43 protein-coding genes and 1 tRNA gene are annotated in these 43,182 nt (G+C 58.6%); 14 read left to right on the top strand and 30 right to left on the bottom strand.

All coding sequences use genetic code 11. The features are described 5' to 3' along the window. The first annotated feature begins 175 nt into the window (after positions 1–175). A complete protein-coding gene (locus tag AC13CY_RS01360; RefSeq protein ID WP_062373222.1) occupies positions 176–952 on the top strand; it encodes a tRNA-uridine aminocarboxypropyltransferase in 777 nt (258 codons plus the stop codon). Here the strand turns inward: AC13CY_RS01360 and AC13CY_RS01355 are convergent. From AC13CY_RS01355 to def, 8 genes are all read right to left on the bottom strand, one after another. Next, a complete protein-coding gene (locus tag AC13CY_RS01355) occupies positions 949–1,860 on the bottom strand; it encodes a DMT family transporter (protein ID WP_044628948.1) in 912 nt (303 codons plus the stop codon). The genes AC13CY_RS01360 and AC13CY_RS01355 overlap by 4 nt on opposite strands. Continuing rightward, positions 1,857–3,110, bottom strand: a complete 1,254-nt coding sequence (locus AC13CY_RS01350) for a TraB/GumN family protein (protein WP_483052207.1) — start codon at positions 3,108–3,110, stop codon at positions 1,857–1,859. Before AC13CY_RS01350 ends, AC13CY_RS01355 begins: the two co-directional genes overlap by 4 nt. A gap of 38 nt (positions 3,111–3,148) precedes the next feature. Then, entirely contained in the window at positions 3,149–4,597 is a 1,449-nt protein-coding gene (locus tag AC13CY_RS01345) for a TrkH family potassium uptake protein (RefSeq protein WP_483052206.1), read from the bottom strand. 32 nt (positions 4,598–4,629) lie between these two features. Beyond that, entirely contained in the window at positions 4,630–6,003 is a 1,374-nt protein-coding gene (gene trkA, locus AC13CY_RS01340; protein ID WP_062359928.1) for a Trk system potassium transporter TrkA, read from the bottom strand. A gap of 111 nt (positions 6,004–6,114) precedes the next feature. Then, positions 6,115–6,321, bottom strand: a complete 207-nt coding sequence (locus tag AC13CY_RS01335; protein ID WP_483052205.1) for a dodecin — start codon at positions 6,319–6,321, stop codon at positions 6,115–6,117. Between the two features lie 42 nt (positions 6,322–6,363). Then, on the bottom strand, positions 6,364–7,695 hold the full coding sequence (gene rsmB, locus AC13CY_RS01330; protein ID WP_228168634.1) for a 16S rRNA (cytosine(967)-C(5))-methyltransferase RsmB: 1,332 nt from the start codon (positions 7,693–7,695) through the stop codon (positions 6,364–6,366). Next, positions 7,692–8,684, bottom strand: coding sequence for a methionyl-tRNA formyltransferase (fmt, locus tag AC13CY_RS01325; RefSeq protein WP_230834487.1), 993 nt, complete (start codon positions 8,682–8,684; stop codon positions 7,692–7,694). Before fmt ends, rsmB begins: the two co-directional genes overlap by 4 nt. Positions 8,685–8,833: 149 nt before the next feature. Beyond that, entirely contained in the window at positions 8,834–9,346 is a 513-nt protein-coding gene (def, locus tag AC13CY_RS01320; RefSeq protein ID WP_137093002.1) for a peptide deformylase, read from the bottom strand. Between the two features lie 174 nt (positions 9,347–9,520). On the opposite strand from def, the gene AC13CY_RS01315 reads away from it, so the two are divergent. The 10 genes from AC13CY_RS01315 to AC13CY_RS01270 all read left to right on the top strand — a co-directional run bounded on the left by AC13CY_RS01315 (position 9,521) and on the right by AC13CY_RS01270 (position 19,444). Further along, on the top strand, positions 9,521–10,567 hold the full coding sequence (locus tag AC13CY_RS01315) for a LysM peptidoglycan-binding domain-containing protein (RefSeq protein WP_089675175.1): 1,047 nt from the start codon (positions 9,521–9,523) through the stop codon (positions 10,565–10,567). 34 nt (positions 10,568–10,601) lie between these two features. After that, on the top strand, positions 10,602–11,723 hold the full coding sequence (gene dprA / locus AC13CY_RS01310) for a DNA-processing protein DprA (protein WP_172515395.1): 1,122 nt from the start codon (positions 10,602–10,604) through the stop codon (positions 11,721–11,723). A gap of 48 nt (positions 11,724–11,771) precedes the next feature. Beyond that, complete coding sequence (gene tsaC, locus AC13CY_RS01305; RefSeq protein WP_044628939.1) at positions 11,772–12,329, top strand: L-threonylcarbamoyladenylate synthase type 1 TsaC; 558 nt, start codon at positions 11,772–11,774, stop codon at positions 12,327–12,329. Between the two features lie 70 nt (positions 12,330–12,399). Beyond that, the gene (gene hemF / locus AC13CY_RS01300) at positions 12,400–13,332 is read left to right on the top strand and encodes an oxygen-dependent coproporphyrinogen oxidase (RefSeq protein ID WP_044628938.1); all 933 of its coding nucleotides are present in this window, start codon (positions 12,400–12,402) and stop codon (positions 13,330–13,332) included. A 9-nt stretch (positions 13,333–13,341) separates the two neighbouring features. Beyond that, positions 13,342–14,169, top strand: coding sequence for a shikimate dehydrogenase (gene aroE / locus AC13CY_RS01295; RefSeq protein WP_483052204.1), 828 nt, complete (start codon positions 13,342–13,344; stop codon positions 14,167–14,169). Between the two features lie 375 nt (positions 14,170–14,544). Then, on the top strand, positions 14,545–15,390 hold the full coding sequence (locus AC13CY_RS01290) for an ABC transporter ATP-binding protein (protein ID WP_483052203.1): 846 nt from the start codon (positions 14,545–14,547) through the stop codon (positions 15,388–15,390). Continuing rightward, complete coding sequence (locus tag AC13CY_RS01285) at positions 15,387–16,223, top strand: ABC transporter permease (RefSeq protein ID WP_483052202.1); 837 nt, start codon at positions 15,387–15,389, stop codon at positions 16,221–16,223. Before AC13CY_RS01290 ends, AC13CY_RS01285 begins: the two co-directional genes overlap by 4 nt. 67 nt (positions 16,224–16,290) lie before the next feature. Then, on the top strand, positions 16,291–17,271 hold the full coding sequence (locus tag AC13CY_RS01280; RefSeq protein WP_483052201.1) for an ABC transporter substrate-binding protein: 981 nt from the start codon (positions 16,291–16,293) through the stop codon (positions 17,269–17,271). A 70-nt stretch (positions 17,272–17,341) separates the two neighbouring features. Next, positions 17,342–18,130, top strand: a complete 789-nt coding sequence (locus tag AC13CY_RS01275) for a sulfite exporter TauE/SafE family protein (RefSeq protein ID WP_483052200.1) — start codon at positions 17,342–17,344, stop codon at positions 18,128–18,130. Between the two features lie 57 nt (positions 18,131–18,187). Beyond that, positions 18,188–19,444: an amidase gene (locus AC13CY_RS01270; RefSeq protein WP_483052199.1), complete on the top strand. Its 1,257-nt coding sequence runs from the start codon at positions 18,188–18,190 to the stop codon at positions 19,442–19,444. Positions 19,445–19,502: 58 nt separating this feature from the next. Here AC13CY_RS01270 and AC13CY_RS01265 read toward each other — a convergent pair whose 3' ends face one another. Further along, positions 19,503–19,766, bottom strand: coding sequence for a hypothetical protein (locus AC13CY_RS01265; RefSeq protein ID WP_483052198.1), 264 nt, complete (start codon positions 19,764–19,766; stop codon positions 19,503–19,505). A 19-nt stretch (positions 19,767–19,785) separates the two neighbouring features. Beyond that, complete coding sequence (locus tag AC13CY_RS01260) at positions 19,786–20,589, bottom strand: M48 family metallopeptidase (protein WP_483052197.1); 804 nt, start codon at positions 20,587–20,589, stop codon at positions 19,786–19,788. 438 nt (positions 20,590–21,027) lie between these two features. Here AC13CY_RS01260 and AC13CY_RS01255 point away from each other — a divergent pair, with 438 nt between their 5' ends. Continuing rightward, positions 21,028–21,900, top strand: coding sequence for an ATP-binding protein (locus tag AC13CY_RS01255; protein ID WP_089675177.1), 873 nt, complete (start codon positions 21,028–21,030; stop codon positions 21,898–21,900). Between the two features lie 15 nt (positions 21,901–21,915). Here the strand turns inward: AC13CY_RS01255 and AC13CY_RS01250 are convergent, their stop codons facing one another. The 15 genes from AC13CY_RS01250 to trmJ all read right to left on the bottom strand — a co-directional run bounded on the left by AC13CY_RS01250 (position 21,916) and on the right by trmJ (position 36,213). Beyond that, positions 21,916–22,530, bottom strand: coding sequence for a hypothetical protein (locus AC13CY_RS01250; RefSeq protein ID WP_044628933.1), 615 nt, complete (start codon positions 22,528–22,530; stop codon positions 21,916–21,918). A 171-nt stretch (positions 22,531–22,701) separates the two neighbouring features. After that, positions 22,702–24,105 (bottom strand): ribosome biogenesis GTPase Der, encoded by a 1,404-nt coding sequence (gene der / locus AC13CY_RS01245; protein ID WP_054644943.1) that lies wholly within the window; start codon positions 24,103–24,105, stop codon positions 22,702–22,704. Next, positions 24,102–25,241 carry an outer membrane protein assembly factor BamB gene (gene bamB / locus AC13CY_RS01240; RefSeq protein ID WP_054644948.1) on the bottom strand — a complete coding sequence of 380 codons (1,140 nt, stop codon included), beginning with the start codon at positions 25,239–25,241 and terminating at the stop codon, positions 24,102–24,104. Before bamB ends, der begins: the two co-directional genes overlap by 4 nt. 41 nt (positions 25,242–25,282) lie before the next feature. Further along, positions 25,283–25,942: a YfgM family protein gene (locus tag AC13CY_RS01235; RefSeq protein ID WP_054644944.1), complete on the bottom strand. Its 660-nt coding sequence runs from the start codon at positions 25,940–25,942 to the stop codon at positions 25,283–25,285. 83 nt (positions 25,943–26,025) lie between these two features. Next, on the bottom strand, positions 26,026–27,333 hold the full coding sequence (gene hisS, locus AC13CY_RS01230; RefSeq protein WP_054641567.1) for a histidine--tRNA ligase: 1,308 nt from the start codon (positions 27,331–27,333) through the stop codon (positions 26,026–26,028). Between the two features lie 68 nt (positions 27,334–27,401). After that, positions 27,402–28,517: a flavodoxin-dependent (E)-4-hydroxy-3-methylbut-2-enyl-diphosphate synthase gene (gene ispG, locus AC13CY_RS01225; RefSeq protein ID WP_054641568.1), complete on the bottom strand. Its 1,116-nt coding sequence runs from the start codon at positions 28,515–28,517 to the stop codon at positions 27,402–27,404. An 8-nt stretch (positions 28,518–28,525) separates the two neighbouring features. Beyond that, positions 28,526–29,512 (bottom strand): RodZ domain-containing protein, encoded by a 987-nt coding sequence (locus tag AC13CY_RS01220; RefSeq protein ID WP_054641569.1) that lies wholly within the window; start codon positions 29,510–29,512, stop codon positions 28,526–28,528. Positions 29,513–29,552: 40 nt separating this feature from the next. Next, the gene (pilW, locus tag AC13CY_RS01215) at positions 29,553–30,287 is read right to left on the bottom strand and encodes a type IV pilus biogenesis/stability protein PilW (protein ID WP_253557497.1); all 735 of its coding nucleotides are present in this window, start codon (positions 30,285–30,287) and stop codon (positions 29,553–29,555) included. 118 nt (positions 30,288–30,405) lie between these two features. Further along, positions 30,406–31,590 carry a dual-specificity RNA methyltransferase RlmN gene (gene rlmN / locus AC13CY_RS01210; RefSeq protein WP_044628925.1) on the bottom strand — a complete coding sequence of 395 codons (1,185 nt, stop codon included), beginning with the start codon at positions 31,588–31,590 and terminating at the stop codon, positions 30,406–30,408. Positions 31,591–31,672: 82 nt separating this feature from the next. Further along, a complete protein-coding gene (gene ndk / locus AC13CY_RS01205) occupies positions 31,673–32,098 on the bottom strand; it encodes a nucleoside-diphosphate kinase (protein ID WP_044628924.1) in 426 nt (141 codons plus the stop codon). 178 nt (positions 32,099–32,276) lie between these two features. Beyond that, positions 32,277–32,603 (bottom strand): HesB/IscA family protein, encoded by a 327-nt coding sequence (locus AC13CY_RS01200; RefSeq protein WP_044628923.1) that lies wholly within the window; start codon positions 32,601–32,603, stop codon positions 32,277–32,279. A gap of 54 nt (positions 32,604–32,657) precedes the next feature. Continuing rightward, positions 32,658–33,833, bottom strand: coding sequence for an aminotransferase class V-fold PLP-dependent enzyme (locus tag AC13CY_RS01195; protein WP_474786890.1), 1,176 nt, complete (start codon positions 33,831–33,833; stop codon positions 32,658–32,660). A gap of 25 nt (positions 33,834–33,858) precedes the next feature. Then, a complete protein-coding gene (locus AC13CY_RS01190; RefSeq protein ID WP_044628921.1) occupies positions 33,859–34,326 on the bottom strand; it encodes a Fe-S cluster assembly transcription factor in 468 nt (155 codons plus the stop codon). 79 nt (positions 34,327–34,405) lie between these two features. Next, a complete protein-coding gene (gene cysE / locus AC13CY_RS01185) occupies positions 34,406–35,269 on the bottom strand; it encodes a serine O-acetyltransferase (RefSeq protein ID WP_062359893.1) in 864 nt (287 codons plus the stop codon). A gap of 164 nt (positions 35,270–35,433) precedes the next feature. Then, a complete protein-coding gene (gene trmJ / locus AC13CY_RS01180) occupies positions 35,434–36,213 on the bottom strand; it encodes a tRNA (cytosine(32)/uridine(32)-2'-O)-methyltransferase TrmJ (RefSeq protein ID WP_054641571.1) in 780 nt (259 codons plus the stop codon). Positions 36,214–36,353: 140 nt separating this feature from the next. On the opposite strand from trmJ, the gene AC13CY_RS01175 reads away from it, so the two are divergent. Beyond that, the gene (locus AC13CY_RS01175; protein WP_089675180.1) at positions 36,354–37,148 is read left to right on the top strand and encodes an inositol monophosphatase family protein; all 795 of its coding nucleotides are present in this window, start codon (positions 36,354–36,356) and stop codon (positions 37,146–37,148) included. A gap of 83 nt (positions 37,149–37,231) precedes the next feature. Here the strand turns inward: AC13CY_RS01175 and secF are convergent, their stop codons facing one another. The 5 genes from secF to queA form a co-directional block, all read right to left on the bottom strand. Beyond that, positions 37,232–38,158, bottom strand: coding sequence for a protein translocase subunit SecF (secF, locus tag AC13CY_RS01170; RefSeq protein ID WP_062359889.1), 927 nt, complete (start codon positions 38,156–38,158; stop codon positions 37,232–37,234). Positions 38,159–38,207: 49 nt separating this feature from the next. Beyond that, positions 38,208–40,061 (bottom strand): protein translocase subunit SecD, encoded by a 1,854-nt coding sequence (gene secD, locus AC13CY_RS01165; protein WP_089675181.1) that lies wholly within the window; start codon positions 40,059–40,061, stop codon positions 38,208–38,210. Positions 40,062–40,196: 135 nt separating this feature from the next. Further along, positions 40,197–40,523: a preprotein translocase subunit YajC gene (gene yajC / locus AC13CY_RS01160; RefSeq protein ID WP_044628915.1), complete on the bottom strand. Its 327-nt coding sequence runs from the start codon at positions 40,521–40,523 to the stop codon at positions 40,197–40,199. A gap of 77 nt (positions 40,524–40,600) precedes the next feature. After that, positions 40,601–41,728, bottom strand: coding sequence for a tRNA guanosine(34) transglycosylase Tgt (tgt, locus tag AC13CY_RS01155; protein WP_083602330.1), 1,128 nt, complete (start codon positions 41,726–41,728; stop codon positions 40,601–40,603). 54 nt (positions 41,729–41,782) lie between these two features. After that, entirely contained in the window at positions 41,783–42,814 is a 1,032-nt protein-coding gene (queA, locus tag AC13CY_RS01150) for a tRNA preQ1(34) S-adenosylmethionine ribosyltransferase-isomerase QueA (RefSeq protein WP_044628913.1), read from the bottom strand. 113 nt (positions 42,815–42,927) lie between these two features. On the opposite strand from queA, the gene AC13CY_RS01145 reads away from it, so the two are divergent. Next, positions 42,928–43,014: transfer RNA gene (locus AC13CY_RS01145), tRNA-Leu, on the top strand. Positions 43,015–43,182 lie beyond the last annotated feature (168 nt).

Raw genomic sequence — 43,182 nt, 5'->3', positions numbered from 1 at the left:
TGTGGGACTTTTACGGCGATAACCAAGCCATTCCCTCGGGCAATCGTCTTGGAAGCAGAAACCAGGAAGGTAACAACCTGGGAATCCCCTTCCTTTCCGTCGCTAGACGGCAGCGCAAGCTGAGGGAGGGGAGGATGTCAAACTCTGCGCCCTTTGATGACACACTGGAGCGCAGATGCCTGACGCGACCTCGCTGCCCCCCGAGCACGATGCATTGACCGACCGCGACCCGGCCACCGGGCATCCGCGCCCGCCTCGGCGTGAATTCAAAGCGCGGGGCAGCTTCGTCAAACGCTGCGAAGGCTGCAACTTGCCCGAGCTGAACTGCCTCTGCCCGTATCAGGTCAAGGCGGAGAGCGACGCCCAGGTATGGCTGCTGACCCACTCTATTGAACACTACAAACCGACCAACACCGGGCGTTTGATTGGCGACGTGCTCACCAACACCCGCGTATTTACCTGGTATCGCACGGCGCCGGACGAGGCGCTGGCCGCGCTGCTGCAAGATCCGCGCTACGCGCCGTTCGTGATTTTTCCTGATGACCAGCCAGATTACGCCGACCGCGTGGTGGATATTGACGCGGTGCATGCCGCCAAGCAGCAGGCGCGCATACCGGTATTCATCATTTTGGATGGCACCTGGCGACAGGCGCGGCGCATGTTCCGCAAAAGCCCTTACCTGGATGCACTGCCGGTACTGCCGCTGCGCACCGAGCGGGAGACCCGCTACCGGCTGCGCAAGCCCGCCTCGAAAGCGCATCTGTGCACCGCCGAGGTAGCGATTGAGCTGCTGCGCCAGAGCGGTGATGAAACGGCGGCAAGCGTGCTGGATGACTACTTTGATGTGTTCAACGATAGCTACGCAGAGAGCCGCTATTATCGCAAGATCGAAGAGCCTACGGCAGCCATGCAGCGGCTATTGGAGCGGCAGCGGGCAGAAGAGCATGGTTAGCGGGAAGGATTGCCACCGGGCAGCCAGCGCAGCAGCACTTTGCGGACCCAGTACCAGCGATTGATCAGTAGTGCCATAAAGATCAGGCTACAGCCCAGCAGTTGCAATGCGGTCATGGTTTCGCCAAACCACCAGGCGGCAAACAGCGCGGTCCAGACGGCTTCTAGCATCAGAATCACCGCCGCATGGCTAGGCGTGGTCATACTCTGCGCTTTGATTTGCAGAAAGAAGCGCAGCGAGCTGGCCAGCAGCACGCTGGTCATGAACCAGCCGAGAATCGACGGGCTGAGCGCCAGCGGCTGATGCTCCACCACCAGGGAAAGCCCCGTTAGCACCACGCCTACCGAGATCAGTTGCAGCGTGGTTAGCGGCAGCGCAGGCACATTGCGCACTACGCGGGCATTGACGTTGATCAAAAGCGCAAAACAGAGCGCGGCGCACACCATCAGCAGCTGGCTGGCCTCGACGTTAAAGCCTGCATTGAGCGATAGTAGGGCAAACCCGAGCAGCGCCACGGGTAGCGCGACCCAAGTAGAGCGAGGTGGGCGGTCGCCAAACAGCAGTCGTGCCACTACAGGCACCAGGAGAATCCCCAGGCTGTTGATAAAGGCACTCTCGCCCAGATGGTCGGAGTAGTTAAGCCCCAGTACCCAAAAGGCGATCGCCGCGCTGAACAAAACGCCCACCAGCAGGCCGCGGCGCACCCGGCGTAGAGGCATGCGCGTTAGGGTAGGCCAGGCAAACCCTAGCAGGATCAGCCCGGCTAATAAAAAGCGTGTGCCGATAAACAGCAAAGGCGGCATGCCTGCCAGCGCTTCTTTAGAAAAAATCCAACCACCCGCAGCCAAGGCGGTGACGAGCAGAAGCAGCGCATCCGCCTGCCAGGGGGCTTGTTTAACGCTGTTCACGCCGCGCCGCTGCCAAAGAGCGCGCCTGCAATTCTAAAGCCTGCCACCCAGGTACCAATGGCAGAACCTACGGTGGCTAAGATAAACACCAGCAGGGTGCGAGAGACACGGTTCTGCCACCAACCTTTTAACTGCGTCACATCATGGCGCAGGGTGGAGAAGTCGCGCACCTTGGGCTTGCGCATATACAGCTCGACCCCCGCCGCTACAAAGCCCGCGCCAATGGTGGGGTTAAGCGATGTAAGTGGTGCAGCGAAGAAGGTAGCAATCACCGTGACCGGGTGAGCAAGCGCCGCAATCGTCGCGCCGCCAGACAGAATGCCGTTAATCAAGAACCACTCGATGACCAGCTGCCAGCCAAGGTCGGTATTGCGTGAAAAGCCCACCACAAAACCGGTAATGACCAGCGCGGTAATCAGCCAGGGCATGGCTTTCCATAGCTTGGAGGGCGGCGGTGTCGCTTCGAGTGACGCCCTCTCGATGGTGGGGTTTTCCGGCAGCGGTGTTTCCAAGTGCTCGCCCGTGCCTTTCAAGTGTCCAGCGCCCAATACCACCAGCACGTTCTGGTAGCGCCCAGGCGGCGCTTCCTCCGCCAAACGCAGCGCCATATAGCGGTCACGCTCGCGAATTAAGGGCGTGTAGAGCGCTTCGGATTCAGCGGCAAACTCGCTGAAGGTGGCCTCTAGCATGTCACCCTCTTTGAGCTTTTCGATGTCCTCTTTGGAGACATCCTGGCGAGAAAGCACGCTGCCAATCAGCCCTGAAAACAGCGAGAAGCGCTGCCACCAAGGCACGTTGCGATAAATGCGTTTCAAAGTGATGCCGACATCTCGGTCTACCAGCAGTAGCGGCAGGTTGCGCGTACGGCACTCTTCAATGGCTGCACGCATCTCAGCCCCCGGCTGAATACCGGACTGCTCGGCGATCCGTTGCTGAAAGGCACCGAGCGCCAGGCTCGCCGCCACCATGCCCGCTTTGCCTTGCTTGAACACCTGAAACAAGTCCTGCTCGCCCATGGCGTCTGGGTTGTCCATGCTGTGGTGACGGGCGTCACACAGCTCAATGGCGACGGCATCGAAGTGACCGCTGTCGATCAGTTGGCGAACGTCGTTGGCGCTCTCGGCAGAGACGTGGGCGGTGCCTAGCAGGGTGTAGTACGTGCCGCCCACCTGAATGGTTTTCAGCGGGCCGCTGGTAGCTGGGAGGGAACTGCTTTCCTGGGCCAGCGGTGTTGCATCATCTTGATTCATTAAAAAGTCTCAACAAAAAAGTAACGAGTGATGCGCGTTTAACGGCGCCAAAAAGCCGGGGTAAACAGCACCAGTACCGTAAAAATTTCCAAGCGGCCCAGCAGCATGGCAAGCACTAAAATCCATTTGGCGAGGCTGGGCAGATCGCCATAGTGGCTGCTGGCTTCTCCTAAGGCGGGGCCAAGATTGTTCAGCGCCGAGCCAACGGAGGACCACGCCGTTACCTGATCGACGCCCGTCGCCATCACGCCCACCAGCATCAAAAAGAACAGCATCACATAGGCAGAGAAAAATCCCCACACGGCCTGGGCGATGCTATCGGGAACGCTCACTTTGCCGACTTTAACGGCAATCACGGCATTGGGGTGAATGAGCCGCATGACTTCGCGCATGCCCTGTTTCAAGATCAGGATAATACGGATGACCTTCATCCCCCCAGCGGTAGAGCCGGAGCATCCGCCGACAAAAGCGGCCACAAACAGCAGAAACGGTAGTGCGCCCGGCCACCCGGAAAAGTCCGCCACGGCGAAGCCTGCGGTGGTGGCGACCGAGACAACCTCAAACAGCCCATGGCGCAGCCCAACGATGTCATCGTAGGTATCGGTGAGCCACAGGGTAATCACGGTAATCACGGTCAGACCCGTCAGGAACAGCAGCAGAAATCGGGCTTCCGGGTCTTGAAAATAGTGGGTCAGGCGCTTCTCGCGCCAGGCCACGAAGTGGAGGCTGAAGCTCACCGCCGAAATCAGCATGAAGCTGATGCAGATCAGCTCGATGGCGGCGCTATTAAAGTAGCCAATACTGGCATCGTGGGTTGAAAAGCCGCCGATGGCGACGGTGGAAAAACTGTGCCCCAGCGCATCAAACCAGCTCATCCCCGCCAGCATATAGGCGACCATGCAGGCAAACGTGAGCGTTGCGTAGATATACCAGAGCGCTTTAGCGGTTTCGGTAATTCGTGGGGTTAGCTTGGAGTCTTTCAATGGCCCTGGAATTTCGGTGCGGTAAAGGGCCATCCCTCCCACGCCCAGGGTAGGCAAAATAGCCACGGCCAGTACCACGATCCCCATACCACCTAGCCACTGCAGCTGCTGGCGATAATAGCGCACCGATTCCGGTAAAAAATCGATGCCGGTAATCACTGTGGCACCGGTGGTCGTCAGGCCGGAAAACGACTCAAAGACCGCATCGGTAATGCTCAGTGAGCCTTCGCCAAACAGCATGAGCGGCAGAGAACCAAATAGGGCCAGTACCGTCCAGAACATCGCGGCGATAATAAAGCCGTCACGGATACGTAGCTCTTTGTGAGCACGGCGGTTGGGCAGGTAGAGAAACAGCCCCGTCATGACGGTAATCCCAATGCCGCTCATGAACGCGTGCCAGACGCTGTCTCGAAACCAGAGCGACATGAGCATGGGGGGCAGCATCGTTAGGCTGAAAAGCATCAGCAGCAGGCCCAAAATACGTAGAATGACCCGCAAACTCATAGTGGTGGTTGTCTCATACGCTGGCCGGCTCCTTAGAAAAACGTTAATCCGACCTGGAACAGGCGCTCAACGTCGCGAATACGCCGCTTATCGATCACAAACAGAATGATATGGTCGCCGCTTTCCACCCGCACGTCGCCATGGGCGATAATGACCTCTTTGCCCCGCACAATGGCGCCGATGGTGGTGCCGTCGGGTAGGTCGATCTCGCGGATGGTACGGCCCACCACCTTGGACGACTGCTTATCGCCATGGGCAATCGCTTCGATGGCCTCCGCCGCACCCCGGCGCAGCGAGTGTACGTTGACGATATCGCCCCGGCGTACGTGGGTGAGCAGGCTGCCGATGGTGGCCTGTTGGGGGGAGATGGCGATGTCGATATCGCCACCCTGCACCAAATCCACGTAGGCCGCGTTGTTGATCAGCGTAAGCACCTTCTTAGCCCCCAGCCGCTTGGCGAGCAGCGACGACATGATATTCACTTCGTCGTCGTTGGTCAGCGCGCAGAAGATATCGCAGTCTTCGATGTTCTCCTCTTCCAGCAGCCGCTTGCTGGTGGCGCTGCCGTGGAGCACCACGGTGCGATCCAGCCGCTCGGAAAGCGTGGTGCAGCGCTCCAGGCTGTGCTCGATGATCTTCACCTGATGGCTGTGCTCTAAGTGCTCCGCCAGCCGTTCGCCGATATTGCCGCCCCCGGCAATCACCACGCGGCGGAAGTCCCGCTCCACCTTACGCAGTTCGCTCATTACGGCGCGAATATCCCGGCGGGCGGCCAAAAAGAACACCTCGTCGTCGGCTTCAATCACCGTGTCGCCCCGGGGAATGATCGGCCGGTTGCGGCGATAAATCGCCGCCACGCGGGTTTCCACGTTGGGCATATGCTTGCCCAAAAAGGCCAAATCCTGGCCCACCAGCGGGCCGCCGTAGAAGGCTTTCACTGCCACCAGCTGCACTAAACCCCCGGCAAACTCCAGTACCTGTAGCGCGCCCGGGTGCTCAATCAAGCGGCGCACGTGGTCGGTGACCACCTGCTCGGGGCTGATCAGTACGTCGATGGGGATCGCTTCGTGGGCAAACAGGCCCTTACGAGTGAGGTAAGCGGTGGAGCGCACCCGGGCAATTTTGGTGGGGGTGCGAAACAGCGTGTGGGCCACCTGACAGGCGATCATATTGATCTCGTCGGTGTTGGTCACCGCGATCAGCATATCGGCGTCTTCGCAGCCCGCCTGGCGCAGCACGATGGGGTAGGAGCCTGCGCCGGTCACCGTGCGGATATCCAGCTTGGTGTGCAGCTCGCGCAGTTTTGCGCCGTCGGTATCGACGACGGTGATGTCGTTCTCCTCGCGGGCAAGGTGCTCCGCCAGGGTGCCGCCGACTTGGCCGGCGCCGAGAATGATGATTTTCATCGCTAAGCATCGGTTCCGTTATAAGCGCCAGCGCGTTTCCGGCTTGCGGTGTGCGCTGCAATAAAGACGGCGGTCAGTGTAAACCAGCCGCCGTCGAAAAGCAGGTAGGGATTATTCCAGCGTGAAGCCGACTTTGATCGTGACCTGCCAGTGGGCCACGCGGCCATCTTCAATATGGCCTCGGGTGTCGGTGACTTCGAGCCAGCGCATGTTTTGAACGCTTTCGGAGGCTTTCGCCAGGGCGTTCTGCACGGCTTCCTCAATCCCTTTTTCGGAAGACCCAGTAAGCTCAATATGTTTGTACGTGTGATGACTCATGTTTGCTCCATCCTTGTCATGAATTTACTGCCGGGCAACCGCCTAGGCAGTGCGCTTTTCTAGTCTGGCATAAAAAAAGCCATCGTGACTGCTTTGCGCGGGAAACAGCTGGCGTCCCTGACCGCTCTGCTCTCCCCAGGCCACATCGTGGGGCGTGGTGGCGTTGGCATCCGGTGTGCGGGCCAGAAACGCATCGATTTGTGCCGCATTCTCTTCGGGCAGCACTGAGCAAGTGGCGTAGAGCAGCGTACCGCCGGGGCGGAGCAGCGGCCAAAGATTGTCGAGCAGGCGCTGCTGCAGGCTGGCCAACTGGCGAATGTCCTCTTTACGGCGTAGCGCTTTGATGTCCGGATGGCGACGAATCACGCCGGTGCCGGAGCAGGGGGCATCCAGCAAAATGGCATCGAACGGCGTGCCGCTCCACCAGTCGCGGGTGGTGGCATCGGCATGTTTCAGCTCTGCAGCGAGCCCCAGCCGAGCGAGGGTGTCATCGACACGCGCCAGCCGCTGGTTGTCGCTATCCAGCGCAGTCAGGGAAATGTCGAACTGCTCTAGCAAGTGAGCGGTTTTGCCGCCAGGGGCGCAGCAAGCATCCAATACGTGAGCACCGGGGCGTGGCGCGAGCGCCGGGCCCAGCAGCGCGGCGCAGAGCTGTGCCGCCTCGTCCTGCACGCTGACGTGGCCCTGCTCGAAGCCAGGCAGCGCCGAGACATCGCAAGGGTGAGTCAGCATGATGCCATCGGGGGCATGGAGGCAGAGGTAGCCATCCAAGCCCTGCTCGGTGAGCCGCGTGAGGTACGCTTCACGATCATTGTGGCGCTGGTTGACGCGCAGCGTCATCGGCCCCGGTTCGTTGTTGGCCTGGGCAATGGCACGCCACTGTTCGGGCCAGGCGCTGCGCAGCTTGCCGAGCAGCCACTGGGGGTGTTCCAAAGCTACGCTCTCATCACGGTCCACTTCGGCCTGCAGCGCATCGGCCTCGCGCTGCAGTCGGCGCAGGCAACCGTTGAGCACGCGAGTTGCCCACTCTTTGTCCAGCAGGCGTGCGGCCCCGGCGGTTTCCCCCACGGCGGCGTGAGCCGGGGTACGCATGTAGAGCAGTTGATAGATACCGATCAGCAGCAGCGCCTGGATATCCGCATCACGCTTTTTGAAGGGCTGCTTTAGCAGGCGGCTGGCCAACGCTTGCAGGCGCGGCAAACGTCGGCAGGTGCCGTAACAGAGTTCTTTGAGCAGCGCGCGGTCTCTGGCAATGACGCTGTGCTCATCGAGCCCGGCCAGGGAGCCTTTATCGGTGAGGATCGGCACCAGGCTTCTGGCCGCCGCCGCGCGCACGTCCAGGCCGCTGCCGCCTGTGGTGGGTCGCTCGCTCATGGGCGCGCTCCTTGCGAGGCTGGCTGTGAAGGCTGTCCAAGGCGAACACCCTCGCTCAAGGGCGTTTGGCGGGCATTCAAAAGATCACGCACTGCCATGGCCTTGCCGCCGGGCAGCTGGGCACGGCTAACGCACAGCACTTCCTGGCCCTGGGCACCGCAGGCAATGCGCAGGTGTTCGTCGCCATGTGCCAACAGCGTACCGGGGGGCGATGGCGGCTGTTCACCTTGCTCGACGCTGGCCATGAGTAGGCGCAGGCGGTCGTTACCTAGCGTGCACCAAGCCACCGGCCACGGGTTGAAGGCGCGGATTTTGCGCGCCAGCTGCTCGGCGGGCTGGCTAAAGTCTAGCTCGGCCTCGGCTTTGCTGAGCTTGGCGGCGTAGGTCACGCCCTCTTCCGGCTGAGGCGTTGCCTCTAGGCTGCCGTTGTCGAGGTTGTCCAGCACGTGGATCAGCGCATTAGCACCTTGAATGGCCAGTCGGTCGTGGAGGTCGCCACCGGTGGTGCGGGAGGTAATTGGGGTGCGCACTTCATACAGCATGGCGCCGGTATCCAGCCCCGCATCCATTTGCATGATGGTCACGCCGGAGGCGCTGTCGCCCGCTTCAATGGCGCGCTGAATCGGCGCCGCACCCCGCCAGCGGGGCAGCAGCGAGGCGTGCACGTTAATGCAGCCTAGGCGCGGCGTGTCCAGCACCGCTTGGGGCAGCAGCAGCCCATAGGCGACGACGACCATCACATCGGCGTTCAATGCCGCCAGTTCGGCTTGCGCATCGGCGTCTTTGAGACTGGCGGGTTGGACCACCGGCAGCCCGTGCTCTTGTGCCAGCTGTTTAACCGGGCTGGGCGTGAGCTTGCGACCACGCCCAGCAGGGCGGTCGGGTTGGGTGTAAACCGCCACCACTTCATGTTCGCTGTCGAGAACGGCAGCAAGGCTGGAGGCGGCGAAGTCTGGCGTGCCAGCAAAAACAACGCGTAACGGTGACATGGTGGTGTGCCCTTAAGTGACGGAGAGGATGACGAGAGAAAGATGCCGTGTATGAAACGCATAAAGGCCGAGAGGCAGCGCTGTTGTTACAGGCGAGTGCCTGCGGGCAGCGTGTCAGCTCGGCCAGTGGCCTGATGGAAAAGCGCGGATTAGGCGTCGTTCATCAGCTTGTGGCGCTTTTGCATTTTTTTCATCACCCGGTCGCGCTTGAGCGGTGAGAGGTAATCCACAAATAGCACGCCTTCCAGATGGTCGTACTCATGTTGAATGCAGTGGGCCAGTAGGCCATCTGCTTCCAGCTCGTAGGGCTCACCGTTACGATCCAGCGCGTTGAGTCTCACTTTCAGGTAGCGCGGTACTTCGGCGTAGTATTCAGGGATCGACAAACAGCCCTCGGAGAGCGGCTCTTTGGCATCATCGATGGGCTCGTAGCGCGGGTTGATCAGCACCAGCGGCTGGGAGTTATCGTCGCTGACATCCATGACGACCACGCGGCGATGGACATCGACTTGCGTTGCGGCAAGGCCGATGCCGCGTGCGTCGTACATGGTCTCCAACATATCGTCGACGAGCTGGCGGACCTCGTCGTCAACGGTTTCCACCGGTACCGCCTTGGTGCGCAGGCGCTCGTCGGGGAATTCGAGAATAGGAAGTTTGGCCATGGCGTTACAATCACCGTTATGCTGAGTCTTTAAGATGAGCTGGCTGCCACCTGTGTCGGCGAGCCTAACTACTTTACTATTGACCACTATATCATGCTGATAGCGATCCTGGGCACGCGCGACACCGTGCAGCCCCTTAAACCGCTTCACCAACGACTGCCCGGGGAGAATCGGATGGTGGCTCTAAAACCTCTTTATTATAGCGTCTTTGGCGTGCTCTTAATGTGGGTGCTGTCGGTCAGCCAGCCAGCCTTAGCCGTGGAAGGGCTGCGCAACGATGCGCCACAGCGCTATGAAGTAGTGCCTGGCGACACGCTGTGGGATATCTCCGCCCGTTATTTACGCTCGCCCTGGCAGTGGCCTTCGCTATGGCAGGCGAATCCGCAAGTTCGTAACCCGCACCTTATCTACCCCGGCGATGTGCTGGTATTGGGGACATGCCAAGGCCAACCATGCCTTTCTGTGGAGCGGGGCCAAGGGGTCGTAAAGCTCTCGCCGCAGATGCGTACAGTGCCTAAACGAGAGGCGATTACTCCTATTCCGATGGAGGTGGTGCGCGCCTTTCTACGGGAGCATCGCGTGGTGGAGCCAGGAGAGAGCCCGCAGGAGCTTGCGTATGTGGTGGGCGGCGATAACCAGCGCTTGATTAGCGGCGCAGGCGATACCCTGTACGTGCGTGGCAGCGTACCCGCCAGAACGCGCCTGGGCATCTACCGTCCAGGCGAGCCCTATGTATCAGCCAATGGCGCACTGTTGGGCGATGAGTTGATCAATATTGGCGAGGCGCGCTACCTGGGCAGCGAGGGCGATATTGCTCGCATCGAAGTGCTTAGCGCCTACCAAGAAGTGCGTAATAACGACATCCTGCTGCCTCTAGAAGATCGTGAGCTAAGCGATGCCTTTGTTCCCCGTGCACCGTTGAATAACGTGTCGGGCCAGATTGTTGCGGTACCGGGCGGAGTACGATTTATTGGGCGGCTGCAAGTGGTGGCACTGGATCTGGGAACGCAAGACGGCCTACAGCCGGGCCATGTATTGCGCGTAGACCAGCAAGGGGAGTTGGTAACTGACCCACGTACCCAAGAGCTGCTGCGGTTGCCCAATACCGAGGCAGGATTGGTGATGGTGTTCAGGCCCTATAATCATATGAGTTACGCCTTGGTCATGCAGGCCTCAAGGGTGCTGGCAGTGGGAGATAGTGTACACACGCCGACGCGCTAAGGTGTGCATCAAGATTTGATATAAGGGGAGCTCTATGGACGCTAAGGAGTGGCTGGCGGTAAATGCTTTGCCCGGTATGGGCGCTGCGCGGATTGCGCAAATGGTGGCGCGCAAGCCGCAATGGCCACAAGGGTGGCTAGCGACTTTGCCCAGCAATGCCGCCAATGCCCTGCGATTGTGGCTGGCGCAGCCAGAACGCAGCCCGCTGCAACAAACGGTCAATGACACCCTCTCCTGGTTACAAGAAGGCCCCAACCGCCATCTGCTTCACCGCGACCATCCTGCATGGCCAGACCTTTTAAACCAACTTCCTGACCCGCCAGCAGTACTATGGGCCCAGGGCGATCTTCGCGCGTTAGAGGCCCCAGGCCTTGCCATGGTAGGTACTCGTCGCCCAACGTCGGAAGGGAGTGGACATGCCCAGGCGTTTGCCCGGGAGTTGGCCAACCGAGGCTGGTGCATTGTCAGCGGGATGGCGCTGGGTGTGGATGGGGTGGCTCAGCGTGCGGCGCTCGCCGCAGGTGGAAGCTCCATTGCCGTGCTTGGCTGTGGTATTGATGTCATCTACCCCGCCCGCCATCGTGATTTGTATGAACAGCTCAGTACGCTACCCGGCGGCTTGCTGCTCTCTGAGCATCCACCAGGCACCGTGGCCCGTCCGGCCTTCTTCCCCCGGCGCAACCGAATTGTAACGGGCCTTTCGCTAGGCACTTTAGTGGTTGAAGCAGCCGAGAAGAGTGGCTCGCTCGTCAGCGCCCGCCTCGCCCTAGAGCAGGGTCGCGAGCTGTTTGCGCTGCCGGGTTCGCTACACAATGTCCAGGCTCGTGGCTGCCTGCAACTGTTGCGTAGTGGCGCCACCCTGGTACGCCATGTGGACGATATTCTCGAAGAGTTACAGCATTGGGTGTCGCGCTTTGTGCCTGCGCCGCTAGCAGTTGCAGCCGATGAGCCGTTGGCTCATCAACCGAGTGTTGAATTACCGTCGGCGGATAATCTGTTAGACGCCTTAGGCCCATCGCCTACCCCCATTGATGTGTTGGTGCAGAGCACCGGTATCTCGGTCAGCGAGTGCCAGCAGCGGCTATTGATGCTGGAGCTGGATGGCAAAGTGACGCAGCAGGCGGGTGGTTGGGTGCGGCTGGCAGCGCCATGGTAAGATGCAAACTCAATTTTGTGATTGGCTGAGAGCTTATCAGGAGCGTCTATGAAACCGGCGGTTGACGTGAAAGCGGCGGTGAGCGCGCTGCGTAAAGGCGGTGTGATTGCCTGCCCCACCGAAGCGGTATGGGGGTTAAGCTGTGACCCCGATAACGACGAAGCGCTGGCGCATCTCATGCGTATGAAGGAGCGCGACCCGGCCAAGGGCGTGATTTTGGTGGCGGCGAGTATCGCGCAATTTCAGCCCTGGTTGAACCAGTTGCCGTTGGAACTCCATGCGCCGTTGGCGGCCAGTTGGCCAGGCCCGAATACTTGGCTGGTGCCGGACAATGGTCGCAGCCACGGCCTAGTACGCGGCGCTCATCAAAGCGTGGCGCTACGCGTCACCGACCATCCGCTGATGAAAGCACTGTGCGAAGCGTTTGGCGGGCCGCTCGTCTCCACTTCCGCTAACCGTGCAGGCGATCCGCCCGCTATGAGCGCGGAAGAAGTCGCCACGATCTTTGGCGATGACGTAGCCGCCATCGTGGCGGGCGAATTGGGCGGCAATGCCAAACCCAGCACCATCCGCGATTTAGTGACCGGCAAAGTGATGCGTGACTAGCCGCTCGGCTTCGTCACACTGTCAGCGATTCACGATTCACGATTCACGATTCACCTCACCAGGAGTTACCGTGGCCCACGAGCACCTAGACGACGTTAAAGCGTACCTTCTCGACCTTCAGGAGCGCCTCTGTGAAGGGCTTGCTGCCGCCGATGGGCGGGCCGCGTTCAAAGAGGATAGCTGGCAGCGCGAAGAGGGCGGCGGAGGCCGCTCGCGGGTGATGGAGTCGGGCGCTATTTTCGAAAAAGGCGGCGTCAACTTTTCCCATGTCCACGGTGCGCAGCTGCCGCCGTCTGCGACTGCTGCCCGGCCCGAGCTAGCCGGGCGCAGCTTCCACGCGGTGGGAGTCTCCTGGGTGATGCATCCTGAAAACCCCAATGTGCCGACAAGCCACGGCAACGTTCGCTTCTTTATTGCCGCAAAAGAGGGTGAGCCGCCGGTGTGGTGGTTTGGTGGCGGTTTTGACCTAACCCCCTACTATCCGGTGTTTGAAGATGTGGTGCACTGGCACCAAGTGGCCCGCGAGGCCTGCGCGCCCTTTGGTGAGGGCGTTTACGAGCGCTACAAAGCGTGGTGCGACGACTACTTCTATCTGAAGCACCGCGAGGAGACCCGTGGCGTCGGCGGACTCTTTTTTGATGACTTGAACGAAGGCAGCTTTGAAGAGTGTTTTGCGTTTCAGCGCGCGGTGGGTGATAGCTTTCTGGATGCTTACCTTCCCATTGTCGAGCGCCGCAAGCAGGACGCGTGGGGCGAACGCGAGCGTGATTTCCAGCTTTACCGCCGCGGCCGCTACGTGGAGTTCAATCTGGTGTGGGACCGGGGTACGCTGTTTGGCCTGCAAAGCGGCGGGCGCACGGAGTCCATTCTGATGTCCATGCCGCCGCTGGCCCGTTGGGAGTACGCTTTCACTCCCGAGCCGGGCAGCCGTGAAGCGCAACTGCACGACTATTTGGTGCCACGCGATTGGCTGGCCGAGGCCACCCAGCAGAACAACGCCTAAGGAGCTTCGATGACTGACCGCTACTGTGTGTTTGGTAACCCAATCAAACACTCTAAATCGCCGCTGATCCACGGTGAGTTTGCCAGCCAGACTCATCAGGCCATGAGTTACACCGCCGAGCTGGCGCCGGTAGAGGGGTTTGCCGACGCATGGCGGGCGTTTATCGCCGATGGTGGCCGTGGTGCCAACGTGACCGTTCCCTTCAAAGGCGATGCCTTTGCGCTTTGCGATACCCTGAGCCACCGCGCCAAGCGCGCGCAGGCGGTGAATACGCTGATTGTGGGCGGTAACGGGCGTACCTATGGCGATACCACCGACGGTATCGGGTTAGTGCGGGATTTGGCCTATCACCGCGTCCCTCTGGCGGGTAAGCGTGTGCTGGTCATCGGCGCAGGCGGCGCGGTGCGTGGCGTATTGGAACCGCTGCTGGCGGAGCAGCCCAGTGAGGTCGTTATCGTCAACCGCACGGCAGAGAAAGCCGAGCAGTTGGCCCAAGCGTTTGCCGACTTGGGCAATATCCAGGGCGGCGGTTTAGCATCCATCGACGGGCAGTTTGATCTGGTGATTAACGGTACCAGTGCCAGCCTATCAGGCGAGCTGCCGCCGCTGCCGGAGACGCTGTTTGCCAAAGGTGCCTGGGCCTACGATATGATGTACGGTTCAGAGCCGACGGTGTTTCTACAGTGGGCGGGGCCGCGAGGCGCCAAGCTGCTGGATGGTTTGGGAATGCTGGTCGAGCAAGCCGCCGAGTCGTTTTTTCTATGGCGCAACGTGCGGCCTGAAACGGCCAGCGTGCGCACGCTGCTGCGGCAATCGCTAGAATTTGATGCTATTTAGCATTGAAGCACTCCTCAACATTGTGCGCCAAATTAGCCCCTATCCTGAGCTAAAAGTACAAAACTCTTTATCCTTGGCTTTAGCCTTCACATTGCCTTTTTGCCTCTAAGCAATGAGGCAGTGTGTCATTGGGCTCCGACTCTACTAGCCTTCTGTTGTATGTATTGATCGTGGCAGCAAAGAATAACTAATGTGATCATATATATAACATGGTGCATTTTGCCATATATCTGCACCTTAGCAGAGCTATGGAGACAGTTAGATAAAACCGTCACGCCGCACACAATCATTAATACATTGATTTTAATATAGAAAAATTATTATGGCACCAAGTGTGCTGTGTAAGCTGTACTCGTCCTATAAGAGATCACAGCTATGAACTCAACTGTCTCTTTCCCCGGTAGTTTTGTTGAATCAACCATCGGCATGCCCCAATTTCGTCAAAGTGTGATTACGCTAGATGGAGTTAAAAAGACGTTTTCTAGCCCTGGTGTCGAGTCTATCGAAGTTATTGAGGATATTACCCTCGATATTAAACAGGAAGAATTCGTCAGCATTGTTGGTCCTAGTGGCTGTGGCAAAAGCACCATGTTCAATATTATTGCCAGCCTGCTTGAGCCCAGTGACGGTAGTATCACTTTACACGGCAGTGACCCTAGTTGTGGTGCGCGGATTGGCTATATGTTGCAGCGCGATCTTCTCTTTCCTTGGCGCACGATCATTGACAATGTCTGTCTGGGACTTGAAATACAGGGCGTGCGCAAGGCTCGGCGCTACGAAATGGCCCGTGATCAGTTGGCTCGCTACGGCTTAGCTGATTTTGCTGATCAATACCCCCACACCCTATCAGGCGGAATGCGCCAGCGGGTTGCATTGATCCGTACGCTCATCACAGATCCTGATCTGATTCTCCTTGATGAGCCATTTTCGGCCCTCGACTACCAGACACGATTGGTGCTTGAAGAAGAGATCGTCTCCATCCTGAAAGAGCACCACAAAACAGTGGTGCTAATTACCCACGACATCGGCGAAGCCATTGCCATGTCCGATCGCGTTGCTGTGATGACTCAGCGGCCCACGTCGGTGAAGAAAATTTATGATGTGGGGCTGTCACGTGAGCACGGCTCTTGTCTTAAAGCGCGCAGTGATGCTCGCTATCAGCAATTCTTCGACAGCATCTGGGAAGATTTGGATATTCAGATCGCCGGAGGTGAGGCATGAGCGAAGCAAAAATTTATACCCATACCATTAGCGCTGGCAGCGTCAAAGAGAACGACGAGCAGCTAACACGTAATACTCTATTCACCGATAACCTCTGGCGAGGCGCTGGTCTAGCGCTTGTCATTATCATGTGGCAGGTAGGAGTGAGCGTTGGTTGGGTCAACTCATTTTTAATGGGCTCGCCGGTCGGTATCGCTAATGAAGCTTGGCGGCTGATTCAGTCGGGTCAACTTCTCAACGATACCGTTGCGACTGTTTATGCCACGGTTGTGGGTTTTCTAGCTGGCAGTATTCTTGGCTCGATTGCAGGCTTGCTGCTGTGGTTCTCGCGCACCACGGCTCGTATCATTGACCCTTTCGTGGTAGCCCTCAATGGTCTCCCCAAAATTGCCCTGGCACCGATGATCATCATTTGGTTTGGCTCTGGCATGTTCTCGAAAATCATGCTCGCGTTTGTCGCGACCTTTGTTGTTGCGTTGCTCTCGGCATATCAGGGGACACATCAAATCGACCGCAATCTGATTAATCTGATGCGCTCATTGGGTGCCAGTCGCCGCGAAATTTTCACAAAAGTGGTCGCCCCCGCAACGCTGCCTTGGATCATTTCCGCCTTCCGCCTGAATATCGGTTTCGCCCTGATTGCTGAAATTGGCGGCGAGTTTATCTCATCAGATCGTGGCCTTGGCCGCATGATTTTTGTGGCCGGTAACCTGTTCAATCTCAACGTCGTGTGGGTAGGCGTGATCATGTTGATGATCGTGGCCATTGTGCTTTATATCGTCGTGTCCCAGGTGGCTAAGCTGTTGTTGCCATGGGAAAAAGAACAAAAATAATCAAAGTAATGGTAGTGACCTTTTTAATTCCCGTAGCACTGATCCTAACCGTAAGAGGTATTTAATAATGAGCATTTCTTCTGTCTATAAGCGCGTTGTCCTGGGCGCAAGCTTAGTTGTGCTGGGTGCTACTACCCATGCTCAGGCTGATGATATGGATACCATTTTGATTAACGAAGCATTTCATTCGTTGCTCTATCTCCCCGTCTATGTAGCCAAGCATGAAGGGATTTTCAACGACCACAATATCGAGGTGCCCATAGTACGCTCTGCAGGTTCAGGCCCCGCTGCCCTCGCATCGGTGCTTTCCGGCGAATCGCAGTTTTCGGTACACGGCCCTGAGCATGTCGGTTTTGCACAGGAGCAGGGTGGCAGCGGTAAGGCGATTAGTGCCGTTGCCAACAGTGCGCCGGTTTGGGTCTTGGCCCACCCTGAACTGGAGTACTCATCGCCAGCAGATCTGGCTGGTAAAACAGTGGTGGTTGGCTTAGCTCCAGGTACCTCCAATACGTTGATCCGCCGCTTTATCGAAGATGCTGGCCTCACCGGTGAGGTTACCGTTACTGAAGTGCAGAACGGCTCTGAGCTCGGTCCAGTGCTCTCGGGGCGAGGTGATTTCGCAGTCTTGTATCAGCCGCAGGTGGAGCAAGGTATCTCCCAAGGGCTGGAAATTATTCACGCGTTCACCGATGACTACCCCGAGTACGCCTTCTCTACCATCAATACCTCCCAGGACATGATCGACAACAACCCTGCATTAGTAGCGCGTTTTGTAGAAGCGATCAATGAATCGCTGGCGCTGATCCACTCTGATGCCGATACCGCTAAAGCGGTAGCCCGACTAGAGTTTGGTGACCTGCAGGGTGATGTGGTAGACGCCGCCGTTCAGCGCATGATTGACAACAGCGTGTATCCCGAGAGCGTGATGATCACCGAAGAGGCCTTTACCAATGCCATCGAGATGCAGCAATTCGTCGGCAACATCCAAGGAGAGATGTATTACGACGATATTGTAGACGCCTCTTTTGCTAGCGAGGTCGTTCAATAAATTTATCAGCAGCTTAATGCTCGGGTGGGGTAGCAACCCTACCCGGCAATGTTATTGGAGCAAGTCCTGCATGCTGTCAGCGCTACTTTTTTTCTGCTTGGTGGGCAGCGTGGCTGGCGTCATCGCCGGTTTGTTTGGAATTGGTGGAGGCGTGGTCATCGTGCCTGCGCTGATGGTGGCTTTAAATCAGCAGGGCATCGATTCGGCGATAGTCATTCATTTGGCTATTGGCACTTCGCTGGCGATTATTACAGTGACGGGTGCCTCTTCCGCTTTAGGCCACTGGAAGCAAGGGGCGGTGGTGGTTGAGCTATTAAAACGCATGCTGCCAGGGCTGATGCTCGGCGCGGTACTCGGCGGAGTGATTGCAGGTCAGCTGCGCTCCGATCTGCTGGAGCGCTACTTTGGCGTGTTTATGCTGCTGTTGGCGCTGCGTATGTTGCTCGCTAAACCGCTTACCCAAGGCCAGAACCCTGCTGGCCGACCAGCGATGTTCGCGGCAGGAACGTTTATCGGTACCTTTTCGGCACTGTTTGGCGTTGGTGGTGGGGTGCTTAGTGTACCTTGGTTATCTCGCAGCGGAGCCCATTTGGCTCAGGCCATTGGCACGTCGGCTGCCTGCGGACTGCCGATTGCCCTAATGGGTGCCGTTACTTTTATGATGACCGGTTACGGTCAGGCAGCCCTGCCTTCCTACAGTACGGGGTATCTTTATTGGCCCGCCTTTGCTGGTATCGCACTATTCAGCGTGCCATGCGCCAGATTCGGCGTAAGGCTCGCTCATCACTTGTCACCGTGGTTGCTCGGGCGTCTGTTTGCGCTATTGATGCTGCTGGTTGGCCTGAAATTGATTGTCTGAGCGGTTCATTTGGCCGCTGAGCTTAAGTGGAGACGTAATGTGAACCATGATTCAACTATGACCATTGATGCCTACCAAATCGCCCTGGCAGATGGGCAGGCTGAGCCCCTGGACTGGTGGCACGCCTGCGCGGCGCGTATTGTTCAGCGTGAGCCCGACGTAAAGGCTTGGGAAGCCTTGGCCCCAGAACCTAAATTGCCGGAGGCTCGCCTTGCCGGAAGCCCTCTCTACGGAGTGCCGGTCGGAATTAAAGATATTATCGATACCGTCGACCTGCCAACCCGCTGGGGTACCGGTGGTTACCTTTACTCCTCAGGGTCGGTGGTCGATGCTGCTCTAGTTACACTGCTAAAAGAGCATGGCGCGTTGATTATGGGAAAGACGGTATCCACTGAATTTGCCTACTTCACCCCTGGCAAAACCCGCAATCCTCATGACCCTTCGCGTACCCCGGGTGGTTCATCCAGCGGCTCTGCGGCTGCAGTGGCTGCTGGCATGGTGCCGCTTGCTTTCGGAACTCAAACGGCAGGTAGCATGATCCGCCCGGCAAGCTACTGTGGGGTGTTCGGCTTCAAACCGACGTTTGATACGCTAAGCACCGCTGGCGTGAAGTCATTTGCAGCGTCGCTGGATACCCTGGGCTGGTTCGCGCGGCATATTGAGGATATTTGCGCCACCTTCTCGGCACTGACGCAGGCGCCGCCAATCACGCCATTGAAAGATCTTACTGGCGTGCGAGTGGGAGTGCGTAGTTTGCCAGGTGAAACAGCGTTGGATACCGATGTTGAGCAGGCACTTGCCCACGCTCAAGAGCGGCTTTTGCAAGCGGGCGCTGAGCTGGTGCCATTAGCGTTTGATGAACGTTTTGAAGCGCTAGTCGAACACCAAAAGGTGGTAATGGCCTATGAAGCAGCCCAGTCGCTGGCCAGCGAGTATTCACGCTTCGACGAGCAAATGGGTCCTAAGCTGGTTGAACTGATTCAGGAGGGTAAAGCGATTAGCTATGCTCGCTATCTTGAGGCTCGGCTTGCCACTAATGCCATGCAGCAAGTGCTGTCGACGCTTTTCGATGAACAGGTTGATGTCCTTCTTGCCGCAAGCGCCACCGGTGTGGCTCCGGAAGGACTCGACGCCACAGGTGATCCGCTTTATTGCCGTGCCTGGACGCTGCTCGGCGTCCCCTGCCTTAACCTGCCTTTAAGTCAGGGGGCGAACGGGCTGCCGGTAGGGGTGCAGTTGATCACAGACCGTTGGCAAGACCAGCAATTGCTGCAGATCGCCCGCACCCTAATGATAAAGAAAATGCCTGAATAAGCTAGACACCCCGCCTTACTGCTAGATAACAGTAAGGCGGGGTGCTCATCAGTATTTGTTATATTGATTGGCGTTTGACATAAAACCCCACCATACACATCACCAGCCCCACCACGGATAACAGCATGCCGCCATTCACCAGCAGCGGTGAACGCTCGAGCCACGACACAAAAGGTTGTGGCGTATCGTAGCAAGCTCCTTCCAGATAGTTCCAGTAGCCGCCCTCAAGCTGGCAGGCGCGAACGTCCCCCAGCTCCCAAAAATAGACGCCCAGCAGTACTAAAATCGGCAGGACTAACAGCAGTAAACCCAATCGAATCATCTGAAACCTCTAAGTGCTGCTATGGGCGCGGGCAGTTTGGCGTACGACCATTGCTGCGGGCTTGCTCATAGAGGGCCACGGCTTGATCCATATTCGCTTGCAGGCCTTGAATCCGCTGGCCTTGGCTGGGGTGCGTCGACATCCACGCGGGAGGCGCGCCGCCGCCAGAGGCTGCCTGCATATTCTCCCACAGAGTGACGCTTTCACGTGGGTTGAAGCCTGCTTGGGCCATGAGGTCTAGGCCAATCACATCGGCCTCGCTCTCATGGGCGCGGGAGAATGGTAGTACGATGCCGTACTGAGCGCCCATACCGAGTACCCCCATCAGCTGCTGGCCACCGGCGGACTGCATACCGGAGGTGCTGGAGAGTACCGATAGGCCTAATGACGTGGCGCTCTCGGTTGAGGCGCGCTCATTTGCGTGGTTGGCCAGCACGTGACCAATCTCATGACCAATCACAGAGGCTAATTGGTCCTGGGTTGTGGCAATATCCAGCATGCCCGTGTTCACACCCATGTAGCCGCCAGGAAGTGCAAAGGCGTTGGGCTGCTCGGATTCAAACACCCGGATTTGCCAGTCTAACTGCTGCTGCTCGGCAGGCAGTTCTGCCACAATGGCATCCGCAATACACTGCACATAGCGCTGGCTTGCCTGACCCGCTGTGGGCAGTTCCTGCTGATATTGGGTAAACGCCTGACGGCCCATCTCGTTCAGCTCGCTATCAGAGAGCAGCAATAGCTGCGAGCGACCGGTGGGGGAGGTCGTACAGGCGGCGATTGAGGCGCAGAGCGCCGTAACCGCTAATGGGCGAAGCCAACGCATAGATAGTTTCCTTATAGACGAGTGGGGATCCTTGCACACAAGTTGACATCCTCCCCTCCCTCAACTTGCGCTGCCGTCTGGCGACGGAAAGGAAGAGGATTCCCAGGTTGTTACCTTCCTGGTTTCTGTTTCCAAGACGATTGCCCGAGGGAATGGCTTGGTTATCGCCGTAAAAGTCCCACGGTGGGGATTTTTACGGTGGCGAACCAACTCATATCCCCCAGGTCTCACATTGTCTCCACAGACGTCACTTTCCGAGTGCCCCTCGGTAGGTCGTGTCGACGTGCGTAGTATAGCACTGTACAAAACGTCAGCAAGGGCATCCTGCGGATGCCGCGCTATCCATCCGCTCACTAAAAGTAAGCGGTTTTTCGCGCTGGTTAATAACCACTGTTAGTGGTAAACCAACCCTTATCATAACGCTCTCTGAGGATGACGATGGATACTGAATTAAGCCAGCGCCTAGCGCGGTTACTCGATCATGTCGACCACTGGCTGCCGCCAGCGCCCACGCCGGTTGAGTGGGACACCCATGTAGCGGCCATCTGGCAGCGCCACCCACTGGGCGGGCGGTTGGTGCCGGTACCCCCGAGAGACACCATGACGCTGGACGACCTGCTAGGCATTGAGCGCCAAAAGCTGGCGTTGGTCGATAACACCCGGGCATTTTTGCAGGGGCTGCCAGCTAACCATGCGCTGCTCTGGGGCTCACGAGGTAGCGGGAAATCGTCTGTGATACGTGCGCTGCTCAACTCGCTGGCCACAGAGGGGTTACGGCTGATCCAGGTTGACCGACATGATCTATCGAGTCTGCCGCTGCTAGTGGAACAACTGCGGGATCAGCCGCATCGCTTCGTAGTGTACTGTGACGATCTCTCCTTCGAGGGTAACGATGACGCGTATAAGGCGCTCAAGAGCGTGCTAGACGGCGCGCTGACCGGGCCACCAGATAACGTACTGCTCTATGCGACCTCGAACCGTCGTCACCTGCTGCCGGAGTCGATGGATGACAATAGCGGTTCACGGTTGGTGGGGGAGGAGTTGCATCACGGCGATGCGGTGGAAGAGAAAATCTCGCTGTCAGACCGTTTCGGCCTGTGGTTAGGCTTTCATCCGTTTAGCCAAGCCACCTATCTTGAAGTGTGCGAACACTGGGTGAGTCGTATTGGTGGACAGCAAGAGTGGGATGAGGCCGCCCGTGCGGAGGCGGTACGTTTTGCCACGCTACGCGGTGGGCGCAGCGGCCGGACAGCGTGGCAGTTTGCGGCCCACTACGTAGGCCGCAAACGCCTTCATGAGCGCGGTGAGTAGCGCGCTTGGCAAGACTTAGCGTTGGGGGATGAGCTGCCCGTCGGCGCCCACGTTCAAGCGAATGGTCGGGGTGAGCAGGCCAGCGGGCAGTGTCATGCCCAGGCCGCGCAAATCCCCTGGGGTAATGGCCAGTTCACTGCCTGCAGGCAGCTCCCCTTGGCTGGCGAGTTGGCTGGCCAGCTCTAGCATTGGCGTCATTTGCTGGTGGTCTGCAGCTAGAACATCAAAGGCCACCGGCAGGCGGAGATTGGCGTCTTCCCCAGACGTGAGGGTAACGTTCTGCCCATAATTGCCTTGCACTGGGTCTACGCCAGGCATGTCCAGCGTCCAGCGAAAGCCCGACATCTCCACCGGAGGCATGCCAGCGGGCAGGCCAAGCCCCATCGCCAGGGTGGCTTGCACCGGCAAGCTGCCAGCACCCAGGCTAGAGGCCAGCAAGCTCGATAGATCGCTGGTGTCCAATCCAGCATTGACGCTGTAAGGGCCAATGCGTACGTCCTCAATCCCCAGCGATGTGACCGCCAGACGAAACGCAAACAACCCTGTTTGAGGCAACGCCAAGCAGCCGGTTAGCAGGCTCGCCAGCAGCAGTAAAACCAAGCCGCGTCCGCGACGAAAAGCGTAGTGCATGTACGTCCCTCCTAAGAAGGGCAAGTGTTGATAAGAAAGGATCGGTCGAGCAGGTGACGAAAAGCGTCGCTATTTGAGGGCGGGAGGGGGGCTCTGTCAAGTAGATTCGGTGGTAGTGCCAACAAAAACGCCCGCTGCGTATACAACGGGCGGGGAAGCAAAGTGCCGCGCTTAACGGCGGCTTTTGCGCGCCTCTTTGGTACGGTTAAGCTCGCGCTTTTTGGCTTTCTCTTTATCGCTGGCGCCCGCCATGTTATCGAACGGGTTGTTGCCCGACCGGAACTCAAAGCGCATCGGCGTGCCGCGCACCTTCAACACTTTACGGAAGGTATTGGTCAGGTAGCGACGATAAGCCTCAGGCAGCGATGCTGTCTGGTTGCCATGCACCACAATAATCGGCGGGTTGCTGCCACCCTGGTGAGCCATACGCAGCTTGATGCGGCGGCCGTTGACCATGGGGGGCGGATGCTGGCTTACCGCATCCTGCAGCAGCGTGGTGAGACGGTTGGTCGACCAGTGCGCGTTGGCGGCGTTAAACGCCCGCTCAATGGAGGGGTACAAGTCGCCCACTGCGGTGCCATGCAGCGCGGAAATAAAGTGCAGCTCGGCGTAGTCGGCAAAGCCCAGACGGCGCTTGATGTCGGCGCGCATCTTCTCTTTGGCTTCGCTCTCCAGCCCGTCCCACTTGTTGACCGCCAGTACCAACGCACGCCCTGTGGTGAGCACGTAGTCCAGCAGGTGCAGGTCCTGCTCAACCAAGCCGCTGCGGGCGTCCAATACCATGACGGCCACGTGGCTCTCTTTGATCGCATCCAGCGTTTTGATGATCGAGAACTTTTCGGCGATTTCACGCACGTTCTTACGCCGCCGAATGCCGGCGGTGTCGATCAGCACGTACGGCTTGCCGTTGCGCTCGAAAGGGATTTCGATAGCGTCGCGGGTGGTGCCCGCTTCATCGAATACTACCACGCGCTCTTCACCGAGCAGGCGGTTGACCAGCGTAGATTTACCCACGTTCGGGCGGCCAATCACGCCAATGCGAATGCCTTTGCTGCCTGTATCGGCAGGAATGCTGGCATCCCGTTCGGGGAAGGGTTCAAGCACCGTATCAATCAGCAGCGATACGTTGCGGCCATGAGCGGCGGCAATCGGCCACGGGTCACCCAGGCCCAGTTTCCAGAAATCGGCCATGGCCGAGTGCTCTTCCAGGCCGTCGGTCTTGTTGACCACCAGCCAGGTCTTTTTCTGGTTGACGCGCAGGTGGTTGGCAATCGCTTCGTCGGCGACGTTCAACCCGGCGCGGGCATCGACCAGGAACAGCACGATATCGGCTTCGTCGATGGCCGCGAGGGACTGCTCGGCCATCGCGGCATCGATGCCTTCTTCGTCACCGCTGATACCGCCGGTATCGATGACGGTGTACGCCTTTCCACCCAGCATGCCGTTACCGTATTTACGGTCACGGGTCAGGCCAGGAAAGTCTGCCACCAGCGCATCGCGCGAGCGGGTCAGACGGTTAAACAGCGTCGATTTGCCCACATTGGGGCGACCGACTAATGCAATGACGGGTGTCATGGAGTTACTTCCAGGGTTTCCAGGCGACCATTGTTGGCCTGGACATGAATGGTGCTGCCTTCAGTCACCGGGCGCACGCTAATACCCGAATCATCGATACGGGTGCGGCCGACCAGGTTGCCTTCGCGGGCGTCGATGAGGTGGACATAACCCTCAAAATCACCCACGACGATGCGGCCATCGGCAAAGGCGGGGGCGGTGAGCCAGCGATCTTCCAGGTCATCGTTACGCCAGATCTCTTGGCCGCTGTTGGCGTCCAAGGCAACGATGTGGCTGTCGTCGCTGACCACAAATAAGAAGTCGCCCACCAGAATCGGCGTGTGGCGGCTGGAGAGGTTGGTTTCCCACAGCACACCGCCACGGGTCGCTTCCAGCGCAACCACACGGCCGTTGTAGCTAGTCACGAACAGGAGGCCATCGGGGCTAAGTACTGGCTGGCCAGACAGGTCCACTAGGCGCTCAACGTCGCTACGGCCACGTGGTGTGGCAATCTGCATTTCCCAAAGGGGCTGGCCGCTGCGGTTGTCCAGCGTCGCCAGGCGTCCGTTGGCCAAGCCCACGAAGGTGACCGGGTCGATGACCATTGGCGTTCCGGTACCACGCAGCGTCAAGGCAGGCTGCGAGCTGGTATACACCCAGCGCTCTTCGCCGCTAGCGCGATCCAGAGCGGTAATTTGGCCGTCCACGCTCTGAACCAGCAGTAGCTGCTGGTTGGCTTGCGGAGCTGCCAGTACTTCGCTGGTGACCCGCGAACGCCAGGCAACGCTACCGTCGCGCTGGTCGAGGGCAATCACTTCACCGTTGCGGGTGCCCAAGTACACCTGGCCTGCAATCGCGTTCAGCGCACTAGAAATAGGGGTATCCAGCTCGACTTCCCACTCACGCTCGCCGCTGTTGGCATTGAACGCGGCCACTAGACCGTTGGTGTCTGCTGCAAAGACCGTATCGCCTTCACGGGATGGGGCGATGGGGTAGCGAGCGGGGCCAAAGCCATCGCCAACGCGGCGACCCCAAACGCTGTCCAGCGAAGAGGTTTCATCAAAGCTGCGCAGCTCTTTGGGCGTGAACGCTGGCTCACCTTTGCTGGCACAGCCAGCCAATAGCGCCAGCGCCATGGCGCCGAGCGTGGTGCGCATCAGATGTTTAGAAAAAAGCGGTTTTGACAGGCTAGTCGTTATCACTGTGTCGCCTCCTCGGCGCCGAGATCGTCGAGCTTGAGCTGCACGCCATAAAGCGGCTGGTTCTGCGTTTGGGCGATAGACTGCGCGGTTTGCCATGCATCGCGAGCCTGCTCTGGCTGGTTCTGAGCCAGGAAAGCATCGCCTCGCACGTTGGCTTGTTGAGCGGCCAGCGCATCGGAAATAGGCTGATCAAGAAGCGCTAGCGCGGCTTCCGGGTTACCTTCAGCCACTTCAATGCGTGCCAAGCGCAGCCATGCCAGGCTTTGCACATAGCGGCGTGAGGAGTTGCTGGCCACGTCCTGCAGTGCCTGCTTGGCCGCGGCCAGATCGCCTTCCTGCACGGCCAGGCGGGCCTCCAGCAGCTGTGCCAGTTCGGCATACAGGGTGTTGCCGTAGTCGTCGGTGAGCTCATCAATCAGCGTTTGTGCCGCGCTTAACTGATCCCCTTCCAAGGTGGTGCCAGCGGTCATGTTGATGAGCTGCTGGTATCGGGCAGAAGCTGCCTCTGACTTACCCTCTTGGTAGTTCTGCCATGCGTTCCAACCAAAGACGCCCGCCGCAGCGAGAACGGCACCGGCAATGAGCGAGGTCCCGTTCTCTTTCCACCAGCGTTTGACGACTTCTAGCTGCTCTTCTTCGCTTCTCAGCTCCGCCACGGGCGGCCTCCTGTTTCATGGGTCAGCCGCTTTTGCGGCTAACGAGTGTTCATCCGCCCCAGGCATCGCTGGGGGCAGTTACGTTAATGAGACGGTAGGTTAGGCAGTAACTCGCGAAGCGTCTCGGCCAACGCTGCCTGGGCCACCTGCTGCTGCTCGCGGTCATCGCGCAGAAACTTCAGTGTGGCGGTTTGGTTGGCGAGCTCATCCTCACCCAGCAGAATTGCCACCGGCGCGGCGCTCTTGTCGGCCTTTTTCATGCGACTCTTGAAGCTGCCGCCGCCGCAGTGCAGCTGCAGGCGCAGGTCGGGCAGTGCGCTGCGCAGCTGTTCTGCCAGGGTGAGAGCTGCCACGGTGGCGCTGTCATCCATCGGCACTAGATAAGCGTCGCAGCCGCCTAGGGCCTCATCAGGTACCAAGTTGAGCGTTTCCAGCAGTAGTACCAGGCGCTCGATCCCCATGGCGAAGCCCACCGCAGGCGTGGGTTTGCCACCAAGCTGCTCGACCAGACCATCGTAGCGGCCACCGGCACAGACGGTGCCCTGGCTGCCCAGCGCAGTGGTGGTCCACTCGAACACCGTGCGGCAGTAGTAGTCCAGGCCGCGCACCAAGCGCGGGTTGACTACGTACGGAATACCGGCGGCATCCAGCATCGCTTTGAGCTGCTCGAAATGCGCGCGGGACTCATCGTCCAGATGATCCATCAACTGCGGGGCCGCGTTGAGCATCTCGGCCATATCCGGGTTTTTGGAGTCCAGAATGCGCAGCGGATTGCTGGTTAAGCGTCGTTTGGAGTCTTCATCGAGAACGTCTTGGTGCTGCTCAAAGTAGGCCACCAGTTTGTCTCGGTAGGCCGCCCGTGCTTCAGCGGAACCCAGGGAGTTCAGCTCCAGGGTGACGTGCTCCATCAAGCCAAGCTCTTGCCATAGCCGTGCCGAGAGCAGTATGACTTCGGCATCAATGTCCGGGCCATCAAAGCCGTAGGTTTCCACGCCCACTTGGTGAAACTGACGGTAACGCCCTTTCTGAGGCCGTTCGTGGCGGAACATCGGCCCTTGGTACCAAAGCCGCTGGGTTTGGTTATGCAGCAAGCCGTGTTCCATTGCCGCCCGCACGCAGCTGGCGGTGCCTTCAGGGCGCAGCGTCAGGCTGTCACCGTTGCGGTCGTCGAAGGTGTACATCTCTTTCTCGACGATATCGGTGACTTCGCCAATCGAGCGGGCAAACAGCGCGGTTTGCTCCACGATTGGCGTACGAATTTCATCGAAGCCGTAGCGGTGCATCAATTGGCGTACTTTGCCCTCAAAAAATTGCCAGCGAGGGCTGTCGCTGGGCAATAGGTCGTTCATACCACGGATGGCTTGAATCTTTTTAGCGGCGGACTTGCTCAATGAAAACTCCTTGTCTGGGCGGCAGCGCGAGGCGCAAGGCGTGCCGCCTGTTGCAGGCAACGCAGGTGTCAAACGCTGCGTGCAATCATGTTCTCTTGCTGCTGCTCTTTCTGGCGTACCTTGTCGCGGATCAGCTTTTCCAGGTCATCTACCAGATGATCGTTGCGCAGCTTACTCGCCGGTTTGCCATCGATGTAGACCAAGTTGGCGGGTGAGCCGCCGGTTAGGCCGATATCGGTCTCTTTAGCTTCGCCGGGGCCGTTGACCACACAGCCAATCACCGAGACATCCAGCGGCGTCATCACATCTTCCAGGCGCTCTTCAAGCTGGTTCATGGTGCTGATGACGTCAAAGTTCTGTCGCGAGCAGCTGGGGCAGGCGATGAAGTTAATGCCCTTGGCGCGCAGCTTCAGGCTCTTGAGCATGTCGAACCCGACCTTGATCTCTTCCACCGGGTCGGCAGCCAGCGAGACGCGGATGGTGTCGCCGATACCGTCCATCAACAGCATGCCTAGGCCAATGGAGGACTTCACTGTGCCCGAACGCAGGCCGCCTGCTTCGGTGATACCCAGGTGCAGCGGCTGCTCGATGCGGGTGGCAAGGTCGCGATAAGCGGCCACCGCCATAAACACATCAGACGCTTTCACGCTGACTTTAAACTCCTGGAAATCGAGGCGGTCCAGGTGGTCAATATGGCGCATGGCAGACTCAACCAGCGCGGCGGGCGTAGGCTCGCCGTACTTCTTTTGCAGATCTTTTTCCAGCGACCCGGCGTTCACCCCGATACGGATTGGAATACCGTGGTCGCGGGCGGCGCTTACCACAGCGCGTACGCGATCTTCCCGGCCAATATTGCCGGGATTGATGCGCAGACAGTCAACGCCTAGCTCAGCGACGCGCAGGGCGATTTTGTAATCGAAATGAATGTCGGCAACGAGGGGGATGGCTACGCGCTGCTTGATTTTGCCGAAGGCTTCAGCGGCGTCCATATCCGGCACAGAGACGCGTACGATATCTGCTCCGGCTTTTTCCAACTGCTGGATCTGGCCGACGGTGGCGTCCACATCCAGGGTATTGGTGTTGGTCATGCTCTGTACGGAAATCGGCGCATCGCCGCCCACGGCCACATTGCCAACATGAATTTGGCGTGACAGACGGCGTTTAATCGGAGAAGGGGCGTGCATAAGACGAGTCACTCTCCCAGGGTAAAGCGGGCAACGTTATTGGTACCGGCGCGCTCGGCAAGGTTGACGAGCTCACCTTGGTAGCGCAGTTCTACACCGGTGGCGTTGCCGACGGTTAAACGAAAAGGCGGTTCGCCCTCAACGCTCGCGGTAGTGCCGGGGGTTTGTAGACCGACAAACACACGCTGGTTGTTGGCATCGAAAATCTCTGTCCAGGACTGCTCGTTAAACGTCAGCTCCAGCAAGTTGGGGTTAGCAGCGGGGGCGGCATTGGCCACCTCTTCAGCAGGCGCCTCAGCTACATCGGTCGCTGCGTCGGCGTCAACCGCCGGGGCCGCAGGTTCGTCGCTAGCGGCAGCGGTTGGCTCATCGTTGTCAGCAGCGGGCGCACTGCTATCGCGAATATCGCTGTCGGCGGGCTCGCCGCTGACCACATCGTTAGTCAACTCCTCCGTTGCGGCGGGCTCATCAGGTGTGACCACCGGAGTAGGCTCTGGAGCTGGCTCGGGTTCGCTGATGAACGCTTCGTTCTCTTCCATAGCGGGTGAGGCGCCGATGCTCGGCGGCTCGCTGCCACCTCTGCTTTGCCACCAAGCAACCGTCACGGCAATCAGCCCGGCAATCACCAGCAGAGTGACTAACTTAAAGAGCCATGCGCCTACTTTGGATGGCGGCTTAGTCACGGTAACCGGGGCCACCTTGCGTTCGGCATCACGGGTGCCGTGGCGAACCTGGTAAGCTTCAAGCACCACACGTTCGTCCATGCCTAAATATTTGGCATAGGCGCGCAAGTAGCCGCGACGATACGCAGCGACGGGAATCTCTTCGTAATTATCGCGCTCTAGGCCATCCACCACAGCAGGGCGCAGGTTCAGTGCTCGGGCGGCATCCGTCAGCGGGACGCCCAGCGATTCGCGTTGACGAGAAAGCAACTCACCGGGGGTTGCTGTGCTGTGGGCCGTAGTAACACTATCTTGTAACTGTGTGTCGCTCATAGCTGAGCATCCTTCAATAATGTGGTGATCAGGGCGGCAATCAGTTGTTTAGCAAGCGCTGGTAGTCGGCAGCCGCGGCGTCGTCACCGCGGGCGAGGGCGACATCGATCGCCAGTTCCAGTGCCGCTGGGTCTGGGCCGGCTAGCTGCAGATAGTTCTGCAGCGGTGCCCAGGCCTGATCATAATTGCCCTGTGAAACTTCCAGTTCGGCTAACATTAAATACCCGCGTGGGTTGCGCGGGTCGATACTTTGCGCGCGTTGCAAACGTTCGCGCGCTTTATCAAATTCATCTATTGCCAAATAGCACTGCCCCAGGTTGGTAAATAGCTGGGCACGATTGGCGTACTGGGCATCCTGAGATGCTATTTCTAACTGTTCGCAGGCCTGTGAAAACTGCGCCTGCTGATACAAAAACGCGGCGTAGTTGTTACGCGCGCGAGTAAACGAGGGCGCTGCATTCAACGCCTGCTGGAAGTAGCGGTTGGCAAGATCGCTCTCTCCCTGCTGTTGATAGACCAGCGCGAGCGCCTGAAGTGCCTCAGGGTGGCGCGGGTCCAGTTCAAGAGCACGATCAAGGGCATTCAACGCGCGGGGCAGGTTATCACGCTCTAGGTAGGCGACGCCAAGCTGGGTGTAGGCTTCTGCCGCGCCGGGGTTGGCGTCGTCACTGATCCCTTGGCCAGAGGTGGCGCAGCCCGCCAGCAGCAGGCTGCCAGCAAGCACGGACAGCATGGGCATCCTAAAAAGGGTAATGCGCCTGCGGTGACCGATCATCTACGCCCTCTTAAGTCGAAACTATTGAGCCAGTGCTGCAAGGTGGATGCTTTGTAAGCACCCGGCAAAAGCGTGTCCATCAAAGCGCTGTGTCAGGTGGATGTCAAGACAGCAGCGATTAGTCAGCGTCAAGCTGAACGGACTGAATATAGCGTGCGCTACGTTTGGTACGGTCTTTTACGCGGCCCACTAGCTGACCACAGGCGGCATCAATATCGTCGCCACGGGTCATGCGCACGGTAGCGTTGTACTCTAAGTCGTACAGCCACTGTTGGAAGCGCATCACTTGGTTACGCGATGGCTTCTCGTAACCTGAGTTCGGGAAAGGGTTAAACGGAATCAGGTTGATTTTACACGGCAGCTCTTTGAGCAAAGCGGCCAGTTGTTCGGCGTGCTCTTGCTGATCGTTGACGTCTTTGATCAGCGTGTACTCAATCGTGACCTGACGGTTATCTGGGCACTTGGCCAGATAACGGTGGCAGGCATCCAGCAGCGCACGAATATTGTACTTACGGTTGATCGGTACTAGCTCGTTGCGCAGCTCATCGGTGGAGGCGTGCAGCGAGATAGCAAGGCTCACATCTATCTCATCGCCCAGCTTGTCAATCATCGGTACAACACCCGATGTGGAGAGCGTGACGCGGCGCTTGGAGAGCCCGTAACCGTTATCGTCGAGCATCAGCTTCATGGCGGGCACGACGTTATCGAAATTGAGCAGCGGTTCGCCCATACCCATCATGACCACGTTGGTCACCGGGCGATTGGCGGTATCACGGCGCGGGCCAACACTGCGTTGGGCAACCCACACCTGGCCGATAATCTCGGCGGCGGTTAAGTTACGCTGGAAGCCCTGTTTACCGGTAGAGCAGAAGCTACAGTCCAGCGAACAACCCACTTGGGAAGAGACACACAGCGTGCGCCGCTTACCGTTTTCAGCGGGAATCAGCACCGTTTCTACGTAGCTGCCATCCTCAACCTCTAACACCCATTTACGGGTGCCGTCGCTGGAAGTGCCTTCGTAGACAACGCCCGGGCCGCGAATTTCAGCGACTTGGGAGAGCTTGTCGCGCAGCGGTTTCGACAGGTTGGTCATCGCCGTGAAGTCGTCGATGCCTTCCTGGTGAATCCACTTCATTACCTGAGTGGCGCGGAATTTCTTTTCGCCAATTGATAAAAAGAAAGCTTCCATCTGCTCGCGGGAAAGCCCCAGCAGGTTCTGGCGTGCCGGTGCCGCTTGTTGAGCAGTCGCGCTGTCAGGAGTCGTGTTGGGGGCAGGCGTATGTTGAGCTACGGTGGTGGTCATGGCGGTCAGCGTTCAGAAAGAGGCGGGGGCAAAGCCCCCGCGAAAATGGCCGGCAACGAAGGTTGAAACGGCGGCGCTTGGTTTAGCGCGGGCAGATTTCGTCGTTACCGAAGAAGTAGCTAATTTCGCGCTCAGCGCTTTCCGGAGAATCAGAGCCATGGACAGCGTTGGCGTCGATTGTTTCCGCAAAGTCAGCGCGAATGGTGCCCGGAGCGGCTTCTTTCGGGTTGGTAGCACCCATCAGCTCACGGTTTTTAGCGATGGCGCCTTCGCCTTCCAGCACTTGTACCACTACCGGGCCAGAGGTCATGAAGCCAACTAGGTCTTTGAAGAAGGGACGCTCTTTGTGCTCGGCGTAGAAGCCACCAGCCTTCTCTTCGGAGAGGTGCATCATTTTAGCGGCAACGACCTTCAGGCCCGCTTTTTCAAAGCGTGCAATGATCTCGCCAATGGCATTTTTAGCAACGGCATCGGGCTTGATGATGGAAAGAGTACGTTCAGTCGCCATGCAGAAATCTCCTTAAAAGGGATAAAGCAGAAATTGCCGCCCCGGAAAGCCGGGGCGGCGCAGGAAAAAAGTGGTCGGCTAGGGCCGTATGTTGCGTCGGCTGCCGAGTGGCCGCGATTATAGCGCCTCCCGGTGGGGATGAATACCGGTGATATACGCAACAGCCACGGCGGATAGCTTAGACTGTGAAGCTTTCACCGCAGCCGCACTGATCTTTTACATTGGGGTTGTTGAAGCGGAAAAAGCGATTCAAGCCTTCGTTGACGTAATCCACTTCGCTGCCGTCTAGCATCTCGACGGCATCAGGAGCCACGTAGACGCTTGCGCCGTGATCTTCGAAACGCACATCGTCATCCCGTGCTTCATCGGCAAAATCAAGCACATAGCTGTAGCCAGAACAGCCGCTGGGTTTAACGGATACCCGCAGGCCTAGCCCCTGGCCGCGCTCGTCGAGCACACGCTGAATTTGTTCAGCTGCAGCGGGCGTAATGTTTAGTGTTGCCATGGAGCGTTCTCCTTTAAGAAGTCGTTAGCAGTGCGTCAGGAGAGCGTCAGCCGCCTAACGTGCGGTCGCACGTAAGCCGCTCACCGCGTGGCGCAGTAGGGTTAATGCGTGGTCGATATCGGCCTCTTGGGTAAAGCGCCCAAAGCTAATACGCAGCGATGAGAGCGCGAGCCGACGGGGCGTACCAATGCCCAGTAGTACATAAGACGGGTCAACGCTTGCCGAGTTGCAGGCAGAGCCGGTAGACACGGCCACATCCCGAAGCGCCATCAGCAGTGCCTCGCCATCCACGCCTTCAAACGCCAAGTTCAAGATGTTGGGAACGGCGTTCTCCAGTGGGGAGTTGGGGATGATGCCTTCCAGGTTTGATAAGCCGCTTAGAAAGCGTTCGCGTAGCGCCGAAATATGGGCCTGATCCGCGTCCTGCTGCTGTTGCATGACGTTAAACGCTTCACCCATCCCGGCAATCTGATGAGTAGGCAGCGTGCCGGAGCGCATGCCGCGCTCGTGGCCGCCACCATGAATGAGTGCCTCGACGCGAATATCCGGGTGGCGTTTCACATACAGAGCGCCGACCCCTTTAGGCCCGTAGGCTTTGTGGCCTGATAGCGACATCAAATCAATATGCTGAGCGACCACGTCGAGCGGAATACGCCCCACCGCCTGGGCGGCATCGGTGTGGAACGCCGCCCCGAACTCATGGGTGACTTCCGCTAGGGCGGCAATATCATGAATGCTGCCTAGCTCATTATTCACCGCCATTAGCGATACCAGTGCCGTGTCGTCGCGCATGGCGGCACGCAGTTGCTCAGGGGTGATGCGTCCATCGCGCCCTGGGGTTAGCCAGGTGATCTCGAAGCCTTCGCTCTCCAGTGCCTTGGCGGTGTCTACCACCGCTTTATGCTCAATGCTGGAGGTGACAAGGTGCATGCCACGTTCGCGGTTAGCACGCATAAAGCCAATCAGCGCTAGGTTATTGGCTTCGGTGGCGCCACTGGTCCAGACGATTTCACGCGGGTCAGCGCCGATCATATCGGCCACTTGGCGGCGCGCCTGTTCCACCACCTGCTCGGCCTGCCAGCCCAGCATATGGCTGCGGGAAGCGGGGTTGGCGAACAGCTGGTCTACCGTGAGGTAGCGCTGCATCACCTCAGCCACACGACCATCGACCGGCGTCGTGGCGGCATAATCGAGATAAATGGGCAGAGAGGGAGTGGAGGTCATCGTCATAGATTCCAGCGTGCAGTAAATACCTTCAGGGGGAAGACGCGAGGATGCCAGCATCGACCCGCTGTTTTTGCCGGGTAGCGATGCGGATCACATCAGGGCGCTGTATCAACTGCGCCAGCGTAATATCGTCGAGAAAACTGCGAATTTGCCCGGATAGCTCGCACCATAAATGGTGCGTTAAACAGGTATCGCCCTGCTGGCAGTCGGATAGCCCCTGGCAGCGGGTCGCGTCGACGGTTTCGTTGACTGCATCAATCACCAGAGAGACGCTGATCTCCTCGGGTGCTTTGGCCAGTAGGTAACCGCCACCCGGCCCGCGCACGCTGCTAACTAGCCCCGCCCGGCGCAGCCTTGCGAAGAGTTGCTCCAGGTAAGAGAGCGAGATCTCCTGTCGCAGGGAGATATCTCCCAGGCTGGTAGGGCCGCTGGGGGCGTTAAGCGCCAAATCCAGCATGGCCGTAACGGCGTAACGGCCTTTTGTCGTCAAGCGCATAGCAGGTACCCCTCGTCGCTGAGCTTTCAGCGCGCTGGCAGCAAATGTTGCGCCATTATGGAAATCCTGAGTGCTTTGGTCAACTATTGCGCGTGGTGCTGCTTTCCGGTGATGGGCTGCTGCGTTCCTGGGCAGTATGACCAAGGCCAGGGCAGCCGGTATCGTTTTCATCCAGAATATCGGCAAAGTCCTCATCTCGCAGAGCCGGTAACTGGCCATCGCGGTAGTTGGCGTCGAGCTTGCGAAGCGTTGAGCACATGCGCTCGATACGCTCGTCCACGGCGTGCATGTGATCGAGCATGGCCTGCATCGAACGCGCCACCGGGTCGGGCATGTCTTGGCTGACGCCATAGGCATCGAAACCAAACTTCTGGCAGATGGCTTCCCGGCGGGCCGGGTCGATATCCAGCGCCTCTTCCATATCCGGGGCGGCGCGTTTGACGATTTTGCCGGGGATGCCGACCACCGTTGCTCCCGCTGGCACCTCTTTTGTAACTACCGCGTTAGAGCCAATTTTGGCACCTGCGCCCACGGTAAACGGCCCCAGTATCTTGGCGCCGGCACCAACAATCACACCATCTTCCAGCGTAGGGTGACGTTTGCCTTTGTTCCAACTGGTGCCGCCTAGCGTCACGCCTTGGTAGAGCGTGACGTTATCGCCCACCTGTGCGGTTTCACCAATCACCACGCCCATGCCATGGTCGATAAAAAAGCGCCGCCCAATGGTTGCGCCTGGGTGGATTTCAATGCCAGTGAGCCAGCGGGAGAAGGTCGATAGCGTTCGTGCTAGCCACTTAAAGTTCTTTTTCCACAGCCAGTGGCCGCAGCGGTGCAGCAACAGGGCGTGCAGGCCGGGATAGTTGGTCAGCACCTCAAGAAAGTTACGTGCCGCCGGGTCGCGGTCAAATACGCTATTGATGTCTTCACGCAGGCGTTGAAACATGGGTGATCCTTGGGCGTTAAGGGAGGCAGCAGTAATACAGTATTGGAATATGGTGAGTGCAAAGCGGCAGTCGAAAAGACGATGTTGGGGCGCGTTGTTGTAACTTCAAGTTTAGGCCATTGCCGCTTTGCTGGCGCCTCTTGTGATTAGTACGCCGTTATGTGCTACGCGGATGTGTCGGCGTTCTCTTGGTTCACACTACCGGTTCCACTCTTTTTAGCGGATTTTTCAGTCGCCGAGAGGATGCCGCGCAGAATGTTCATCTCCATCTTTTCAGGCCGTGCCCGTAAATAGAGGCGTCGCAGGCGTGCCATGAGCTGGCGCGGCAGGGCAGGGTCGTGAAACTCGATGGCGATTAGCGTGCGCTCTAAGTGCTCGAAGTAGCGCTCAAGCTCTTCGTGGGTTGCTAGCTCGTCATTATCATCGGCAGCAGTTGGGGCATCTGCCTGGCTTAGCCACGCCATGCGACACTCGTAGGCCACCACTTGAACCGCCGCGGCAAGGTTGAGCGAGCTAAAATCGGCGTTGGTCGGAATATGCACATGGGCATGGCAGCGCTGCAGCTCGGCGTTGGTTAAGCCGCTGTCTTCACGGCCAAACACCAGCGCCACACGGGCATTTTCTGGCTGGCATTCGCCGGGTAGGCGCTCGGCAAGTTCCCGAGGCGAGATCATCGGCCAGGGCAGCGTGCGCGAGCGGGCGCTGGCGCCAACAGCTAGCGTGCAATCGGCCACGGCTTCTTCAAGTGTGGCATGCACTGTAGCTTGGTGAAGTAGATGGTCGGCACCTGAGGCGCGAGAAATACTGTCTTGGGTGATCACATCGCAGCGAGGAGCGACCAGGGCTAAATCAGCTAAGCCCATGTTGTGCATGGCGCGTGCCACGCCGCCAATGTTGCCAGGGTGGCTGGTGCCAATTAAAACAATTCGGATGCGCTCAAGCATAGTAGGCCCGGTTCATGTGCGTAAAACGCGCAGTTTAGCATGAGTCGATGGCATGCCCGAGGGGCCTCTGTTAGAATTGCCCGCCAAAAGGCGTATTGCGCCTGAACCGTTCTTTAACATCACTGTGACAAGGCCCGATCATGAATCCGATGGTCCAATTTACGCTGCGCGCCGCGCGTGGCGCTGTTGAACACTTTTTACGCGTTCGCGAACGTATCGAAAACGCCCATGAGGAATTTAACCTCGACCGCTTGCTGGAAGACACGGCGCGTAAAGCCGAGGCGACCATCATTCAACAACTGCAGCGTGGCTACCCTCTGCACGGCTTCTCTGGCCGCTATACGCCCTATAAAGCGGGTGAAGGCGAAGGTGAAAATACCGTATGGAAAATTGAACCGCTGCACGGCTACTCCAACTTGGCGGTAGCAGGTAAGGGCTTTGCACTCTCAGTGGTGTGTCTCGTTAAAGGTCGCCCCGAACACGCGGTGGTGATCTCTCCCTTTGGTGATGACGAATATATCGCCAGTCGCGGCCGCGGCGCTCAGCACAACGACAAGCGCATGCGGGTTAGCAAACCAACCGCTATTCCTGCCACACGCATGGCGATGAGCCTGCCAGAAACCTGGCTGCGCCCGAGTCATCTGCCTGCTTACTTAACCATTACCCAGCAGCTTGCGCCGCAGGTAGAAACCCTGGTAGCGACCGGCAGCGGCCTGCTGGATATGTGCGAGCTGGCCGCAGGACGTGTAGACAGCGTCTTTGTGCTGGGCCTAGAAGAGCAGGATATGCAGGTAGGTACGCTGCTGCTAAAAGAAGCGGGCGCGCTGATGGGCACTCCGGACGGGAAGCCGACCGTGAATGCTGAAAGCCAGCTAATGGCCGCTGGCCCGCGCCTCTACAAAGCGCTGATTAAGCAGCTGGCGCCGCACTTTTAAGAAGAGCGCGTTAGGTGTGAAGATATGAAAAGGCCCTGCCGGTTGATTTCGGCAGGGCCTTTTCGTTGGCTGCTATAACGCGTTTAGGGCAGCTCTTCTTCCTCTTCATCCACTTCTTTCTTGGTGGGAATCAGGTCTTCCCGAGAGAGTTTCAGCGGAATCAACAGGGCGCCGGAGATATAGATAGATGAGAACGTACCCACCACGATACCCACCAGCAGGGCAATCGCGAAGTTCTCGATCATATCGCCACCGAGCAGCAGCAGCGCTAGCAGTACCAGCACGGTTGTGCCTGAGGTGGCTAATGTGCGCGACAACGTAGCGTTAATCGCCTCGTTGAAAATCTGCGGCATATCGTCGATACGCGAGGTGCGGATCGTCTCGCGGATGCGGTCATACACGACGATGGTGTCGTTCAGCGAGTAGCCGATGACCGCCAGAATGGCTGCCAGCACCGTTAGGTCGAAGTCGAGCTGGAACAGCGCGAACACGCCTACCACGATGATCACGTCGTGCAGCAGGGCAAGCAGGGCACCAAGGGCGAACTTGTACTGGAAGCGGAAAGCTACGTAAAGCATCACCACGCCCAGCGCGACGAGCAGGCCTAAGCCGCTCTGGTCACGCAGCTGGTCGCCGACCTGGGCGCCCACGAACTCGGCGCGCACTAAGTTGACACTATCGCCATTGGCACGCAGCAGATTGACAACCTCGTTACCCACGTCGCCATCAAACGCTTGCTGCAGGCGAATCAATACTTCTGTTGAAGCGCCAAAGGTTTGTACCGAGACATCTTGGAAACCGCTGTCTTCCAGCAGTTGGCGAATGGCATCCAGTGAAGGTGCCACGCCGTAGCGCACTTCCACCAGGGTGCCGCCGGTAAAGTCCAGGCCCAGGTTGAGCTGCTGAAACAAAATGGCGCCAATAGAGACAATCAGCATCACGGCCGAGACGATAAACGCAAGGTTGCGCCGTCCCATAAAGTCGATGCGCAGTTGTGATAGGGGTTTCATTACCACCTCTTAAATTCTGTGCTGAGCGCGTGTTGAGATCCCATCGAGATTAGATCCGCAGCTTTTTGACGGGCTTGCCACCATAGGTCAGGTTGACCATGGCGCGCGTCACCAGCAGCGCAGTGAACATCGACGTCAAAATGCCGATAGAGAGCGTAACGGCAAAGCCTTTTACCGGGCCGGTGCCAATCGAGAACAGAATCACCGCCACCAGCAGCGTGGTGATGTTGGCATCCACAATCGAGGTGAACGCCCGTTCATAACCCGCGTAAATAGCTTGCTGAATCGACATGCCGTTGCGCAGTTCTTCGCGTATCCGCTCAAAGATAAGCACGTTGGCGTCCACCGCCATGCCCAGCGTCAACACGATACCGGCAATACCGGGTAGCGTGAGCGTAGCGCCCAGCATCGACATCACGGCGACTAGCAGCGTGAGGTTGAGCGCCAGGGCGATGTTGGCAAAAACGCCGAATACCTTGTAGCGCACCAGCATAAACAGCACGACTAGCAGCAGGCCGATCTGCACCGATAGCAAGCCGCGTTCGATGTTTTCTGCGCCCAGGCTGGGGCCGATGGTGCGCTCTTGCACGAAGTAAATCGGCGCGGCGAGCGAGCCGGAACGCAGCAGCAGAGCGAGTTCGGCGGCTTCGGTGGGGGAGTCGAGGCCGGTGATGCGGAAGCTGTTGCCCAGTGCACTTTGAATGGTCGCCAAGCTGATCAGGCCACGCTCGGTGTAGGGCTCACGAACGATGGTCTCTTCGCCGGTTTCCGGGTCGACTTCGATGCGGTCTTCGCTTTTATGCTCGATGAACAGCACCGCCATGTTGCGGCCAATGTTGGTGCGCGTGGCGCGGTTCATCAGCGTACCGCCGGTGCCGTCCAGGTTGATGTTGACCTGAGGGCGACCGTTTTCGTCGAAGCTGTTGCTGGCGCTGGAAACGCTGTCACCAGTAATGATCACATCGCGCATCAGCTCCGCTGAGCGGGCCGGGTCGTTACGAAACTCGAAGCGTTCGGTTTCGGCATCCGGTGTATCGTGGCGCGCCTCGAGACGAAATTCGAGGTTGGCCGTCGCACCGACGATCCGCTTGGCGGCCACGGTGTCCTGCACGCCGGGTAGCTCGACCACGATTTGGCTCGGGCCTTGGCGCTGTACCATGGGCTCGGCGACGCCCAGCTCGTTCACGCGGTTACGCAGCGTGGTCAAGTTCTGGTTGATGGCGTAGTCCTGAATCTCGTTTACCGCCATGTCGCTTAGCGTCATCACTAGCCTAGAGGTACGGCCATCCCCTTCGCTGGTGTACTCGAAGTTGGGGAAGTCGCGGCTGATCAAACGACGGGCGGCGTCGCGGTCTTCGGCGCTGGCGAAGTCGATCGATAGCGAGCGTTCGTCGATGGTGGTGTTTCGGTAGCGAATACGCTCGCTGCGCAGCAGTTCGCGGATGGCGCTGGCGTTCACCTCAAGGCGCTGGGTCAGCGCGGCGTCCATATCCACTTCCAGTAGGAAGTGAACGCCACCGCGTAAATCAAGGCCCAGCGTCATCGGGGAAGCAGAAAAAGCTTGCAGCCAGCCAGGTGTCGCATCGGCAAGGTTGAGCGCCACGGTCGCATTGGGGCCAAGCACTTCGGCGGCAATATCCCGCGCGTCGAGCTGGTCATCGTCGCTTTGCAGACGAATCAGCCATTGACCATTGTTCTCTTCAACGGCTTTGACGGCGATATCGCGCTCGCTGAGCGCTTCTTCAACGCGGGTAATTTGCCGTTCATCCAGGGCGTTGCCTTGGGCGTCGCTCACCTGAATGGCGGGATCTGCGGGGAATAGATTGGGAAGCGAGTAGATAAGGCCAACCACCAGGACGACCAGTATCAGCAGATACTTCCACAGAGGGTAACGGTTGAGCATGCAAGCCCTGCCTTCAATTACAAACGGAATCGCTGTGCACAGACAGGCTGCGCACAGCAACGTTCACCATCGACGCTACCATGTCACCCCTGCCGGGGTGGCTGGCACTGGGTCGGCAGGGGGGGAGTGCAAGCGTTAGATGGACTTAATGGTGCCTTTAGGCAGTACGGCAGCCACGGCGTTTTTCTGCACGTTGACTTCGGTACCTTCAGAGACTTCCAGGGTCAGGAACTCGTCGCTGACTTTGGTCACGCGGCCAACCAAACCGCCGCCGATCACGACTTCATCGCCCTTGGCGAGGCCGGAGACCAGCTGTTTGTGCTGCTTGGCGCGCTTGGCTTGCGGGCGCCACAGCAGGAAGTAGAAAATCAGTACGAAGCCGACCAGCATGACAATTTGCGCGATGCCACCGCCAGCAGCGGCTTCTTGGGCATGGGCTGGTGAGATGAAGAAATCCAGCATTGCAGGGAACTCCTGGGTTAGAACACTCAATGGGTGAACGGATTAAGCCACTCGCCTCAGCCAGTGGCTTTTATTGTTTAGGTGTCAGATTCTGCAAGGGGAGGCACCGGGAGGCCGCGCCTTGCGTAGAAGCTTTCCACAAAGGTCGTCAATGTACCCGCTTCGATTGCCGCGCGCAAATCAGCCATCACACGCTGGTAGTAGCGTAAGTTATGGATGGTATTGAGCATGGAACCCAGCATTTCATTGCAGCGATCAAGGTGGTGCAGATAGCCACGAGAGAAATTCTGGCAGGTATGGCAATCACACTCTTCATCCAGCGGGCGTGTGTCAAAACGGTGCTTGGCGTTACGGATTTTAACAGTGCCATCTGACGTGAACAGGTGGCCGTTGCGAGCGTTGCGCGTGGGCATCACGCAGTCAAACATATCCACACCGCGGCGTACGCCCTCAACGAGGTCTTCCGGCTTGCCCACACCCATCAGGTAGCGCGGGGTGTCGTCCGGCATCCAGGTGGGCAGGTAATCGAGGACTTTGATCATCTCCTCTTTGGGTTCGCCCACCGAGAGGCCACCGATGGCGAGACCGTCGAAACCAATCTCAAGTAGCCCCTTGAGCGAGCGCTCACGCAGCTCAGGGTGCATGCCGCCCTGGATAATGCCGAACAGTGCGGAAGGCGAATCGCCATGGGCATCGCGAGAGCGCTTGGCCCAGCGTAGCGACAGCTCCATGGATTTTTCGGCTTCTTCGAACGTGGCCGGGTAGGGCGTGCACTCGTCAAAGATCATCACCACGTCAGAGCCCAGCGAGCGCTGAACCGCCATGGACTCTTCCGGCCCCATGAACACTTTGCTGCCATCCACCGGCGAGCGGAAATGCACGCCCTGCTCGGTGATTTTGCGCATTTCACCCAGCGAGAACACCTGGAAGCCGCCGGAGTCGGTCAGGATCGGTTTATCCCACTGGGCGAAGTCGTGCAGGTCGCCGTGGGCTTCAATGACATCCGTGCCGGGGCGCAGCCAGAGGTGGAACGTATTGCCCAGGATGATTTCCGCGCCGATCTCTTTGACCGACTCGGGCGTCATGCCCTTGACCGTACCGTAGGTGCCGACCGGCATGAACGCGGGGGTTTCCACCGTGCCTCGGGGAAAGTGCAGGCGGCCACGGCGCGCGCGGCCGTCTTCGGCTAGGCGCTCGAAGCGCATAAAGCATTCGTTTCGCATCACAATAACTCGTTAATCAATCGGTAAGCGCGGCGGTTAGCGGGTCAGCAGCATGGCGTCGCCATAGCTAAAGAAGGCGTAGCGCTCTTCTACTGCCGTACGGTAGGCCTGCATGATGTGCTCATACCCCGCGAACGCCGATACCAGCATCAATAGGGTGGATTCGGGCAGGTGGAAGTTAGTGATTAGCGCATCCACACAGCGCCATTCATAGCCGGGGTAGATGAAGATGTCGGTATCGCCACTGAACGGCGCTATCTGGCCATCGCTACTTTTCATGCAAGCGCTCTCCAGGCAGCGAACGCTCGTCGTTCCCACGGCGATCACGCGTTTACCGGCGGCTTGCGTCTCGCGAATCTGTTGGCAGGTCGCGTCGGTCACCTCGATCCACTCGCTGTGCATGTGGTGTTCGAGGATGTTGTCCACCCGCACCGGCTGGAAGGTGCCCGCACCAACGTGCAGCGTCACGAAAGCACTGTTGATGCCTTTTTCGGCCAGGGCGTCCAGCAGCGGCTGGTCGAAGTGCAGCCCCGCCGTAGGAGCGGCCACGGCACCGTCGCGGCGCGCATACACGGTCTGATAGCGTTCGCGGTCGCTCAGCTCGTCTTCCCGAGTGATGTAGGGCGGCAGCGGCATATGGCCGTGCTTTTCCAGCAGTGCGATCATTGGCGTGTCGCCTAAAAAGCGCAGCTCGAATAGGGCGTCGCGGCGGCCTTCGACCACGGCGTGGATGTCGCCTTCGAAAATCAGCTCAGTGCCCGGCTTGGGCGACTTGCTTGAGCGGATATGCGCCAACCCCCGGTGGCTATCCAGCGGGCGCTCCAGCAGCATTTCTACCTTGCCGCCGCTGGCCTTATGGCCATGCAGGCGGGCGGGAATCACGCGGGTATCGTTAAACACCAGCAGGTCGCCCGGCTCAAGTAGGTCCAGCAGGTCAGGAAAGCGGCGATGAGCCAGCGCGCCGCTTTGACCATCCACACACAGTAAGCGGCAATCACTGCGCTGCTCGGACGGATAGCGGGCAATTAGCTCATCGGGTAGCTCGAAATGGAAGTCCGCACGCTGCATGTGAATAAGCTCTTTTCTGTGGTCAAACAAGCCGCCTAGGATAGCGCTTTAGGTCGATAAAGTCAGCGATGTGATTGACTTGACGGGCGATCTGCGTATAATTCGCCTCCATTGCCGGTGTGGCGGAATTGGTAGACGCAGCGGATTCAAAATCCGCCGCCTTTACGGGTGTGCCAGTTCGAGTCTGGCCACCGGCACCATTTTTAGAATCAGGGGCTTAGGCCCCTTTTTTTTGTTTGCCCGGCGAAGCCGGCAAACCCGGCCATCTGAAAGAAGATGGCGTCACCCCGACTGAGGGGAAGACAATCCGACTGGCAAGGGCGTCACTGGCCAACGGTGGGGTCTGAAGGAAGCCATAGGAAGTTAAC

The organism is Vreelandella sp. L-15, assembly GCF_056857635.1.
The sequence above is the reverse complement of the archived record's forward strand: the minus strand, read 5'-3'. Positions and strand labels throughout refer to the sequence as shown.

Bases quoted from the DNA above. Each gene is read 5' to 3' on its own strand.
- AC13CY_RS01360 (WP_062373222.1), top strand. From the start codon at position 176: ATGCCTGACGCGACCTCGCTGCCCCCCGAGCACGATGCATTGACCGAC.
- AC13CY_RS01350 (WP_483052207.1), bottom strand. From the start codon at position 3,110: ATGAATCAAGATGATGCAACACCGCTGGCCCAGGAAAGCAGTTCCCTC.
- AC13CY_RS01345 (WP_483052206.1), bottom strand. From the start codon at position 4,597: ATGAGTTTGCGGGTCATTCTACGTATTTTGGGCCTGCTGCTGATGCTT.
- trkA (WP_062359928.1), bottom strand. From the start codon at position 6,003: ATGAAAATCATCATTCTCGGCGCCGGCCAAGTCGGCGGCACCCTGGCG.
- AC13CY_RS01335 (WP_483052205.1), bottom strand. From the start codon at position 6,321: ATGAGTCATCACACGTACAAACATATTGAGCTTACTGGGTCTTCCGAA.
- rsmB (WP_228168634.1), bottom strand. From the start codon at position 7,695: ATGAGCGAGCGACCCACCACAGGCGGCAGCGGCCTGGACGTGCGCGCG.
- fmt (WP_230834487.1), bottom strand. From the start codon at position 8,684: ATGTCACCGTTACGCGTTGTTTTTGCTGGCACGCCAGACTTCGCCGCC.
- def (WP_137093002.1), bottom strand. From the start codon at position 9,346: ATGGCCAAACTTCCTATTCTCGAATTCCCCGACGAGCGCCTGCGCACC.
- AC13CY_RS01315 (WP_089675175.1), top strand. From the start codon at position 9,521: ATGGTGGCTCTAAAACCTCTTTATTATAGCGTCTTTGGCGTGCTCTTA.
- dprA (WP_172515395.1), top strand. From the start codon at position 10,602: ATGGACGCTAAGGAGTGGCTGGCGGTAAATGCTTTGCCCGGTATGGGC.
- tsaC (WP_044628939.1), top strand. From the start codon at position 11,772: ATGAAACCGGCGGTTGACGTGAAAGCGGCGGTGAGCGCGCTGCGTAAA.
- aroE (WP_483052204.1), top strand. From the start codon at position 13,342: ATGACTGACCGCTACTGTGTGTTTGGTAACCCAATCAAACACTCTAAA.
- AC13CY_RS01290 (WP_483052203.1), top strand. From the start codon at position 14,545: ATGAACTCAACTGTCTCTTTCCCCGGTAGTTTTGTTGAATCAACCATC.
- AC13CY_RS01285 (WP_483052202.1), top strand. From the start codon at position 15,387: ATGAGCGAAGCAAAAATTTATACCCATACCATTAGCGCTGGCAGCGTC.
- AC13CY_RS01280 (WP_483052201.1), top strand. From the start codon at position 16,291: ATGAGCATTTCTTCTGTCTATAAGCGCGTTGTCCTGGGCGCAAGCTTA.
- AC13CY_RS01275 (WP_483052200.1), top strand. From the start codon at position 17,342: ATGCTGTCAGCGCTACTTTTTTTCTGCTTGGTGGGCAGCGTGGCTGGC.
- AC13CY_RS01270 (WP_483052199.1), top strand. From the start codon at position 18,188: ATGACCATTGATGCCTACCAAATCGCCCTGGCAGATGGGCAGGCTGAG.
- AC13CY_RS01265 (WP_483052198.1), bottom strand. From the start codon at position 19,766: ATGATTCGATTGGGTTTACTGCTGTTAGTCCTGCCGATTTTAGTACTG.
- AC13CY_RS01260 (WP_483052197.1), bottom strand. From the start codon at position 20,589: ATGCGTTGGCTTCGCCCATTAGCGGTTACGGCGCTCTGCGCCTCAATC.
- AC13CY_RS01255 (WP_089675177.1), top strand. From the start codon at position 21,028: ATGGATACTGAATTAAGCCAGCGCCTAGCGCGGTTACTCGATCATGTC.
- AC13CY_RS01250 (WP_044628933.1), bottom strand. From the start codon at position 22,530: ATGCACTACGCTTTTCGTCGCGGACGCGGCTTGGTTTTACTGCTGCTG.
- der (WP_054644943.1), bottom strand. From the start codon at position 24,105: ATGACACCCGTCATTGCATTAGTCGGTCGCCCCAATGTGGGCAAATCG.
- bamB (WP_054644948.1), bottom strand. From the start codon at position 25,241: ATGCGCACCACGCTCGGCGCCATGGCGCTGGCGCTATTGGCTGGCTGT.
- ispG (WP_054641568.1), bottom strand. From the start codon at position 28,517: ATGCACGCCCCTTCTCCGATTAAACGCCGTCTGTCACGCCAAATTCAT.
- AC13CY_RS01220 (WP_054641569.1), bottom strand. From the start codon at position 29,512: ATGAGCGACACACAGTTACAAGATAGTGTTACTACGGCCCACAGCACA.
- pilW (WP_253557497.1), bottom strand. From the start codon at position 30,287: ATGATCGGTCACCGCAGGCGCATTACCCTTTTTAGGATGCCCATGCTG.
- rlmN (WP_044628925.1), bottom strand. From the start codon at position 31,590: ATGACCACCACCGTAGCTCAACATACGCCTGCCCCCAACACGACTCCT.
- ndk (WP_044628924.1), bottom strand. From the start codon at position 32,098: ATGGCGACTGAACGTACTCTTTCCATCATCAAGCCCGATGCCGTTGCT.
- AC13CY_RS01200 (WP_044628923.1), bottom strand. From the start codon at position 32,603: ATGGCAACACTAAACATTACGCCCGCTGCAGCTGAACAAATTCAGCGT.
- AC13CY_RS01195 (WP_474786890.1), bottom strand. From the start codon at position 33,833: ATGACGATGACCTCCACTCCCTCTCTGCCCATTTATCTCGATTATGCC.
- AC13CY_RS01190 (WP_044628921.1), bottom strand. From the start codon at position 34,326: ATGCGCTTGACGACAAAAGGCCGTTACGCCGTTACGGCCATGCTGGAT.
- cysE (WP_062359893.1), bottom strand. From the start codon at position 35,269: ATGTTTCAACGCCTGCGTGAAGACATCAATAGCGTATTTGACCGCGAC.
- trmJ (WP_054641571.1), bottom strand. From the start codon at position 36,213: ATGCTTGAGCGCATCCGAATTGTTTTAATTGGCACCAGCCACCCTGGC.
- AC13CY_RS01175 (WP_089675180.1), top strand. From the start codon at position 36,354: ATGAATCCGATGGTCCAATTTACGCTGCGCGCCGCGCGTGGCGCTGTT.
- secF (WP_062359889.1), bottom strand. From the start codon at position 38,158: ATGAAACCCCTATCACAACTGCGCATCGACTTTATGGGACGGCGCAAC.
- secD (WP_089675181.1), bottom strand. From the start codon at position 40,061: ATGCTCAACCGTTACCCTCTGTGGAAGTATCTGCTGATACTGGTCGTC.
- yajC (WP_044628915.1), bottom strand. From the start codon at position 40,523: ATGCTGGATTTCTTCATCTCACCAGCCCATGCCCAAGAAGCCGCTGCT.
- tgt (WP_083602330.1), bottom strand. From the start codon at position 41,728: ATGCGCTTCGAGCGCCTAGCCGAAGACGGCCGCGCGCGCCGTGGCCGC.
- queA (WP_044628913.1), bottom strand. From the start codon at position 42,814: ATGCAGCGTGCGGACTTCCATTTCGAGCTACCCGATGAGCTAATTGCC.